Raw genomic sequence first — 40,990 nt, forward strand, 5'->3', positions numbered from 1 at the left:
ATGGCGGTTACGGCCGGCGTGAAGACCACCGCGGCGACCGCGGTGCTTTCCGCGGGCGTGACGAGCGCGGTGCGCGCGGCCCCCGTCGTGACGAGCGCGGCGGTCGACCGGGCGGGTTCCGTGGACGCGATGACCGGCGCGGGGGTGGCCGGTTCCGTGAGGAGCGGGACCGTGACCGCGACCGCGAGCCCATCAAGCGGTTGCCGATTCCCGAGGATGTCTCCGGCGAGGAGATCGACAGGGACGTACGGCAGGAGCTGCAGAGCCTTCCCAAGACGCTTGCCGACGACGTCGCCAAGAACCTGGTGATGGTCGCCAGGCTCATCGATGAGGACCCCGAAGGTGCGTACGCGTACTCCAAGGTGGCGCTGCGCCTCGCGTCCCGTGTCGCCGCCGTGCGCGAGGCGGCCGGCTTCGCGGCGTACGCCAACCAGAAGTACGGCGAAGCGCTCGGTGAGTTCCGGGCCGCCCGGCGCATGACCGGGAATATCGACCTGTGGCCTGTCATGGCCGACTGCGAGCGCGGTCTCGGTCGGCCCGAGAAGGCGCTCGACATGGCGGGTGCGCCCGAGGTGCACAAGCTCGACAAGGCGGGTCAGGTCGAGATGCGGCTGGTCGCGGCCGGTGCGCGCCGGGACATGGGCCAGCTCGACGCGGCCATCGTGACGCTGCAGAGCCCGGAGTTGGCCTCCAGCTCGGTGCAGCCGTGGACCGCGCGGCTGCGGTACGCGTATGCCGACGCGCTCCTCGCCGCCGGACGGGACACCGAGGCGCGCGAGTGGTTCGCCAAGGCCGTCGAGGCCGACAAGGACGGCAGCACAGACGCCTCCGACCGGCTCGCCGAGCTGGACGGAGTGGAGTTCGTCGACGCGCTCGACGAAGAGGCGGTCGACGGGGACGAGGGCGAGGGGTCCTCCTCGGACGCGGACGGGCCGGGCGGACGGAACGGCGGCCTCGAGGACGAGGAGAGCTGACCTCGGACCGAGCTGTTGTCCGTGACGGGGCGGGATCGGGGAAAGGATCCCGCCCCGTCACGGTCAGAGCGCGTCAGGAGGCGTCAGCGTCCGCAGCACCAGACCCGACGCCGGCTTGGGACCGAAGGACGTCGACTTGCGCGGCATCGTCACGCCCTGCCGGGCCAGCTCGCGTACGACCTCCTCGCGCACGGGGTGCAACAGCACGGCCGTACCGCCGTCGCGCTCGGCCTTCTCGGCCGTTGCGGCGGTGTCGTGGATGTAGGCGATGTGCTCCGGCGAGTCATCGGGGATGCGCCAGACGTGCTCGAGAAGCGTGGCGTGCAGGACGGTCGCGTCGAGAGTGCGCCAGGCCTCCGGCCGGTCCGCCGGGACCGTACGGGCCAAGAGGTCCGGGGACGGCTTGTCGACCAGATGGAAGGTGCCGTCGCCCGCCAGCAGGAACGCGTTGCCGGCACTGGCCGCGTCGGCCAGCGCGTGCAGGGCCTCGTCCAGCGGGGCGTGCAGATCGCGTACCCGGAAGTGGCCCTCGAGGGCGGACAGCGCCTCGGCGACCGGAAGGCGGTGCAGGAGGCGATGGATCGCGCGGACCCGCAGCGGATAGCGGACCGTGTCCACCAGGAGGACGAGACCGTAGTCCCAGGGGCTGGGTGAGGTGTGCTCCGCGCGTAGACGCAGATAGGTCGCCCAGCGGTGGTGGCCATCGGCGATCAGGGCCTGGTGCCGTGCCAGGTCCGTCTGGATCTCGGCGAGCTCGGCAGGGTCCGTGACCGCCCAGAGGCGATGGCTGAAACCGTCCTCGGTGGTGGTGCACAACAGGGGCGGGCGTTCGGCGGTCCGTTCGATTGCGGCCGTCGCGCCCGCCTCGGCCTCGTCACCGCGGTAAGTGAGCAGCAGCGGTTCGAGGTTGGCGGAGGTCGCGCGCATCAGGGCCGCGCGCTCGGCGATCACATGCGGCATCACGTCCTCGTGGGGGAGGACCACACCGTCCGACGGTTGCGATACGCGCAGTGCGCCGATGACACCGCGCTGCAGCAGGCCGGCACCACGCTGTTCGTAGACATAGAGGCCCGGCTCGGCGTCGGTCGTCAGGACGCCCTCGGTGACCCAGCGGCGCAGGGTGTTCGCCGCCTGCTTGTTGCGTGCCGCGGGTGTGGCAGCCTGGGGAAGGATCAGCCGGACGATGTTGTGCGGATCGGCTGATTCCAGGTGGAGCACCCCGTCCGGGCGAACGACGACGTCGTACGGCGGAGAGGTGACCGCGGCAAGGCTGCCGACGCGGTCAGGGTCATAGCGCAGGCCACGAAAGGGGGTCAGTTCAAGGCCCATGTGCGCCGGTACGTGCCCGGGGCCTGCAGTGTTCATTGATGCATCGTAATTGTGTCAGCGCCGTGCGCCATGATCGGGGGAAGCAAACGAACGAGGAGCGATGCCTAATGAGCCAGACCGTCAGGACGCGGCCCGAGGGCAGCGAGCGACCCCTGAGCGCGGTTTACGACACGGCGTTGCTCGACCTGGACGGGGTGGTGTACGCGGGCGGGAACGCGATTCCGCACGCGGTCGCGTCGCTCGACGACGCCCGTGCGGGCGGAATGCATTTGGCGTACGTCACGAACAACGCGTTGCGCACACCGGACGCGGTGGCCGCGCACCTCACGGAGCTGGGGATACCGACCGGGGCCGCGGACGTCATCACATCCGCGCAGGCGGTGGCCCGGCTGATCAGTGAGCAGGTGCCCGTCGGTTCGCGAGTGCTGGTCGTCGGCGGAGAGGGGCTGCGCGTCGCCCTGCGGGAGCGGGGGCTCGTGCCCGTCGAGTCGGCCGGCGACGATCCGGTGGCCGTGGTGCAGGGGTACGGCGGGCCGGAGCTCGCGTGGGGGCGGTTCGCGGAGGCGTGCTACGCCATCGCGCGCGGGGTGCCGTGGTTCGCGTCCAACACCGATCTGACGATCCCGAGCGCGCGCGGGATCGCACCGGGCAACGGGGCGGCCGTGGAGGTCGTACGGATCGCCACCGGTGCCGAGCCGCAGGTGGCGGGCAAGCCGCTGCCGCCGATGCACCGGGAGACGATCCTGCGGACCGGTGCGGAGCGGCCGCTGGTGGTCGGGGACCGGCTGGACACGGACATCGAGGGCGCGTTCAACGGCGGGGTCGATTCGCTGCTCGTGCTGACGGGTGTGACGGACGCCGCCCACCTGCTCGCCGCGGCACCGCGGCACCGGCCGACGTATGTCGACGCGGACCTGCGCGGGCTGCTGACCGGGCAGCCGGAGGTTGTCGCGGTGGACGGCGGATTCCGCTGCGGCGGCTGGACGGCGACGGCCGAGGCGATGGGGGCGTCCTCCGCTGCGGGGGAGGACCCGAGAGCTTCGGGGAAGCTGCAGCTCGAGGGCGAGGGAGAGACCCTGGACGGGCTGCGGGCGTTGTGCGCGGCGGCGTGGACGTCGGCGGGTGAGGGCGTGTGCCGGCTGGACGGTGGGAAGGCGCTGGCGCGGCTGGGGTTGTGAGGTGAAGGGCGGCCGGCGCGCCCACCTCGTGGCGAGGGTAGGCTAACCTAACCGCGTGTTGGTCGACAGTCCTCCCGAACCGCGCGCGGATACCGCCCTCGCGCCTGCGAACCGCCGGGCGATACGGGCCCTCGGGCTCCTCGTCTCGGTCGTGATCCTGGCTCTCGTCGCGCTGGCGAGCATCGCGATCGGCGCGAAAGCGCTGTCGCCGGCCCAGGTCTGGCACGGGCTGTTTCACGATTCGGGCACGTACGCCGACGTAGTGGTGGGAGACCGGCTCTCGCGCACGGTCCTTGGCCTGCTCGCGGGGGCGGCGCTCGGTCTGTCCGGTGCCGTGCTCCAGGCGCTCACCCGCAATCCGCTCGCCGACCCCGGACTGCTCGGTGTCAACGCCGGCGCCTCCGCCGCCGTCGTCACCGCCATCACGTACTTCGGCGTCACGAGCCTGAGCGGGTACGTGTGGTTCGCCTTCCTCGGCGCGGGCGCCGTCGGGGCCCTGGTGTGGTTCCTCGGTGGCAGCCGCGGCGCCACACCGGTGCGGCTGGCGCTCGCCGGCACCGCGATCAGCGCCGCGCTCTACGGCTATCTCCAGGCCGTGATGATCACGGATGACGCGGCGCTCGGCAAGATGCGCTTCTGGACGGTGGGGTCGCTCGCGTCGGCGACCGACGCGACCATCACCCAGGTCCTGCCGTTCCTCGTGGCCGGAACGGTCCTCGCGCTGGCCCTGGCCCGCCCGCTGAACGCCGTGGCGATGGGCGACGACACCGCCCGTGCCCTCGGCGCCGACCTCAACCGGACCCGCGCTCTGTCCATGGCAGCCGCCACCGTACTGAGCGGCGCCGCGACCGCCGCCTGCGGGCCGATCGTGTTCGTCGGCCTGATGGTCCCGCACGTCGTACGGTCCTTCACCGGACCCGACCTGCGCTGGATCCTGCCGTACGCGACCGTGCTGTCGCCCGTGCTGCTGCTCGGAGCCGACGTCGTCGGCCGTATCGTCGCCCGGCCCGCGGAGCTCCAGGTCGGCATCGTGACCGCGGTCCTGGGCGGCCCGGTCTTCATCTTCCTCGTACGACGGCGGAGGACGGCGCTGCTGTGAAGAACACCCGTAGCCTGCGCACCCCGGGCGGGCTCTCCGTGCGCCTGGACCTACGGGCGTGCACCGTCGTCGTGCTGCTCCTGGCCGCCGCGCTCGCCGCGAGTGTCGTGCTGATCGGCACCGGCGACTTCCCGATCCCGGCCGGGGACGTCCTCAGGACACTGGCCGGCAACGGCAAGCCGGGCCAGGAGTTCATCATCACCGAACTGCGCCTGCCGCGCGTGCTCGTGGGGCTGCTGGTCGGGGCCTCGCTCGGGCTGGGCGGTGCGCTGTTCCAGTCCGTCTCCCGCAATCCCCTGGGCAGTCCGGACGTGCTCGGCCTCGGCCAGGGCGCGACGGCCGGGGCCCTCGTGGTGATCGTGCTGTTCTCCGGTACCGCCACACAGGTCGCCGTCGGAGCGCTGGTGGGCGGCCTGGTGACTGGGTTCGCCATCTATCTGCTGGCCTGGAAGCGGGGCGTGCACGGCTACCGGCTCGTCCTGGTCGGCATCGGCGTGTCCGCGATCGTCACGGCGGCCAACGGCTATCTGCTCACCAAGGCCGACATCGTCGACGCGGCCCGCGCGGTCGTCTGGATGACCGGCTCCCTGAACGGCCGCGACTGGGACCAGGTGTGGCCCCTGCTCCTGCTGGCTTGCGTCCTCGTACCGCTCGTCCTCGGCAACGCACGCGGGCTGCGGATGACGGAGATGGGCGACGACGTCTCCTACGCCCTCGGGGTGCGTGTCGAGCGCGTACGGCTGCTGCTGATGGTGTCGGCCGTGCTGCTCACCGCCGGCGCCACCGCCGCCGCGGGCCCCGTCGGCTTCGTGGCGCTGACCGCACCGCAGCTCGCCCGCCGGCTGACCCGCTCTCCCGGCCCGAATCTGGTGCCCTCCATGGCCGTAGGGGCCACGCTGCTGATCGTCGCCGACTGGGCCTCTCAACGGGTCTTCGGCGCGGACCAGCTGCCCGTGGGCGTGGTCACGGGCGTCCTCGGCGGCGTCTATCTGCTGGGACTGCTGGTCACCGAGCGCAGGGCGGGCCGCATATGAGCGCCGCGAGCGGACCGGACACGAACGACAAGAGGAGCACGGTGAACCGCCTGGCCGCCGACGACGTCACCCTCGCCTACGACCGGCGTGTGATCGCCGAAGGGTTGTCCGTGGAGATCCCCGACAATTCCTTCACCGTGATCGTCGGCCCGAACGCCTGCGGCAAGTCCACGCTGCTGCGCGCCCTGTGCCGGATGCTCAAGCCGGCGCAGGGCCGGGTGCTCCTCGACGGGCAGGTCATCCAGTCCATGCCGGCGAAGAAGGTGGCGCGGACCCTCGGCCTGCTGCCGCAGTCCTCGATCGCGCCCGACGGGATCACCGTCGGGGACCTCGTGGGCCGCGGGCGCTATCCGCACCAGGGGATCCTGCGCCAGTGGTCGGACGAGGACGAGCGGGTCGTTCAGGAGTCGATGGCGCGCACCGGCGTCGCGGAACTCGCCGACCGCTGTGTCGACGAGCTCTCCGGTGGTCAGCGCCAGCGCGTGTGGATCGCCATGGCGCTCGCCCAGCAGACCCCGCTGCTGCTGCTCGACGAGCCGACCACCTACCTCGACATCCAGCACCAGATCGACGTGCTCGACCTGTGTGCGGAGTTGCACGAGGAACAGGGGCGCACGCTGGTCGCGGTGCTGCACGACCTCAACCACGCCGCCCGGTACGCCACCCACCTCATCGCCCTGCGCGGCGGGAAAGTGATCGCCGAGGGCGCCCCGAACGACATCGTCACGGCCGACCTGGTCGAGGAGGTGTTCGGGCTGCGCTGCCAGGTCATCGACGACCCGGAGACGGGGACGCCACTGGTGGTGCCGGCGGCACGCGGAGCACGCACCCGTGTGGCGGCCGAGGGGGCCTCCTGACGCGGGGGGGGCGGCTCCGGGCCCTTCGACGTCTACAGGAGCTTCCTGAGCCGGAACACGTCGAGCAGGGACGCCTCCAGCTTCACCCGGCCCGAGCCCCAGGCCCTCGCGAAGTTCAGCTCGCCGTCGACCATCGCCACCAGGTCGTCACCGGTCATCGTCAGTCGGATCTGGGCCCTGTCGGGCGGTGGTCCCTGGACCGTGTCGAGCACCTCGATCCGGCCGTCCCTGAGGCGGCCGACGAAGGTGATGTCCAGATCGGTGATCCGGCAGCTGAGCGAGCGGTCCAGGGCCGCGGCCGCGCGCACATCGCCGTCGGTGTTCGTCAGATTGTCCGAGAGCTTGTCGAGTGCGCTGCGGCACTCCTCAATCGTCGCCATCGTCAGCGACGGTACCCCAGCGGTTCGGGGTAGCGTCGGGGCATGAGCGACTCTGTGCCCGAGGTCGAGGTCCCGGCGGAAGCGGCAGTACCGGACCCGGATCTTCCGGACGAATCCGTCCACGAGCCCGAGGACGACCCGGCCGCGCCCGCCCCGCTGCACGTGCCCACGACCCCCACCGGCAACGCCGACGTCGACGCCCGGCTGGAGCGGCTGTCCGACGCCGACCACCTGGCCACGGACGGACACGTGGAGGTGTACGAGGATGTACATGGGGGTCTGCGCGACGCGCTCACCGCGCTCGACGCCCGCCCGGGACCTCCGGCTCCCATCCGCCACCCGGCCCCCACCGGCGGATGAGACCCTACGGGGCACACCTTTCGATCCGACGCACGGAAACAGGAGCTGACCGAACGTGGCAGGAGTCGCACGCCGCCGTCTGGACGCGGAGCTGGTCCGCCGGAAGCTCGCGCGCTCGCGCGAGCACGCCGGCCAGCTGATCGCCGCGGGCCGGGTCTCCGTCGGCAGGACCGTCGCCACCAAGGCCGCCACCCAGGTGGAGACCGCCGCGGCCATCGTCGTCGCGCAGGACGACCGCGACCCCGACTACGTGTCGAGGGGCGGCCACAAGCTCGCGGGCGCCCTGAAGGCGTTCGTGCCACAGGGCCTCGAGGTCGAGGGCCGGCGTGCGCTGGACGCCGGCGCGTCCACCGGCGGCTTCACCGATGTCCTGCTGCGTGCGGGTGCCGCCCACGTCGTCGCCGTCGACGTCGGGTACGGACAGCTCGCCTGGACGCTCCGAAGTGATGAACGCGTCACCGTCAAGGATCGTACGAACGTACGCGAGTTGACGCTCGAAGCGATCGATGGGGAGCCTGTGGATCTTGTTGTGGGGGATCTGTCCTTCATCCCGCTCGGACTGGTGCTGCCCGCCCTGGTGCGGTGCGCGAAGCCGGACGCCGATCTGGTGATGATGGTCAAGCCCCAGTTCGAAGTGGGGAAGGAAAGGCTGGGCAGCGGCGGGGTCGTCCGCAGCCCGCAGCTGCGTGCCGAGGCCGTGTGCGGGGTGGCCGAACGAGCCGCGGAGCTGCAGCTCGGCGTGCAGGGCGTGACGGCGAGCCCGTTGCCCGGACCGTCGGGCAACGTCGAGTACTTTCTGTGGCTGCGTGCCGGAGCACCCGCCTTGGACCCGGCCGACGTTGACCGTGCAGTGGCGGAGGGGCCGCGGTGACCGACAACCGAGCTCGTACTGTTTTCCTGCTCGCCCACACCGGGCGGCCCGCGGCCATCCGCAGCGCCGAGCTCGTGGTCAAGGGGCTGGTGCGCTGCGGGATCGGGGTGCGTGTCCTGCAGACGGAGGCCGAGGACCTGCCCCTTCCGGACGAGGTGGAACTCGTCAAGGAGGCCACTGCGCAGTGCCTCGACGAGTGTGAGCTGCTCATCGTGCTCGGCGGCGACGGCACGCTGCTGCGGGGCGCCGAGTTCGCCCGCGCCTCCGGCGTGCCGATGCTCGGCGTCAACCTCGGCCGTGTCGGTTTCCTCGCCGAGGCCGAGCGCGACGACCTGGACCGGGTCGTCGACCGGGTCGTGATGAAGGCCTACGAGGTCGAGGAACGCATGACCGTCGACGTCGTCGTGCACAAGAACGGCGACATCGTCCACACCGACTGGGCGCTGAACGAGGCAGCCGTGCAGAAGGTCTCCGCCGAGAAGCTCCTCGAGGTCGTCCTGGAGATCGACGGGCGGCCGGTGACCGGGTTCGGTTGCGACGGCATCGTGTGCGCCACCCCCACCGGGTCGACCGCGTACGCGTTCTCCGCCGGCGGGCCCGTGGTGTGGCCGGAGGTGGAGGCGTTGCTCATGGTGCCGATCAGTGCTCACGCGCTGTTCGCCAAGCCGCTCGTGACCTCGCCGGACTCCGTGCTCGCCGTAGAGGTGCAGGCGGACACCCCGCACGGCGTGCTGTGGTGCGACGGGCGGCGGATGGTGGAGCTGCCCCAGGGGGCGCGTGTGGAGGTGCGGCGGGGGGCCGTGCCGGTGCGCCTGGCCCGCCTGCACCATGCGTCGTTCACCGACCGCCTGGTGGCGAAGTTCGCGCTTCCGGTGTCGGGGTGGCGAGGGGCGCCGCACTAGGGCCGGTCCCTCCCGGGGGTGATATGGGCCGCTCGGTGTACTTCCTCCACCTGCGGCTTCTCTCGAGCGGGCCGGGGGCCGTCGCACATCCCCCGCCCGACCTCGTAAGGTCTTCTCCGTGTTGGAGGAGATGCGGATACGGTCGCTCGGAGTCATCGACGACGCGGTCGTCGAGCTGTCGCCCGGATTCACCGCTGTGACCGGTGAAACCGGTGCGGGCAAGACCATGGTCGTCACCAGCCTCGGCCTGCTCCTCGGCGGGCGGGCCGACCCGGCGCTCGTCCGGATCGGGGCGAAGAACGCGGTCGTGGAGGGGCGGATCACCATGCCCGAGGGCGCCTCCGCCGCCGTGCGCGCAGAAGAGGCCGGAGCCGAGCTCGACGACGGAGCCCTGCTGATCAGCCGTACGGTGTCCGCCGAAGGACGCTCACGAGCCCATCTGGGCGGGCGTTCCGTACCCGTCGGCATGCTCGCGGAACTGGCCGACGAACTGGTCGCCGTGCACGGGCAGACCGACCAGCAGGGGCTGCTGAAACTGTCCCGGCAGCGGCAGGCGCTGGACCGGTACGCCAGTGACGCCGTGGCGGTGCCGCTCGCCAAGTACGGCGAGGCCCACCGAAGGCTGCGGGCGGTCTCCGCCGAACTGGAGGAGATCACCACACGTGCCCGTGAGCGGGCCCAGGAAGCCGACATGCTGCGCTTCGGGCTCGAGGAGATCGCGGCCGTGGAGCCCCGGGCCGGCGAGGACGTCGAACTGGCCGAGGAGGCGGAGCGGCTCGGGCACGCGGAGGCGCTCGCTTCGGCGGCCACGTCTGCGCACGCGGCGCTGGCGGGCAATCCGGAAGATCCCCAGGGCGTCGACGCAGCCACCCTGGTGGCGGGCGCGCACCGGGCCCTGGAGGCGGTGCGGTCGCACGACCCGGCGCTCGCGGTTCTCGCCGACCGGATCGGCGAGATCGGCATCCTGCTCGGCGACGTGGCCGGTGAGCTGGCCGGGTACGCCGACGACCTGGACGCGGATCCGCTGCGGCTGGCCGCCGTCGAGGAACGGCGGGCCGCGCTCAACGCGCTGACCCGCAAGTACGGCGAGGACATCGCCACCGTCCTCGCATGGGCCGAGCAGGGCGCGGCACGGCTGACCGAACTCGACGGCGACGACGAGCGGATCGAGGAGCTGACCGCCGAGCGTGACGCGCTGCGGACCGAACTGGGCGGCCTCGCCCAGGCGTTGACGGACGCACGCGCGGAGGCGGCCGAGCGGTTCGCCGCCGCCGTCACCGCCGAGCTGGCCTCGCTCGCCATGCCGCACGCGCGCGTGTCGTTCGAGATCCGGCAGACGGACGACCCCGACGGCGTCGAGGTCGGCGGACGCACGGTCGCTTACGGGCCGTCCGGTGTCGACGAGGTCGAACTGCTGCTCGCACCCCATCCCGGCGCGCTGCCGCGGCCCATCGCCAAGGGCGCCTCGGGCGGTGAGCTGTCGCGCGTCATGCTGGCCGTCGAGGTCGTCTTCGCGGGGACGGACCCCGTGCCGACGTATCTCTTCGACGAGGTCGACGCGGGCGTCGGCGGCAAGGCTGCGGTCGAGATCGGGCGGCGCCTCGCCCGGCTCGCGAAGTCCGCGCAGGTCGTGGTCGTCACCCACCTGCCACAGGTGGCGGCGTTCGCCGACCGGCAGCTGCTGGTGGAGAAGCGGAACGACGGGTCCGTGACTCGGTCGGGCGTGAAGGTCCTCGAGGGCGAGGACCGGATCAGGGAGCTGTCCCGGATGCTGGCCGGTCAGGAGGACTCGGAGACGGCCCGGGCGCACGCGGAGGAGTTGCTGGCGACGGCCCGCGCGGACGGGTGACGGACGGGGCCCGTAGGGTGGCGGGATGATCAGCCGTACGCGTAGGACCACCTCGTTCGGACTCGCCGCGGCCGTCGCCCGTGTCGCCACGGACGCTCTGCGCACCACGGCTCCGGGCGGGCACGGCCGTTGGGAGCGGGCGAACCACGCCGGGCGCACCGTCGGGCTGTACGCGGGGCCCGCGGTGGCCGCGGCCACCGCACTCGCGGCCGGGCGGACACGTCCCGCCGTCGGGGCAGCCGTACTCGCCGCCGGTGTCTGCGGCGCCTACGACGACATCGCGGGCGCCGGCGACCCCCGGCGTGGGTTCCGGGCGCATCTCTCGGCTCTTCGGGCCGGCGACGTCAGCAGTGGTGCCGTGAAGTTGTTCGGGATCTCCACCGCCGCGCTCGCCGCTGGGGCCGTGCTCGAGGAGCGGCCCCTGGACAAGGTGCTGGCCGGTGTCGTGATTGCCGGGACCGCGCACCTCGTCAACCTCGTCGACGTACGGCCGGGACGTGCCGCCGGGGCGGTGGTCGCGCTGGGCGCTCTCGGGCTGCTGCGCGACGGCGCGGCCGGGGAGCTCTCCGCCGCCGCGGCGGGCGCGGCGGCCGCCGTCCTCCCCGACGATCTCGGCGAACGCGTGATGATCGGCGACACGGGCGCGCACGCCCTCGGCGCCGCCCTCGGTGCGGCCGCCGTCGCCGGATGGGCGTCTTCGCGCGTATGGGGGTCTCCTCGCGGGGGACGTGCCGGACTGCTCGCCCATGCGGCGGTCCTGGTGGCCGCGGCCGCGTACGGGGAGAAGGTGAGCGCGGCGGCCAGGTCGTGGGGCACACGGTGACTCCCGGGCCGTCGGATTGTCCGGGTCTGCGGCGCACGGGCGGCCCGACTCGCTACCCTCTTCACCCATGTGAGTGACTGCGCCCGGCCCCGGCCACCCGATCCGCCCCTGTCGCGCGCACCCGCCGGTGCCGCAACACACCCGCGCCCTGGCATCCTTGAGCCGTCCGCGGAGCACCTCGCGCGGTCCACCCGCACCGCGCGATCCTTCTGTACGTTTCTTCGTGACCGTCCGAAGTCGAACCAGGAGCCCCGGCCACGTGAGCCTTGCGAGCAGCCACTCACCGCACGGACGGTCGCCGCTGCGCACCGTGCAGGTGCTCGGCGGAGGCAGCGCGGGCAGCAGCGCGCATGTGCGCACACTGGCCTCAGGTCTGGTGGCCCGGGGCGTGCGCGTGACGGTGTGCGCTCCCCTCGAGGCCGAACGCATCTACGACTTCTCGGGCGTCGGCGGCCTGCACGTCCCCGTGCCCCGCAGCACGGATCCCGCCGCCCTGGCCGCCCTGCGCATCGCCTGCGGAGAGGCCGACCTGGTGCACGCGCACGGGCTGCACGCGGGCCTGCGCGCCGCACTCGCGCTCAGCGGCCGCCCCACCCCGCTCGTCGTCACCTGGCACACCCGTGCGTATGTCGAGGGTGCCCGCGCCGCTCTTGTGCACCTCCTCGAACGGCGCGTGGCCAGGGCCGCGTCCGTCGTCCTCGGCACGTCCTCCGACCTCGTCGACCGGGCACGCCGTCGTGGTGCCCGCGACGCCCGGCTCGCCGCCGTCGCTCTGCCCGCGCCCCGCACACCGGCCGAGCACGACGACGACCCCGAACGGCTGCATTCCAAGACCCGTGCCGAACTCGGTGCCACGGACCGGCCGTTGCTCATTGCCGTCGGCAGCCTCGACCGGCACCGCGGATACGACGTGCTGCTCGACGCCTCGCGCGCATGGCGCCGCCTCGACCCGGCGCCCCTGGTCGTCATCGCGGGGGAGGGACCGCTGCGGACCGTGCTCCAGCGGCGCATCGAGGACGAGGCGCTGCCGGTGCGGCTGATCGGGCGGCGCGAGGACGCCCGTGAACTGCTTCCCGCCGCCGATCTGGCCCTGCTGCCGAGCAGTTGGGAGTCCAGGTCCGTTCTCGCCCAGGAGGCCCTGCACGCCCGCGTGCCGCTCGTCGCCACCGACGTCGGCGGCATCCGCGAACTCGTCGGCGACGCGGCGGAACTGGTCCGGTACGGAGACGCGAAGGCGCTCGCCACCGCCGTCGTGCGGCTCCTCGAGGACCCCGAGCGCCGCCGGCTGCTGAGGGAGAAGGGCACGGCCCAGGCCGCCACCTGGCCGACCGAGGACGAGACGGTGGCCCAAGTACTCAGTGTGTATGACGAGTTGACGCAGGTCCTGCCCTACGTCTAGGTCATGCGGTGTCCAGTGCGGTCGCAGCACTAGGGCACGTGCCTGCGTGCCCGCAGTGCGAGGCTCAGGGTCAGGACGGTCCCCGGGTCGTCGAGGTCCGTGCCCAGCAACTCACCGATCCTCGCCAGCCGGTTGTAGAGCGTCTGCCGGTTCAGGTGCAGCCCGCGGGCCGTCTCCGCCTTGCGGCCCGCATGCGCCAGATACGTCTCCAGTGTGGGCAGCAGCGGTGGCCTGGAGCGGCGGTCGTGGTCGCGCAGCGGACCGATCGCGCGGTCCACGAAGGCCGCGAGATCAGGGTGGTCCCGCAGCCGCCACAGCAGGAGGTCGATGTCCAGGCGGCGGGCGTCGTACCAGGGGTGTTCCGGCAGCCCCTGCGCCGCCGCCGCCGTCTCCGCCGCGTGCCGCAGTCCCGCCGACGCCGCCGCCCAGCCACCCGCCGCGCCGACCACCACCACCGGCGGTCGCACCCCCGGCCGCTGTATGCCCGCCCGCTCCACACCCGCCCGCAGCGCCGCGGCCACCCGGTCCGAGACCGCCGCACGCTCCGTCTCCGAGCGCAGCCCCAGCAGCAGCGGCACGCGGCCCTCCACCGGCCGTACGCCGAGCAGGGACGGCACGCCCACCGAGGCGAGCTTCTCCGCGACCGCCCGCGCCAGCACCGCCCAGCCGCCGCCACCCGGGATGAGGCCGTCGGCCAGCCGCATCACCACCGGCAGCAGCGGGCCGGCGCCCGGCTTGAAGCCCAGCACCCGGGCCTGGGCCGGCGCGTCCTCCGCGGCGATGCGGCCCTCGGCGAGATCGGTGAGGAAGTCGCCCCGCCCGCGCGCCGCCAGCTCCTCCTCCTGCCGGGCTTGCATCAGGACGACCGCGATGACGCCCGCGGCCCGCTCGGCGGCCATTCGGTGCACCGGCGCCATCGGCGCGCTCACCGGCAGCAGCACCAGCCTGGCCCGGACGGATCCGGCGCCGGGCCCGCCGCCCGGCACGTCCACCAGGGTCGTGCCGGCCGGGGGCTCGTCCTTGTGCTGACCGCGCAGGCCCTCCCACACCTGGAGCGGGTCTGTGTCCGCGGGCCCCGTCCCGGCCGCGTACAGCAGCTGTCCGTCGGTGGTCTCGAGGAACACCGGATTGCCGCTGAAGGCGGACAGGATCCGCAGGACCTGTGGCACCCCGCCCCCGCCGAGCAGCGCCTCGGTACACCGGCGGTGCACCTCCTCGGCCCGCTGGACGAGGGCGTAATGGCCGTTGACGATCTCCGTGTGGATCTCCTCGGTGACCGACACGAACGGCACCTCGCGGTGCAGCTGCACGAGCGGAAGTCCGGTCGCGCGGGCCGTCTCGACGAGGGCGGCGGGCAGCCGGGTGAAGCGCGTTCCCAGCTCCACGACCAGGGCCGCGATGCCGCGTTCGGCAAGCGTGCGGACGAACGCGCGCTGGTCGGCGGGGCGGGTGCCCAGACCGTAGCCCGTGGTCAGGAGCAGTTCGCCGCCCTTGAGCAGCGAGGCGATGTTCGGGACCTCGCCCGCGTGCACCCAGCGCAGCGCCCGGTGCAGCCGGTCGGCGCCGGCCAGCACCTCCGGCAGCCCGCTGCGCAGCCCGGGCAGCTCCAGCGCCTGCTGCACGGTGATCCCGGCGCCCTCGGCGCCCCGGGGGTCGAAACGGCTGTCCATGCGGTGACGCTACCTGCGCGCATGCGCCGGGCGCACCGTCGGTCCGGTCAGGCGGGCGGGATGTTGTGGTTGTACCGGAACACGTTGTCCGGGTCGTACTGCCGCTTGACCCGGGCCAGCCGGTTGAAGTTCGCGGCGCCGAGGCCGGCCACCACCCGGTCTCTGCCCTCGTCCCCGATGAAGTTGAGGTACACCGCGCCCGTACGCCAGGGCCGGGCGCCGGCACACACGTCCTTGACCCAGCGCAGCGCCCGCTCGTCGTCCGCGGGGTCCTCCCAGACGCCGAAGGGGTGCACGGTCCAGGGCGCGTCCCGGTAGGGGACGGGATACTCGGCGGGCCCCGAGGCGATCGCGCCGCCCTGCGGGAACAGCACCTGCCGGCAGGCCGAGGGGACGGGCATCGAGGGGGCGCGCGAGCAGAAGATGTCGACCAGCTCGTCGGGCAGGCCGCTCACGTACTCGACCGACCAGTGGTTCCGCAGCCCGGGCGGGTCGTCGAGCATGCACTGGACATCGGCGTACGGCATGGCGGACACGACTTCGCACTCGTGCGGCAGCGACAGCAGCGGTTGGGCGAGCTTGCGCAGGTCCTCCTCGCCGCCGGTGTACGTGATCAGCGAGGCACACAGCAGCGTGCCGACCAGATGCTCGGGGACGAACGGTTCGCGCGGGCCTGTGACATAGAGCACGGCGCCGCCCACCTCCGGCGGGCCGGTGGCGATGATGTCGCGGTAGGTCCGAACCGCGTCGGGGCCGGTCTCCGGCAGGAACATGAGCAGAGCTATCGAGAACTCGGGCAGTTCGTGCAGCCTGAGCGTGAGCGCGGTGGCGACGCCGAAGTTGCCGCCGCCGCCGTGCAGGGCCCAGAACAGGTCGGGGTTCTGCTCGTTGGTCGCGAGCACGGTGGCGCCGTCCGCGGTCACGAGTTCGACGCCGAGCAGGTTGTCGACGGCGAGGCCGAAAGGCCGGTCCAGCCAGCCGTTGCCGCCGCCGAGCACGAAGCCGCCGACCCCGGTGGTGGAGACCCGGCCGCCGGTGGTCGCGAGTCCGTAGGGCTGGGTGGCACGGTCCAGGTGACTCATCACGGCTCCGCCCCCGACCCGCACCGACGCGGAGCCGGGGTGGACCGTGACCTCGTGCATCCGGCGCAGGTCCACGACGAGACCGTTGTCGCACAGCGCCATGCCGGCGACGCTGTGCCCGCCACCGCGGACAGCGATCTTCAGGTCCAGGTCCCGGGCGAAACGCACCGCCCGGATGACGTCGTCCTCCCCTTCGCACTGCGCGATCACCGCCGGGCGGCGGTCGATCCTCGCGTTGAAGGCCGCCCGGGCCTCGTCGTATCCAGGGTCGCCGGGGGCGAAGACGTCGCCGGCCAGGTCCGAGCGGAGCGCGGCGAGCGCCGCGCCGGCCTTCGAAAGCGGAGCCATCCCGGCCGCCCCCTTCCAGCAAGGGGACACATCTCCCCCTCAGCGTAGGCGGGCGTCGCGCACCGGTCCTGTCCGGAGCGGGCGTGCGGGGCCGCCCCGGCCCCGCACCCGGACCTCAGCCTCCGTACGCGCCGGACGCGGTCAGCCGCAGTGCGGTGTCGATCAGCGGCACATGACTGAAGGCCTGCGGGAAGTTCCCCACCTGGCGCTGCAGACGCGGATCCCACTCCTCGGCGAGCAGACCCAGGTCGTTGCGCAGGGCGAGCAGCTTCTCGAAGAGCTTGCGGGCCTCGTCCACACGGCCGATCATCGCCAGGTCGTCGGCCATCCAGAAGGAGCAGGCGAGGAACGCGCCCTCGTCGCCCGGCAGCCCGTCCACGCCCTCCTCCTGGCCCGCGGTCGGGTAGCGCAGGATGAAGCCGTCGGGGGTGGACAGCTCGCGCTGGATCGCCTCGATCGTGCCGATCACCCGCTTGTCGTCCGGCGGCAGAAAGCCCATCTGCGGAATCAGCAGCAGCGAGGCGTCCAGCTCCTTGGAGCCGTAGGACTGTGTGAAGGTGTTGCGCTCTTTGTCGTAACCCTTCTCACACACGTCCCGGTGGATGTCGTCGCGCAGCTCGCGCCACTTCTCCAGCGGGCCGTCCGCGTCTCCGGACTCGATCAGCTTGATCGTGCGGTCGACCGCAACCCAGGCCATGACCTTGGAGTGCACGAAGTGGCGGCGGGGGCCGCGCACCTCCCAGATGCCCTCGTCCGGCTCGTGCCAGTGCTGCTCCAGGTAGCGGATCAGCTTGAGCTGGAGCAGAGACGCGTAGTCGTTGCGCGCCAGGCCCGTCATATGGGCCAGATGCAGGGCCTCGGTGACCTCGCCGTACACGTCGAGCTGCAGCTGGTGGGCGGCACCGTTGCCCACCCGCACCGGCGCCGAGTTCTCGTAGCCGGGCAGCCAGTCCAGCTCGGCCTCGCCCAGTTCCCGTTCGCCCGCGATGCCGTACATGATCTGCAGGGTCTCCGGGTCGCCGGCCACGGCCCGCAGCAGCCACTCGCGCCAGGCGCGGGCCTCCTCGCGGTAGCCGGTGCGCAGCAGCGAGGAGAGGGTGATCGCCGCGTCGCGGAGCCAGGTGTAGCGGTAGTCCCAGTTGCGTACGCCACCGATCTCCTCGGGCAGTGAGGTCGTCGGCGCGGCCACGATGCCGCCCGTCGGCGCGTAGGTGAGGGCCTTCAGCGTGATCAGCGAGCGGACCACGGCCTCGCGGTACGGACCGTGGTACGTGCAGTGCTCCACCCATTCGCGCCAGAAGTCCTCGGCGGCCTCCAGCGACTGTTCGGGCTCGGGCAGCGGCGGCGGCTTCTGGTGCGAGGGCTGCCACGAGATGGTGAACGCGATCCGGTCACCCGGAGCGACCGTGAAGTCCGCGTACGTCGTCAGGCCCTTGCCGTAGGTCTCCGCCTCGGTGTCGAACCACACGGAGTCGGGCCCGGCCACGGCCACGGTGCGCCCCTCGTGCTTGTGCACCCAGGGGACCACCCGCCCGTAGGAGAACCGCATGCGCAGCGCCGACCGCATCGGCACCCGGCCCGTGACGCCCTCCACGATCCGGATCAGCTGCGGGGCACCGTCACGCGGCGGCATCAAGTCGATGACCCGGACCGTGCCGCGCGGGGTGTCCCACTCGGACTCGAGGATCAGGGAGTCGCCGCGGTAGGAGCGCCGGGTCGCCGACGGCGGCTGGGCGCCCGAGGCGTGAGCCGGCCCGAGACGCCAGAATCCGTGCTCCTCTGTACCGAGCAGCCCTGCGAAGACGGCATGGGAGTCGAATCGGGGCAGGCACAGCCAATCCACGGTGCCGTCCCGGCAGACCAGCGCCGCGGTCTGCATGTCTCCAATGAGTGCGTAGTCTTCGATGCGCCCGGCCAATTGAACTCCAGTCGAACGGCCACGTCGCCCACGAGGGGCGGTCGCTCTTTGCGGTCATGGGGTCGATGAGAAAGCCGTTGTTCACCGACCCATTCGAAAGGGAAGCGGTCGATGTCCAACAAACTGACGAGCTCTTGTTGTTCCGGTGACGGGCAGGGGTGGTGCCGCTTTCCGGGGGTGCTCGGCAGCGAGTGTCCGAGCAGGATACGACGCACCTCCCATGATCCGCGTCCCGGTCGGGGCAACGCGAGTGCGCCTGACGAGTGGGGCGCGAGTGAGTGTCGCGCGTCCATGGTGACACGGGTACGGCGGGTGGCCGGAAGCGGTCATGCTCGGGCGCTGTTACCCTGGTAGCCCGTGGACCGGTGGGCACGAAACCCCCGAACCGCAGCGACGGCACCTCCAACCCCTTCGGTGGGTGGACCGCACCGCAACCCAGACCGCGACCACGGGAGCCTCCTCTTGGCCATGCCGCCCAAATCCACGACGACCAAGCACATCTTCGTCACCGGGGGTGTCGCCTCCTCGCTCGGCAAGGGCCTGACGGCGTCCAGCCTCGGTATGCTGCTCAAGGCGCGGGGCCTGCGCGTCGTCATGCAGAAGCTCGACCCGTACCTGAACGTGGATCCGGGCACCATGAACCCCTTCCAGCACGGTGAGGTCTTCGTCACCAACGACGGGGCCGAGACGGATCTGGACATCGGCCACTACGAGCGCTTCCTCGACCGCGATCTGGACGGCTCCGCCAACGTCACCACCGGGCAGGTCTACTCGACGGTGATCGCCAAGGAGCGGCGCGGCGAGTACCTCGGCGACACGGTGCAGGTCATCCCCCACATCACCAACGAGATCAAGCATCGCATCCGGCGCATGGCCACCGACGAGGTGGACGTCGTGATCACCGAGGTCGGCGGCACGGTCGGCGACATCGAGTCGCTGCCGTTCCTGGAGACGGTGCGCCAGGTCCGCCACGAGGTCGGCCGCGACAACGTCTTCGTGGTGCACATCTCGCTGCTGCCGTACATCGGCCCCTCCGGCGAGCTGAAGACCAAGCCCACACAGCACTCGGTCGCCGCCCTGCGCAACATCGGCATCCAGCCCGACGCGATCGTCCTGCGCTGCGACCGGGAGGTCCCGACCGCGATCAAGCGCAAGATCTCGCTGATGTGCGACGTCGACGAGGCCGCGGTCGTGGCGTGCCCCGACGCCCGCTCGATCTACGACATCCCGAAGGTCGTGCACACCGAGGGCCTGGACGCCTACGTCGTCCGCAGGTTGGACCTGCCCTTCCGCGATGTGGACTGGACGACCTGGGACGACCTGCTCGACCGGGTCCACAACCCGGAGCACGAGGTCACCCTCGCCCTGGTCGGCAAGTACATCGACCTGCCCGACGCCTACTTGTCGGTGATCGAGGCGCTGCGCGCGGGCGGTTTCGCCCACAAGGCCCGGGTCAAGATCAAGTGGGTCACGTCGGACGACTGCAAGACCCCGGCGGGCGCCGAGAAGCAGCTGTCCGACGTGGACGCGATCTGCATCCCCGGCGGGTTCGGCGATCGCGGCGTCTCCGGCAAGGTGGGCGCCATCCGGTACGCCCGCGAGAACAAGATCCCGTTGCTCGGACTCTGCCTCGGCCTGCAGTGCATCGTGATCGAGGCGGCGCGCAACCTGGCCGACATCTCCGACGCGAACTCCACCGAGTTCGACGCGGCAACCGCCCACCCCGTCATCTCCACCATGGCGGAGCAGCTCGACATCGTGGCGGGCGAGGGCGACATGGGCGGCACGATGCGGCTCGGCATGTACCCGGCCAAGCTGGCCGAGGGCTCGATCGTGCGCGAGGTGTACGACGGCAAGGAGTACGTCGAGGAGCGACACCGCCACCGCTACGAGGTGAACAACGCCTACCGCGCCGAGCTGGAGAAGAAGGCGGGCGTCGTGTTCTCCGGCACGTCGCCGGACGGCAAGCTCGTGGAGTACGTCGAGTACCCGCGCGAAGTGCACCCTTACCTGGTGGCGACGCAGGCGCACCCCGAGCTGCGCTCCCGCCCGACCCGGCCCCACCCGCTGTTCGCCGGGCTGGTGAAGGCGGCCGTGGAGCGGAAGAACGGCGAGTAACTCAAGAGCTGTACGGTGGCCGGGGTGCGCGTCCTTCGGGAGGCGTGCCCCGGTTGTGCGCAAGGGCGTGGGAGGAACAGGGCGACATGACGATCAAGGACACCCCCGAGGAGTGGGAGGTCAGGGCGAGTGAGACCCCGTTCGTCGGCAAGAAGACCTCCGTCCGCACCGACGACGTGGTCATGCCCGACGGATCGGTCGCCCGCCGCGACTACCAGGTGCACCCCGGTTCGGTGGCCGTTCTCGCCCTGGACGACGAGGGCCGTGTGCTGGTCATCCGGCAGTACCGCCACCCCGTGCGCCACAAGCTCTGGGAGATCCCGGCCGGACTCCTCGACATTCCCGGTGAGAACCCGCTGCACGCCGCCCAGCGCGAGCTGTACGAGGAGGCACACGTCAAGGCCGAGGACTGGCGCGTGCTGACCGACGTCTACACCACGCCCGGCGGCTGCGACGAGGCGGTGCGCATCTTCCTCGCCCGGGATCTGTCCGAGGCCGAGGGGCAGCGCTTCGAGGTGGAGGACGAGGAGGCCGACATGGAGCTGGCCCGGGTGCCGGTCCAGGACCTCGTGCGCGGCGTGCTGGCCGGTGACCTGCACAACAACTGCCTCGTGGTCGGCGTACTCTCGCTGGTCGCCGCGCAGAACGGCGACGGTCTGGACGCCCTGCGCCCGGCCGAGGCGCCGTGGCCCGCTCGGCCGTTCGAGGCCTGAGGAGGCGAGGGGCCGGCCCGTTCGCGGGCCTGACCCCACTTCGGCGGTGCCGGTCGTACGATCGCCTGATCCGATCGGGGGATGTGCCTGTCGTGCTCCGCAGGGATCGTCGCAGAGCGTGAACTAGGCTCTGGAAACGACCCGCCCCAAGGCCCGGCGGGCCCGTGTGCGCAGTGGGACGGGAGCGTGGCCCGTGGCGGATCAGGCGGTGGACACAGGCGGCGTCGAGCTGTCGGAGGGCGACCGGCGTCCCGCCGCCGCGGACGGTCAGTTCCTCGGCCGCACACGGGAGTTGAAGGAACTCCTGATCGACATCGAACGCGCGGGCCTCGACACCCTCTCCGGCCGCAAGGCGCCCCGCGCCCGTGTGCTGCTCATCGCCGGCCGCCCCGGTTTCGGACGCACGGGGCTCGCCGAGGAGCTGGTGCGCCAGGTCGCACACCGTTACCGGGACGGGGTGCTGCGCGCCCGTCTCAGTGAGCCCGACGGCACTCCCGTACCGACCGAGCGCACCGCCCGCGCGTTGCTCACGGTCCTCGGCCTGCCGGCGCCGGCCGGTTCCGACGAGGACGACCTGGCGCAGGCGCTGCGCGAGGGCCTGGCCGGGCGCCGGGTGCTGCTCCTGCTCGACGACGCGGTGGCCGCCGAGCAGGTCGACGCGCTGCTGCCGGACACGCCCGGCTGCCTCGTCGTCGCCGTCTCCAAGGGGCCGCTGACCGGGATCGCGGACGTGCGCCCCTGCACGCTCGGTGGACTGGACACCAAGTCCGCGCTGGAGCTGCTCACCCGCCACACCGGATCGGTGCGCGTCACCGTCGACCCGCGCGCTGCCGAGGGGCTCGTCGAGGAGTGCGCCGGGCATCCCGCCGCGCTCGTCCTGGCCGGCGGCTGGCTGGGCGCCCGCCCCAAGGCCGGTGTCGCCGACCTGGCCAAGCAGCTGCGCGCCGAGGGCGACGAGGGGCCGGCGCTGGCCCGGGTCTTCCGCCTCGCGTACGCGGGACTGCCGGGCACCGCCCAGCGGATGCTGCGCCTGCTTTCCCTCGCTCCCGTCGGCCTCGTCGACCCGCACACGGCCTCCGCGCTGGCCGGCTGCTCGGTGGAGGACGCCCGTGCCGTCCTCGACGACTTCGTGGTTCTCGGTTTCCTGCGCCGCGTGGACGCCGCCCTGTCGCAGTTCGAGGTCCCCGGCTGTCTGCACCCTCTGCTCCGTGCCCGCAGCGAGAGCCAGGACCGTCCTGCCGAACTCCGGCTGGCCCGGGCGCGGATGCTGGAGCGGACCGTACGGCTGCTTCAGTCCTGCCGGGCGATCACCGAGACCGACAGCCCGCAGGCCCGCGAGAAGCTCGCCGACCTGCCCAGGGCCCTGCGCTTTTCGAGTCCCCGGGCGGCCGAGGACTGGCTGCGCGTCCGGCAGCCCGCGCTGCTGGCCGCGGCCCGGCTCGCGGTCGCCGACGGCGAGCTGGACACGCTGGCCCGTCGTCTCATGGCCGCGCTGGTGAGAGCCATGGTCGCGCACTTCGGCACTCGGACCGCCGCCCCCGAGCTGTATGGCATCCACCGGCTGGTCCTCGACGTCGCCGTGCGCCGCGACCTGCCCCGCGAGCAGGCGGCGGCCCTGCTGAATCTCGCGGACCTGGACGTGGGGACAGGCCGCACGACGGAGGCACTGGCCCGGTACCGGGCCGCGCTGGACGCCGCACGGCGGGCGAGCGACCCGTATGCGACGAGCCGCGCGATGGAATCCGTAGCCGGCACCCACCAGGAGCTGGGGGACTACGACCGGGCCGCCGACTGGTACGGCCGGGCGCTCGCTCATCGACTCGCCCGCGACGAGCGAGCGGACACCGCCCGGCTCTACGGCCGCCTCGCCGCCGTCCAGACCTACGCGGGCCGCTACGGCGAGGCGCAGCGCAACTGGCGCGCGGCGGTCGCCGGCCACCGCAGAAGCGGTGATGTGGCGGCTCACGCACGGGCTTTGAGCGAGCTGGCCCGGGTCCAGGAATACGCCGGACGGCCCGAGGAGTCCCTGCGCACCTGCCAGGAGGCGGTCGAGTGGGCGCTCCGTGCCGGAGATGTACGGCTCCAGGCGGCGCTGCAGCTCAGACTGGCCGACACGCTGGACCGCCTCGGCGACCCGGCGGCCGCGCGTCTGCATCGCGGTACGGCCGAGCGCATGCTGGGTGAGGAGCGCCACGAGGACAGAGCAGAGCCGGAGCAGGGCAGCAATGCCTACGAAATCCGCAGTACATCAGCTGAAGATTGATGTAATGAAAGGCTAGACACGGGGAACGCCTTTATTAGACTGGCTCTGCCGCACATTCTCCTGCGGTGCCTCCCGATATGCCCCTGCATGTCCGGGTGTGTCTTGCAGTGCCCCACATCTCTGAGCCAAGGACCGTGATCGACGTGAAGGTCGGCATCCCCCGCGAGGTCAAGAACAACGAGTTCCGGGTGGCCATCACCCCCGCCGGCGTGCACGAGCTGGTGCGCAACGGTCACCAGGTCGTCGTCGAGCGGAACGCCGGTGTCGGCTCCTCGATCCCGGACGAGGAGTACATCAGCGCCGGCGCGCAGATCCTGGAGACCGCCGACGAGGTCTGGGCCGCCGCCGACCTGCTGCTGAAGGTAAAGGAGCCGGTCGCGGAGGAATACCACCGCCTCCGCAAGGACCAGATCCTCTTCACCTACCTGCACCTGGCCGCCTCCAAGGAGTGCACGGACGCCCTCCTGGAGTCCGGCATCACGGCCATCGCGTACGAGACGGTCGAGCTGCCGAACCGTGCGCTCCCGCTGCTCGCTCCCATGTCCGAGGTCGCGGGCCGGCTGGCCCCGCAGGTCGGCGCCTACCACCTGATGGCGGCGAACGGCGGCCGCGGTGTGCTGCCCGGTGGTGTCCCGGGTGTGCCGGCCGGCAAGGCCGTCATCATCGGCGGTGGCGTGTCCGGTTGGAACGCCGCTCAGATCGCCATCGGCCTGGGCTTCCACGTGACCCTGCTCGACAAGGACATCAACAAGCTCAAGGAGGCGGACAAGATCTTCGGCACGAAGATCCAGACCGTTGTCTCCAACGCCTTCGAGCTGGAGAAGGCCTGCCTCGAGGCCGACCTCGTCGTCGGCGCCGTCCTCATCCCGGGCGCCAAGGCCCCGAAGCTGGTCACCAACGAGCTGGTCTCCCGGATGAAGGCGGGAAGTGTCCTTGTCGACATCGCGATCGACCAGGGCGGCTGCTTCGAGGACTCCCGGGCGACCACGCACGCCGAGCCGACCTTCAAGGTCCACGAGTCGGTCTTCTACTGCGTCGCCAACATGCCCGGCGCCGTCCCCAACACCTCCACCTACGCACTGACGAACGCCACGCTGCCCTACATCGTGGAGCTCGCCAACCGCGGCTGGGTCGAGGCGCTGCGTCGCGACGCCGCGCTGGCCAAGGGCCTCAACACCCATGACGGCCAGGTGGTTTACAAGGAGGTCGCCGAGGCGCACGGGCTGGACCACGTGGACCTGGAGTCCCTGCTCGGCTAGGCGCGCCGCGGCCCGGGCCCGCTGTCCCGGGGCCACCAGGCGACTGGTCAGCACACCTCGTCAACGCCTCGCATCCGGCCGGACCTTGCCCGACAAGGTCCGGCCGGATGTGTGTATGGTCACTTTGCGACACTCGTTCAACTCGCCTCGAACGCAACCTTTTAACCGTTTCGCACACCGGTGAAACCTGGCGAACGGTGCCTGGACGCCCTTGACAGCGGGATGTTTCATTGCCGACACATCGGGCCGGGTCCGGCGGATTGTGTTGCTGCGGACCGCCGACACGCCATAGAGTCGCCAACCGTCGGCATGGTGCCACGCTGACCTATCTAGAAGTTCCCTGGTCACCAAGGAGGTAAGACGACTTGTGAATGAGTCGACATTTACTCCCGGGGGTGGTCAACCAGGAACGCCTGCGCGGGGCACGGGCCCCACGGGGCTCGAGGCTGTCGGCTCCGTCGCTGTCCGTACCTTCGCTGCCCACCAGAGCCAGAGCCCCCGCCTGACTCAGACAGCACATCAGAGCTTGGATGGCCAACACGTGAACGCCATGGCCGGCAACGGAAGTGGCGGGGTCCACAACCACTTCGCCGACTACGACGAACTGCCCGACGGGCACTTCTACGACCCCGACGCGGAATACGAGCCCGATCCCGAGTACGCGGCCACGCTCGCGCCCGACGCGGCCCGCCAGCGCCGCGAGCGCATCGGCCCGACGGGGCGCCCGCTGCCGTACTTCCCGATCCCCGGCCCGCTGACCGACCACGGCCCGGCGAAGATCATCGCGATGTGCAACCAGAAGGGCGGCGTCGGCAAGACGACGTCGACCATCAATCTGGGTGCCGCGCTCGCGGAGTACGGCCGCCGGGTGCTGCTCGTCGACTTCGACCCGCAGGGCGCGCTGTCCGTGGGCCTCGGCGTCAACCCCATGGAGCTCGACCTCACCGTCTACAACCTGCTCATGGAGCGGGGCATGTCCGCGGACGAGGTCCTGCTGAAGACCGCGGTTCCGAACATGGACCTGCTGCCGAGCAACATCGACCTGTCGGCGGCCGAGGTCCAGCTGGTGTCGGAGGTCGCGCGAGAGTCGACGCTCCAGCGTGCGCTGAAGCCGCTGATGCCCGACTACGACTACATTGTGATCGACTGTCAGCCCTCGCTCGGCCTGCTCACCGTGAACGCGCTCACCGCCGCGCACAAGGTGATCGTGCCGCTGGAGTGCGAGTTCTTCGCGCTGCGTGGTGTCGCGCTGCTCACCGAGACCATCGAGAAGGTCCAGGAGCGGCTCAACCCGGAGCTGGAGCTCGACGGCATCCTCGCCACGATGTACGACTCCCGGACCGTGCACAGCCGTGAGGTCCTCGCGCGTGTCGTCGAGGCGTTCGACGACCACGTCTACCACACGGTCATCGGCCGGACCGTGCGCTTCCCGGAGACCACGGTCGCCGGTGAGCCCATCACCACGTACGCCTCCAACTCCGTCGGTGCCGCCGCCTATCGCCAGCTCGCCAGGGAGGTGCTCGCCCGGTGTCACGCCGAGTGAGTCTGCCCGGGGCCGACGAACTGTTTCGTACCACCGGGGGAATGGCGCTCCAGGCGTCCACCCCCAGGCGCCAGGCCAACGGCGAGGCCCGGGTGCCGGCTCCCGCGGGCGAGAGCGATCCTGCGGCCGCGACGGAGGACGCGCCGCCGTCGGTGCCCGTGCAGGGCGGCGACGGTGAGGGCGACGAGCACGTCGCGGCGGACGTGGTCGATACGGAGGCGGGGGAGTCCCGTACGCGGTCCGCTGCCGCGGAGCGGCCCGCGCGGCGCCAGGCGGCGTCGCAGGAAGGTTCTGCCGCCCCTCAGCCGCGCAAGCGGGGGCGTGCGGCCGGGCGGCGGCCCAGTGGGCGTGAGCGGCACGACGAGAAGATCACCGTGTACGTGTCCGCGGAGGAGTTGATGGACCTCGAGCACGCGCGTCTCGTGCTCCGGGGCGAGCACGGGCTCGCGGTCGACCGCGGGCGGATCGTGCGTGAGGCGGTTGCGGTGGTGCTGGCGGATCTGGAGTCCCGGGGGGACGCCAGTATCCTCGTGCGTCGGCTGCGGGGACGGTGAGCAGGTAGCCTGCGACGGCTATGTCCTCGTACGACGGCTCCACTTCCACCACCGGCCCGGCCGGCCGTCGGCGCGCGCTGGGACGCGGGCCGGGGGCTGCGCCTGTCGCGCCCGCCGTCGAGGAGGAGCCGGTCGCGCTCGGTGGCGCGGACGCCTCCGAAGGCGAGACCGGAGAAGCACCGACCGGCGCGGGCCCCGCGCCGGACACCGCGTTCGGGGAACCCGGAGCGAGGCGCCGGCCCGAGCCCGAGGAGTCGTCGGCTGACGGCCGCCCTGCCGGGGACGGTTCCGGGTCGGCAGCGGTGCCCGAGGAGCGCGGCGTGCACGGCGCGCCGGGTGGGGCGGCCGGGCGTCGGCCGGAGCCCGTGGGTGTGACCGGTGCTGGACCGGGATCCGTGTCGCCCGAGCCGCCCGCGGCCCTCGCGACTCCGGGTGAGGAGGCCGAGCCGGGCCGGGAAGCGATCGCCGAGCCGGCGCACCTGGTCCTCGCGGCCGTGCCGAGGCCCGCCACCCCGGCCGATGCGGCGGACGCCCGCGTCGGGTCTGTCGATGCGCCGGACGCCCGCGTCGAGTCTTCGGACGGTTCGGAGCCCGATGGCGGCGTCTTCAAGGTCCGGTTGTCGAACTTCGAGGGCCCGTTCGATCTCCTGCTTCAGCTGATTTCGAAGCACAAGCTCGATGTCACCGAGGTCGCGCTGTCCAAGGTGACCGACGAGTTCATGGCGCACATCCGGGCGATGGGGCCGGACTGGAACCTGGACGAGACCACCGAGTTCCTCGTGGTCGCCGCGACCCTGCTCGACCTCAAGGCGGCACGTTTGCTGCCCGCCGCCGAGGTCGAGGACGAGGCGGACCTCGCGCTGCTGGAAGCCCGCGATCTGCTGTTCGCGAGGCTCCTCCAGTACCGCGCCTACAAACAGATCGCCGAGATCTTCAACCGGCGGACCGAGGACGAGGCCCGGCGCTACCCCCGCACCGTCGGCCTCGAACCCCAGCACGCCGAGCTGCTGCCCGAGGTCGTCATCAGTATCGGACCCGAGGGTTTCGCCAGACTCGCCGTCAAGGCGATGCAGCCCAAACCCAAACCGCAGGTCTACGTGGACCACATCCATGCCCCGCTGGTCTCCGTGCAGGAGCAGGCCGGGATCGTGGTGGCACGGCTGCGGGAACTCGGCGAGGCCAGCTTCCGTGTGCTCGTGGCGGACACCGACGACACCCTCACGGTCGTCGCACGCTTTCTGGCGCTGCTGGAGCTGTACCGGGAGAAGGCCGTGGCGCTGGAGCAGGAGGCCGCTCTCGGCGAGCTGCTGGTGCGCTGGACCGGCGGGGAGGGGGACGACGCCCCGGTGGTGACGGACGAGTTCGACCGGCCGCCCGAGGATCCCGACAAGAACGGCACCAAGGCGGATCCCGGCAAGAGCGGCACGAAGACGGAGGAGAAGGCGTGAGCGAGGAGATCGCCGAGGTTCCAACAGGCCTGGACGCGGTCGCAGGCCTCGACCTCAAGCCCGCCCTGGAGGCCGTGCTCATGGTCGTGGACGAGCCCGCCACCGAGGAGCATCTGGCGAAGATCCTCGAGCGGCCCCGGCGGCAGATCGCCGACGCGTTGCGCGAGCTCGCGGACGAGTACACCGTGCAGGGTCGCGGCTTCGAGCTGCGGTTCGTCGCGGGCGGCTGGCGCTTCTACACCCGGGCCGCCTACGCCCCGGCCGTGGAGCGCTTCGTGCTGGACGGTCAGCAGGCCCGCCTCACCCAGGCCGCCCTGGAGACCCTGGCGGTGGTCGCGTACCGCCAGCCGGTCAGCCGCAGCCGCGTCTCGGCGGTCCGCGGAGTGAACTGCGACGGGGTCATGCGCACCCTCCTCCAGCGGGGTCTGGTCGAGGAGGCGGGCACGGAACCCGAAACAGGTGCGATCCTGTACACGACGACGAACTACTTCCTGGAGCGGATGGGCCTGCGTGGCCTGGACGAGCTACCGGAACTCGCGCCCTTCCTCCCGGAGGCGGAGGCGATCGAGGCCGAGACCCAGGAGGGCGTTCCGTCGTTCGACCCGGACGCTCTCGACGCTCCGGACGCGGACGGCGATCACACGACGAACACGACGACGGAATTTTGATGCGAAGCAGCGGCAGCGGCAGGAACGGCGGGCGCGGAAACTACCGCGGTGCCGGCAACAGCAGGGACGAGAGGCAGGGTCAGGGCCGTCCCCGTAAGCCCCGCCCCGAGGAGCGCCGCTACGACGTGGGCCCCGGCGCCTCCACGGACGGCCCCAAGTCCGGGCGCGGCAGCACCGCGCGCGGCGGGGCCAAGGGCGGCCCCAAGCAGGCGCAGCCGCGTGGCGGCGGTCGCACGGCGCCGGCACGCTCGCGTGAGTACGAGGCCCGCGCCGAGGAGCGCAACCGCGAGCGGTATGCCGACAAGAAGGACCTCAAGCCGCCCAAGACCTTCCCGGGCGCCGAGGCGGAAGGCGAGCGTCTGCAGAAGGTGCTCGCGCGCGCGGGTTACGGCTCCCGCCGGGCCTGCGAGGAGTTGATCGAGCAGGCCAGGGTCGAGGTCAACGGGGAGATCGTCACCGAGCAGGGGCTCCGGGTCGACCCGGAGAAGGACGAGATCAAGGTCGACGGGCTGACCGTCGCCACCCAGTCGTATCAGTTCTTCTCGCTGAACAAGCCGGCCGGTGTCGTCTCCACCATGGAGGACCCGGAGGGGCGCCAGTGCCTCGGGGACTACGTCACCAACCGTGAGACACGGCTGTTCCACGTCGGCCGGCTCGACACCGAGACCGAGGGTGTCATCCTGCTCACCAACCACGGTGAGCTGGCCCACCGGCTGACCCACCCCAGGTACGGCGTGAAGAAGACCTACCTCGCGCACATCGTGGGCCCCATCCCGCGCGACCTCGGCAAGAAGCTCAAGGACGGCATCCAGCTCGAGGACGGGTACGCGCGCGCGGACCACTTCCGGGTGGTCGAGCAGACCGGCAAGAACTACCTCGTCGAGGTGACGCTGCACGAGGGCCGCAAGCACATCGTGCGCCGCATGCTCGCGGAGGCCGGCTTCCCGGTCGACAAGCTGGTGCGGACCGCCTTCGGCCCGATCACCCTCGGCGACCAGAAGTCGGGCTGGCTGCGCCGGCTGTCGAACACCGAGGTCGGGATGCTGATGAAGGAAGTCGACCTCTAGCCGCCGCCCTTTCGCAGCGCCCCTGGCTCATCGAAGTGGCCGGTTCCCGTGGTGACGGGAACCGGCCTTCTTCTTGTGCGCCGCCATCGCCTGCCTTTAGAGTCAGATCGACCATAAAGGGGGTGGGGGTCATGGGGGCCGTGCCGGGCTATGACAAGTACGCCTTCGAGCCCTTCGGCGTCGCCGCCGACCTGGCCGTCCTCACCATTCGGGCGGGCCGGCTGCACGTCCTGCTCGTCGAACGCGGACAGGAACCCTGTGCGGGACGCTGGGCGCTCCCCGGCGGCTTCGTGAGGCCGGAGGAGTCCGCGGAGGACGCCGCCCGGCGGGAGCTCGCCGAGGAGACCGGCCTCGCGGACGTCTCCGGGCTCCACCTCGAGCAGCTGCGTACCTACAGCGATCCCGGCCGCGATCCCCGCATGCGGGTCGTCTCCGTCGCCTTCGCCGCCCTGCTGCCCGACCCTCCCGAGCCGCACGGCGGCGGCGACGCGGCACAAGCCCGCTGGCTGCCGTACGACGCAGCCGGGCCGCTGGCCTTCGACCACGACCGGATCCTCGCGGACGCCCGCGATCGGGTCGGCGCCAAGCTCGAGTACTCCTGCCTCGCCACGGCCTTCTGCCCGCCCGAGTTCACCCTGGGGGAGCTGCAGCAGGTCTACGAGACCGTCTGGGGCACCGCGCTCGACCGTCCCAACTTCCGGCGCAAGGTCCTCGCCACCCCCGGCTTCGTCGAGCCGGTCCCGGGCGCCGCCCGGCTGACCGGCGGTCGCGGCAAGCCCGCCGCGCTCTACCGCGCGGGCTCCGCCACCGCCCTGCACCCGCCCCTGCTCCGCCCCGCCACGGAAGGACGGCCCTCATGACCGCCACCGCACTCGCCAAGCACGCCGCCACCGGATCCCTGCTCGGGCTCGCCCTCGGTGACGCCCTCGGCTTCCCGACCGAGTTCAGCGACGTGCCGTCGATCCTCGCCAAGTGCGGCCCCTGGCGAGAGATGGGGCTGCCGAGGCCGGCGATCGTCACCGACGACACACAGATGACGCTGGCGCTCGGGCGCGGGCTGCGCACGGCCATGGACCGCGGGCTCCTGGCGCCCAAGCGGATGGAGCGGCCGGTGCGCGAGGAGTTCGTCGGCTGGTACCACTCCCCGGAGAACAACCGGGCACCCGGCCGGACCTGCCTCGTCGCCTGCAACCTGCTGAACGACGAGAAACGGCCCTGGCAGGAGGCGAGCCAGATCGACTCCAAGGGATGCGGGGCCAACATGCGGGTGGCGCCCGTCGGGCTCGTACCGGGGCTGAGCGACGAACAACGCGCCGGGGCCGCCCAGTTGCAGGCCGCGCTCACCCATGGCCACCCCACGGCGCTCGCCGCCTCCGATCTCACCGCCCACGCGATACGGCTGCTGGCGCAGGGCGCCGAGCCCACCGGACTGGTCGGGCTGCTGCGGTCGTACGCGTACGAGAACCGGAGCCGCTACCACGAGCTGTGGCTGAGCGATCTGTGGACCCGCGCCCAGGACCCCACACCGGAGCACTTCATCGCCCGCGGCTGGGACGAGTGCCTGGAGATCCTCGAACGCCTCAAGGGGGCCGTGGCGACCGTGTCGCCCGAGACCGACCCCTGTCTGGCGACGGGCGCGGGGTGGATCGCGGAGGAGGCCCTCGCCACCGGTCTGCTGTGCTTCCTGCTCTTCCCTGACGAGCCCGTCACCGCGTTGCGCCGGGCCGCCTGCACCTCCGGTGACTCCGACTCGATCGCGTGCCTCGCGGGAGCCTTCGCGGGCGCCCACCTCGGCGCCGAGGCCTGGCCCCGGGAGTGGGCGGACCGCATCGAGTACGGGGGAGAACTTCAGGCGCTCGGGGCCCTCTGGGACGCGTGAGCCGATGATCCGGCCCCCATTCGGGGACACGCTCACCGGGGCGCGGTGCGTCTTGCCGGACGGGCGCCGCGCCGGAGTGCGTTCCGGGCTGACTACGCTGGTGTGACCAGAGGTGTCCGTACATCAGCGAGGAGCATCACCGTGGCGCTACGAGCGGTCCGGGGAGCCGTCCAACTGGAAAGGGACGAGGCCGGGCACATGAGTGAGCAGGTCGGCGCCCTGCTCACCGCCGTCCTGGAGCGGAACGGCCTCACCACCGACGAGCTGATCAGCATCTGGTTCACTGCCACGCCCGATCTGCACAGCGACTTCCCGGCAGCCGCGGCCCGCAAGCTCGGTATCGTCGACGTGCCGCTGATCTGCGCCCAGGAGCTGGACGTCGAGGGCGCGATGCCCCGGGTCGTCCGCATCCTCGCCCACATCGAGTCCGACAAGCCGCGCGTCGGCATCGTGCACGTCTACCTCGGTGCCGCCGCCGCCCTGCGCAAGGACATCGCCCAGTGAGGTCCGCACTCGTCATCGGTACGGGGTTGATCGGCACGTCGGCGGCCCTGGCGCTGACCGCCCGGGGTGTCACCGTGCACCTTTGTGACCACGACCCCGAGCAGGCCCGTACGGCGGCCGTCCTCGGCGCCGGCACCGACGAGGAGCCCGACGGCCCCGTCGACCTGGTGATCGTCGCGGTCCCGCCCGCGCACGTGGCCGCCGGGCTCGCCGATGCCATGCGGCGCGGTCTCGGGCGCGGCTACCTCGACGTGGCCAGCGTCAAGGGCGGCCCGCGCCGCGAACTGGAGGCACTCGGCCTCGACCCGGTCCTCCTGTCGCAGTACATCGGCACGCACCCCATGTCCGGCCGTGAGAAGTCCGGACCGCTGGCCGCCACCGGCGATCTCTTCGAGGGCCGCCCCTGGGTGCTCACCCCGACGCGGGACACCGACACCGAGGTGCTGAACCTCGCCCTGGAGCTGGTCTCGCACTGCCGTGCGGTGCCGGTCGTGATGGACGCCGACGGCCACGACCGGGCCGTCGCGCTCGTCTCGCACATGCCCCACCTGGTCTCCAGCCTGGTCGCGGCGCGCCTGGAGGACGCCGAGGAGGCGGCCGTACGGCTGTGCGGGCAGGGCATCCGGGACGTGACCCGGATCGCCGCCTCCGACCCCCGGATGTGGATCGACATCCTGTCCGCGAACCCCGGTCCGGTCGCCGACCTGCTCTCCGAGGTCGCCGCAGACCTCGACGAGACCGTACAGGCCCTGCGCGCCTTGCAGTCCTCCGACGAGGCCAAGCGGCGCGAGGGCGTCGACGGGATCCAGGACGTGCTGCGCCGGGGCAACGCGGGCCAGGTCCGGGTGCCCGGCAAGCACGGCAACGCGCCGCGGGCGTACGAGACCGTCTCCGTCCTCATCAGCGACCAGCCGGGCCAGCTGGCCCGCATCTTCGCGGACGCGGGCATGGCGGGCGTCAACATCGAGGACGTCCGCATCGAGCACGCCACGGGGCAGCAGGCGGGTCTGGTCCAGCTGATGGTGGAGCAGAAGGCGGCCCCGGTGCTCAGCGCGGCGCTGCGGGAGCGGGGCTGGACGATCCGCCAGTAGCGCGAGGGGAAGGCCAGTCATACCAGGTCCGGCGAGCCAGTAACCTTGTGCGGGGCGCCCGTGCGTCCCGCACGCACCCACCACCCCGCACCAGGAAGGTGTCCTCACCGTGGAAAACGGCGCCGCCCGGACCGCCCCGGCAGTGATTGTCGCCATCGACGGCCCCTCCGGCACGGGCAAGTCGAGCACCTCGAAGGCCGTGGCCGCGCACCTCGGGCTGAGCTACCTGGACACCGGCGCCCAGTACCGGGCGATCACGTGGTGGATGGCGAACAACAACATCGACATAACGGACCCGACGGCGATCGCGGCGGTGGTGGGCAAGCCGGAGATCGTCTCGGGCACCGACCCCTCGGCGCCCACCATCACGGTGGACGGCGTGGACGTGTCCGGCCCGATCCGCAGTCAGGAGGTCACCTCCAAGGTCAGCGCGGTCAGCGCGGTGCCCGAGGTGCGGGCCCGGATCACCGAGCTGCAGCGTTCCCTCGCCGCGTCGGCGGAGGCGGGCATCGTCGTGGAGGGCCGCGACATCGGGACCACCGTACTGCCCGACGCCGACCTGAAGGTCTTCCTCACCGCCTCTCCCGAGGCGCGTGCCGCCCGCCGCAGCGGTGAGCTCAAGGGCGCCGACATCCACACCACCCGCGAGGCGCTGATCAAGCGGGACGCGGCCGACTCCAATCGCACGACGTCTCCGCTCGCCAAGTCGGACGACGCGGTCGAGGTGGACACCACCGACCTCACGCTCCAGCAGGTCATCGAGTGCGTCATCACCCTCGTCGAGGAGAAGCGGGCGGCGAAGTGAGCGAGGCTCCCTCCGAGCGGGGCGTCGAAGTCGGGCGGCGCTTGGGCGTCCCCGTGATGTACGGGCTGTTCACACCGCGCGTCCTGGGCGCCTGGAAGGTTCCGGCGTCCGGTCCGGCGATCCTCGCGGTCAACCACTCCCACAACATCGACGGGCCGATGGTCATGGGTGTGGCGCCCAGGCCGACACACTTCCTGATCAAGAAGGAGGCGTTCATCGGCCCGCTCGGTGCCTTCCTGACCGGGATCGGCCAGCTCGAGGTGGACCGCACGACTACCGACCGCACGGCGATCACCCGGGCACTGGGCGTGCTGGAGAACGGGGGAGTTCTGGGCATCTTCCCCGAGGGCACCCGGGGCGAGGGCGACTTCGCCTCGCTGCGTGCCGGGCTCGCCTACTTCGCGGTCCGCGGCGGAGCGCCGATCGTGCCGGTCGCGGTGCTGGGAAGCGCCGAGCGGCGCGGACGGTTGATAAAGGCGCTGCCTCCGCTGCGCAGCCGCATCGACGTCGTCTTCGGCGACCCGTTCGAGGCGGGCGACGGCACCGGGCGGCGCACGCGCAGGGCGCTGGACGAGGCGACCGTGCGCATCCAGAAGCAGCTCACCGAGCACCTGGAAAACGCCAGGCGCCTCACCGGGCGCTAGGCGACACTCGAGTAGTGGATCACCGCGTGCGGTGCTCCACCGATCACCACGATGAACGAGGTACGGACTTCATGAACGACCAGATCCAGCCCGACGGCTCGGCCGAGCACGAGTACGAGCACGGGGCGCTCGGCGACGCCGAGTACGCGGAGTTCATGGAGCTCGCCGCGGAAGAGGGCTTCGACCTCGAGGACGTCGAAGGCGCCATCGAGGAGGCAGGACACGGCCCGCTCCCCGTGCTCGCCGTCGTCGGCCGTCCCAATGTCGGCAAGTCGACCCTCGTGAACCGGATCATCGGCCGCCGTGAGGCGGTCGTCGAGGACAAGCCCGGCGTCACCCGCGACCGCGTCACCTACGAGGCCGAGTGGGCGGGCCGCCGCTTCAAGGTCGTCGACACCGGCGGCTGGGAGCAGGACGTCCTCGGTATCGACGCCTCGGTGGCCGCCCAGGCCGAGTACGCGATCGAGGCGGCCGACGCGGTCGTGTTCGTCGTCGACGCCAAGGTCGGCGCGACCGACACCGACGAGGCGGTCGTCCGGCTGCTGCGCAAGGCCGGTAAGCCCGTGGTGCTCGCCGCCAACAAGGTCGACGGCCCGAGCGGCGAGGCCGACGCGGCATACCTGTGGAACCTCGGCCTCGGTGAGCCCCACCCGGTCTCGGCCCTCCACGGCCGCGGCACCGGCGACATGCTGGACGCCGTCCTGGAGGCGCTGCCCGAGGCGCCCGCCCAGACCTTCGGCACCGCGATCGGCGGACCGCGCCGCATCGCCCTCATCGGCCGTCCGAACGTCGGCAAGTCCTCGCTGCTGAACAAGGTCGCGGGCGAGGAGCGCGTCGTCGTCAACGAACTCGCCGGCACCACCCGTGACCCGGTCGACGAGCTGATCGAACTCGGCGGCAGGACCTGGAAGTTCGTCGACACGGCGGGCATCCGCAAGCGCGTCCACCTTCAGCAGGGCGCGGACTACTACGCCTCGCTGCGCACCGCGGCCGCGGTCGAGAAGGCCGAGGTCGCCGTCGTCCTGATCGACGCCTCCGAGAGCATCTCGGTCCAGGACCAGCGCATCGTCACCATGGCGGTGGAGGCGGGCCGTGCGCTCGTCCTCGCCTACAACAAGTGGGACACGCTCGACGAGGAGCGCCGCTACTACCTGGAGCGTGAGATCGAGACGGAGCTCGGACAGGTCGCCTGGGCGCCGCGGGTGAACGTCTCGGCACGCACCGGACGGCACATGGAGAAGCTGGTCCCGGCGATCGAGACCGCGCTCGAGGGCTGGGAGACCCGGGTGCCGACGGGCCGCCTCAACGCCTTCCTCGGCGAGCTGGTCTCCGCGCACCCGCATCCCGTCCGCGGCGGCAAGCAGCCGCGCATCCTCTTCGGCACCCAGGCGGGCACCAAGCCTCCCCGGTTCGTCCTCTTCGCCTCCGGCTTCATCGAGGCGGGCTACCGCAGGTTCATCGAGCGGCGGTTGCGTGAGGAGTTCGGCTTCGAAGGTGCGCCGATCCATCTCTCGGTGCGCGTGCGTGAGAAGCGCGGCAAGAAGAAGTGAGGCGAGGGACATCGCGACACGGGTGAGGGGCGGCCCCGACGGGACCGCCCCTCACCCCTGTCCGGCTCAGAGCCCCCTGCGTGGAGCGGGCGGCAACGCAGGGACGTGGTGCATTCCCCTGGCGTGCCGCGCCACCTGCTGCCAGACGTCGCTCGCCGCGGGCGAGTGGCCGTGCTGGGCGGCCAGGTGACCGGTCGCGTGCTGAGGGGCTCCATGGCGTGAGGCATACGTCCCGGTGCCGTACGAGCCTGTGCTCTGCGGGGAGTTGGAGAAGGCGGTGAAGGCCATGTCCTCCTCGCCGCTGCGGTCGCCGGGGAAGGCCCGGAAGGACCTGACGTACTCGTCGTAGAGCGCGTCGTAGATCGGCGTGGCCGATGAGCCACCGGTGGAGTCCTGGTCCGCTCGCCCGGAGGGGGCCGGCTGATAGGACTGGCGGCGGGGGACGTCATATGCGTGCACGTAGGTGCCAACGACCCCGTCGCCCAAGGGATGCGGTCGATTGGTCCGCTTCAGGAGACACCGCGCGCGGCCGGAGGCGCGGTGCGTCCGGGCGCGGCGAAACGCGGGTTCGGCCCGGGTCCACCCGCGCCTTGTGCGCGGCCTGCAGGGCCTTGACGGGGGCGCGGGGAACTGCGGCCGACCGCAGCCCACCCGCGCCCCGCTCCGGGCCCGCTCCGAGGCTCAGGTCCCCGCCAGAGGCACGGCCGCGGCGACGAGCTTGCCGTTCGCCGCGGCCTTGTCCAGCGCGTCGCGCAGCAGATCCTCCCGCGGCTGCCGGCCGATCGAGCCGACCGGCGCCGCGAACATCAGCACCTGCTGGTGCTTGTTGGCGGCTGCTCGCCACCCCTCAGTGACCTGGAGCGGCTGGTGCGCCTGCCACCAGGCGACCTGCTGACCGCCGTTCGTACCGGGCTGCAGCACGGCGTGCAGCTGGCCCATGGCGAGCAGCACCGACCAGCCGTGCAGCACGGGCGGCACCGACTCGATGACGGTCAGCGGCATGAAGCCCTGCTCGATGAGGAGGGGCAGGAAGTCGTCGCCGTCGCCCGTCGAGCCCGGGCGCACGATGGGAGCGGTCGGCTCCACGACGAGCGCCGGGTGCAACTCCCCGGCGATCAGGACGAGTCCGCTGGTGACGCCCAGCACGGCCTGCTCGGGGGCGGCCGTGCCGAACCCCTCCTCGGCGGTGATGGAGCGCACGGCGCCCTGCAACTGCTCCTCGGTGACCTGGACGACCTGGGAGGGCAGGCAGGTGGCGTGGGCGAAGGCGAGGACGGCGGTCTCCTCGCCGATGAACAGGACGGTGCTGGTGCGCTCCTGTTCGGAGTCGCCCGGAGTGCGGCAGGAGGTGCAGTCGTAACTGCCCGGGGCGTTGTCTCCGGCGAGCAGCCGGTCGGCTTCTTCGTCGCCGATCTCGGCGCGTACGTCGTCGCTGACGTCGAGCATGCGCGGCACGGGTGGCTCCCTCGGGATGTGGTACCTGGCGGTGCCGGGTGGCTCCCGGCCCATGAGTCCGGGGGTCCCCGGCTCATGAAGATGACAACGGGCGATCTGTGGCCGGAGTCACGCTCGGGAGCGAACGGAATCGAACCATCCGATGCGCTGGGTGAACATGCCTGCGGAATCCGTTACTCCATGTCAACTACCCCGATGTAAAAGGGAGTTGGTTCCGTGAAGTGACTCACAGATCGCGGGAGGGCTCGGTCGACAAATCCGGAAATCAGCGAATGAAGTGGGTGGCCGAAAATCGCTGATACCTCGGGTAACGTCGAACTGGCCTGGAATGACAAGGAGTTGGTTGATATCGGGCGGCCGATCTCCCTACATTCCTCCGCCGTGTGCAACGAGCACCGCCCGGGTTCGTCCACCGGCCGCGCCGCGCAGTCGGCGCGCAGCACCACTTCCGGTGGACGGGGCGGCGCGCGACGACCGCGTTCCATGCGTGGCCGGCGCGTCCCGCCTTGGGGGATCCCGGGTATGTGGAGAGGGAATTACATGTCTGCATGTGCCGATGACACCCGTAAGGCCCGCACAACCCGTACGACGGCGGTCCTGGCCGGAGCGGCACTGCTCGCCCCGCTGGCACTGCTGGCCACGACCGGCAACGCCGCCGCGGCCGACGGCGGGGTGTGGGACCGCATCGCCCAGTGCGAGAGCGGCGGGAACTGGCACATAAACACCGGCAACGGCTACTACGGAGGACTTCAGTTCTCCGCCGGCACCTGGCGCGCGTACGGCGGCACGACCCACGCACCGACCGCCGACCAGGCCTCGAGGGAGGCACAGATCGCCGTGGCCACGAAGGTGCAGCACGCGCAGGGATGGGGCGCATGGCCCGTCTGCTCGGCGCGTGCCGGAGCCTACGGAAGTGCGCCCGGCACCGTCGGCCACCAGGCGGCCACGAGGTCGTCGTCGGGTTCCGCGACCACCGAGTCGGCTCCGTCGAAGCAGCCGGCGAAGGCACCGGAGCGCTCGACGGGACACACGGGTCGTGGCTCGTCCCGTGGTGACTACACCGTCCGCAGCGGCGACACCCTGAGCGGTATCGCCGAGCGGCACGGGACCACCTGGGAGCGGCTCTACGCGCGCAACAGGGCGGTCATCGGCGGTGATCCCGACCTGATCGTGCCCGGGCAGCGGCTCGAACTCTGACCGTGCCCGCCCGTCGGGCCCCGGCGTCGCGACGCCGGGGCCCGACGGCGTTTCCGGCCGGCCGTCGGCCCGTGGCCCCAGGGCGGGCCCGCCGACCAGCACCATGCGCGTGTACGGGCAGGGCACGGGGTGGCGCGGGCCTGCGCTGCTCGCCGGCGGAGAGCGCCCCGGAGCGGCGGGGGAGCAACCGGTCGTCGACGGGGCCCGGAGGGCCCCGACGACGCGCAGGAGCCGCCTCTCCGTGGCACGCTGGGAGGACGCGAAGGGCTGGAGTCGACCAGGGAGACCTGAACACCATCTGCTTCGACGTACCGCAGCCGGCCTGCGAACCCTGGTGCGTCTCGCGGCCGAGGATCGTCTCCGTCTTCCGCCATCGCGACGAGCCCGTCTTCGCACCCGACCCGCGCATCCGGCTGCGGTCCCTGGTCGACCTGCGGGCCGACGGCCCCGACCGAGGTCACGGCGAGCTGGGGAAGCCCGCGCGGATCTTTCCGTGCGCGGAGGGCCGCTACCGGCAGTGCAGCGCCGTGGGCCCACCGGGCTGACCGCGGACAGTCACTGTCCGCAAGGGCTGGCAGACTCGGGACCATGCTGGAGACCTCGGCACGACTGCTGCGCCTGCTGTCCCTGCTCCAGGCCCACCGCGAATGGTCCGGAGCCGACCTCGCCGAGCGCCTCGGAGTCAGTCCGCGCACCGTGCGCCGGGACGTGGACCGGCTGCGCGAGCTCGGCTATCCCGTCAACGCCAGTCCGGGCACCGGCGGCGGATACCAGCTCGGTGCGGGGGCCGAACTGCCGCCGCTGCTTCTGGACGACGACGAGGCGGTCGCCGTGGCGGTCGGCCTGCGCACCGCCGCCGGGCAGGGCATCGAGGGGATCGGCGAGACCTCCGTCCGCGCCCTGGCCAAACTCGAACAGGTCCTGCCGGGCCGGCTGCGCCGCCGGGTGGGCGCCCTCAACGCGTTCACCGTGCCGATGCTGCACCGCCGGTCGTCCGCCGTCGACCCGTCCGTCCTCACCGAACTCGCCCATGTGTGCCGCGACGCGGAGCGGCTGCGCTTCGAGTACCGGGACCACGATGGCGCCCCGACCCGCCGTACGGTCGAGCCGCATCGCCTGGTGTGCACCGAGCGTCGCTGGTATCTGGTCGCCTGGGACGTCGACCGCGACGACTGGCGCACGTTCCGCGTCGACCGCATCACCCCGAAGCCGCCGCACGGACCGCGTTTCGCTCCGCGGACGCCACCGGCCGAGGACCTGGCCGCGTATGTGTCGAAGGGCGTCTCCACCGGTGCGTACGCCGCGCAGGCCGTCGTACGGCTGCTGGTGCCCCTGCACGAAGCGGCCGAGCGGATCTCGCCGTCGGCGGGGACCCTGGAGGCGGAGACCGACGGCAGTTGCCTGCTGCGCACCGGGGCTGCCAACCTCGACGTGATGGTGATTCACGTGATGATGATCGGCTTCGAGTTCGAGGTGCTGGAGCCCGCCGAACTGACCGAGAAGATGACGACGGCGCGGGACCGGTTGTCCCGGGCGCTCGAGCGGGGCTCGCGGCGAGCCGGTGGGCCGGAGCCGGCCAGCTCGCGCGGCTAGGGGATTCTGTGCCGGACCCGTGTATTTCTTATGCACAGTCGGGTGTCATGCTCGTCTTGAAATCGGAATGGAATGAGTCGGCAGGTGGACTGCGCACTGCCTATCGGTGGGTTATTCGAAGGCCTTCCGGTGACGGGCGAACCGACTCCGAATTGCGTTCGAGGGGGTGCCGACCGAACGCGGAACGCCCCCGTACCTGTGACGGTGTCGAGGCCGAAACGCGTGTCGTGATTCTGTGACAGAAGCGTGACCGGAGAGGGATACGTGACATGAGTGGCGGCTCTGGACTTCCACGGCGGGGGACCGCGGCCTAACGTGGCGGCATGGCACCTATTCCCACCCCCGGAGCCGAACCCGACGACTCTCCGAAGGCGTATGTCGGCCTGGCGGCCGACCGGGCCGAGCGGCTCGCCCACGAGCGTGGCTGGAGCACGGTCCGCTCCCTTCCACCGGGTGCGATCATCACCATGGAGTACCGCGTCGGACGGCTGAACTTCGAGGTCGTGGACGGCAGGGTCAGACGCTGCTGGAAGGGCTGACCGGCGAGGCACGCTCGGTTCGGCACT

At 71.7% G+C, this 40,990-nt stretch carries 37 protein-coding genes and 1 pseudogene; 31 read left to right on the forward strand and 7 right to left on the reverse strand.

The window, feature by feature from the left end; translation table 11 throughout:
- Positions 1 to 200 precede the first annotated feature (200 nt).
- A complete protein-coding gene (locus VXC91_RS18665; protein ID WP_329508441.1) occupies positions 201 to 974 on the forward strand; it encodes a hypothetical protein in 774 nt (257 codons plus the stop codon).
- Positions 975 to 1,037: 63 nt separating this feature from the next.
- Here the strand turns inward: VXC91_RS18665 and VXC91_RS18670 are convergent, their stop codons facing one another.
- Positions 1,038 to 2,339 (reverse strand): DUF1015 domain-containing protein, encoded by a 1,302-nt coding sequence (locus VXC91_RS18670; protein ID WP_329508407.1) that lies wholly within the window; start codon positions 2,337 to 2,339, stop codon positions 1,038 to 1,040.
- Between the two features lie 71 nt (positions 2,340 to 2,410).
- On the opposite strand from VXC91_RS18670, the gene VXC91_RS18675 reads away from it, so the two are divergent.
- From VXC91_RS18675 to VXC91_RS18690, 4 genes are read left to right on the forward strand one after another with little or no spacing between them, the layout of a single operon-like run.
- Positions 2,411 to 3,481, forward strand: coding sequence for an HAD hydrolase-like protein (locus tag VXC91_RS18675; protein WP_329508408.1), 1,071 nt, complete (start codon positions 2,411 to 2,413; stop codon positions 3,479 to 3,481).
- Positions 3,482 to 3,536: 55 nt separating this feature from the next.
- The gene (locus tag VXC91_RS18680; RefSeq protein WP_329508409.1) at positions 3,537 to 4,580 is read left to right on the forward strand and encodes a FecCD family ABC transporter permease; all 1,044 of its coding nucleotides are present in this window, start codon (positions 3,537 to 3,539) and stop codon (positions 4,578 to 4,580) included.
- Positions 4,577 to 5,614: a FecCD family ABC transporter permease gene (locus VXC91_RS18685; protein ID WP_329508410.1), complete on the forward strand. Its 1,038-nt coding sequence runs from the start codon at positions 4,577 to 4,579 to the stop codon at positions 5,612 to 5,614. The genes VXC91_RS18680 and VXC91_RS18685 overlap by 4 nt, the downstream gene beginning before the upstream one ends.
- Complete coding sequence (locus tag VXC91_RS18690) at positions 5,611 to 6,471, forward strand: ABC transporter ATP-binding protein (protein ID WP_329508411.1); 861 nt, start codon at positions 5,611 to 5,613, stop codon at positions 6,469 to 6,471. The genes VXC91_RS18685 and VXC91_RS18690 overlap by 4 nt, the downstream gene beginning before the upstream one ends.
- 32 nt (positions 6,472 to 6,503) lie before the next feature.
- Here VXC91_RS18690 and VXC91_RS18695 read toward each other — a convergent pair whose 3' ends face one another.
- Positions 6,504 to 6,851: an SCP2 sterol-binding domain-containing protein gene (locus VXC91_RS18695; RefSeq protein WP_329508412.1), complete on the reverse strand. Its 348-nt coding sequence runs from the start codon at positions 6,849 to 6,851 to the stop codon at positions 6,504 to 6,506.
- Between the two features lie 42 nt (positions 6,852 to 6,893).
- Here VXC91_RS18695 and VXC91_RS18700 point away from each other — a divergent pair, with 42 nt between their 5' ends.
- The 6 genes from VXC91_RS18700 to VXC91_RS18725 all read left to right on the forward strand — a co-directional run bounded on the left by VXC91_RS18700 (position 6,894) and on the right by VXC91_RS18725 (position 13,055).
- On the forward strand, positions 6,894 to 7,211 hold the full coding sequence (locus VXC91_RS18700) for a hypothetical protein (RefSeq protein ID WP_329508413.1): 318 nt from the start codon (positions 6,894 to 6,896) through the stop codon (positions 7,209 to 7,211).
- A gap of 55 nt (positions 7,212 to 7,266) precedes the next feature.
- Positions 7,267 to 8,082: a TlyA family RNA methyltransferase gene (locus VXC91_RS18705; RefSeq protein WP_329508414.1), complete on the forward strand. Its 816-nt coding sequence runs from the start codon at positions 7,267 to 7,269 to the stop codon at positions 8,080 to 8,082.
- Positions 8,079 to 8,984, forward strand: a complete 906-nt coding sequence (locus VXC91_RS18710; protein WP_329508415.1) for an NAD kinase — start codon at positions 8,079 to 8,081, stop codon at positions 8,982 to 8,984. The genes VXC91_RS18705 and VXC91_RS18710 overlap by 4 nt, the downstream gene beginning before the upstream one ends.
- Before the next feature lie 130 nt (positions 8,985 to 9,114).
- Positions 9,115 to 10,833, forward strand: a complete 1,719-nt coding sequence (gene recN / locus VXC91_RS18715) for a DNA repair protein RecN (RefSeq protein ID WP_329508442.1) — start codon at positions 9,115 to 9,117, stop codon at positions 10,831 to 10,833.
- Positions 10,834 to 10,858: 25 nt separating this feature from the next.
- Positions 10,859 to 11,656 carry a hypothetical protein gene (locus tag VXC91_RS18720; protein WP_329508416.1) on the forward strand — a complete coding sequence of 266 codons (798 nt, stop codon included), beginning with the start codon at positions 10,859 to 10,861 and terminating at the stop codon, positions 11,654 to 11,656.
- 259 nt (positions 11,657 to 11,915) lie between these two features.
- Positions 11,916 to 13,055: a glycosyltransferase family 4 protein gene (locus VXC91_RS18725; RefSeq protein WP_329508417.1), complete on the forward strand. Its 1,140-nt coding sequence runs from the start codon at positions 11,916 to 11,918 to the stop codon at positions 13,053 to 13,055.
- A 29-nt stretch (positions 13,056 to 13,084) separates the two neighbouring features.
- Here the strand turns inward: VXC91_RS18725 and VXC91_RS18730 are convergent, their stop codons facing one another.
- The 3 genes from VXC91_RS18730 to VXC91_RS18740 all read right to left on the reverse strand — a co-directional run bounded on the left by VXC91_RS18730 (position 13,085) and on the right by VXC91_RS18740 (position 18,073).
- Positions 13,085 to 14,725 carry a PucR family transcriptional regulator gene (locus VXC91_RS18730; protein WP_329508418.1) on the reverse strand — a complete coding sequence of 547 codons (1,641 nt, stop codon included), beginning with the start codon at positions 14,723 to 14,725 and terminating at the stop codon, positions 13,085 to 13,087.
- Between the two features lie 47 nt (positions 14,726 to 14,772).
- On the reverse strand, positions 14,773 to 16,155 hold the full coding sequence (locus VXC91_RS18735) for an FAD-binding oxidoreductase (protein ID WP_329508419.1): 1,383 nt from the start codon (positions 16,153 to 16,155) through the stop codon (positions 14,773 to 14,775).
- Between the two features lie 115 nt (positions 16,156 to 16,270).
- Complete coding sequence (locus VXC91_RS18740) at positions 16,271 to 18,073, reverse strand: glycoside hydrolase family 15 protein (RefSeq protein ID WP_329508420.1); 1,803 nt, start codon at positions 18,071 to 18,073, stop codon at positions 16,271 to 16,273.
- A 468-nt stretch (positions 18,074 to 18,541) separates the two neighbouring features.
- Here VXC91_RS18740 and VXC91_RS18745 point away from each other — a divergent pair, with 468 nt between their 5' ends.
- The 16 genes from VXC91_RS18745 (at position 18,542) to der (ending at position 36,179) form a co-directional block, all read left to right on the forward strand.
- Positions 18,542 to 20,191: a CTP synthase gene (locus tag VXC91_RS18745; protein ID WP_329508421.1), complete on the forward strand. Its 1,650-nt coding sequence runs from the start codon at positions 18,542 to 18,544 to the stop codon at positions 20,189 to 20,191.
- Between the two features lie 86 nt (positions 20,192 to 20,277).
- Complete coding sequence (locus tag VXC91_RS18750; RefSeq protein ID WP_329508422.1) at positions 20,278 to 20,904, forward strand: NUDIX hydrolase; 627 nt, start codon at positions 20,278 to 20,280, stop codon at positions 20,902 to 20,904.
- A gap of 193 nt (positions 20,905 to 21,097) precedes the next feature.
- Complete coding sequence (locus tag VXC91_RS18755) at positions 21,098 to 23,167, forward strand: tetratricopeptide repeat protein (protein WP_329508423.1); 2,070 nt, start codon at positions 21,098 to 21,100, stop codon at positions 23,165 to 23,167.
- A 134-nt stretch (positions 23,168 to 23,301) separates the two neighbouring features.
- Positions 23,302 to 24,426, forward strand: coding sequence for an alanine dehydrogenase (gene ald / locus VXC91_RS18760; protein WP_329508424.1), 1,125 nt, complete (start codon positions 23,302 to 23,304; stop codon positions 24,424 to 24,426).
- 367 nt (positions 24,427 to 24,793) lie between these two features.
- Positions 24,794 to 25,969 carry a ParA family protein gene (locus VXC91_RS18765; RefSeq protein ID WP_329508425.1) on the forward strand — a complete coding sequence of 392 codons (1,176 nt, stop codon included), beginning with the start codon at positions 24,794 to 24,796 and terminating at the stop codon, positions 25,967 to 25,969.
- Complete coding sequence (locus VXC91_RS18770) at positions 25,954 to 26,523, forward strand: hypothetical protein (RefSeq protein ID WP_329508426.1); 570 nt, start codon at positions 25,954 to 25,956, stop codon at positions 26,521 to 26,523. Before VXC91_RS18765 ends, VXC91_RS18770 begins: the two co-directional genes overlap by 16 nt.
- Before the next feature lie 320 nt (positions 26,524 to 26,843).
- Positions 26,844 to 27,971 carry a segregation and condensation protein A gene (locus VXC91_RS18775; protein ID WP_408057410.1) on the forward strand — a complete coding sequence of 376 codons (1,128 nt, stop codon included), beginning with the start codon at positions 26,844 to 26,846 and terminating at the stop codon, positions 27,969 to 27,971.
- On the forward strand, positions 27,968 to 28,639 hold the full coding sequence (gene scpB / locus VXC91_RS18780; RefSeq protein WP_329508427.1) for an SMC-Scp complex subunit ScpB: 672 nt from the start codon (positions 27,968 to 27,970) through the stop codon (positions 28,637 to 28,639). Before VXC91_RS18775 ends, scpB begins: the two co-directional genes overlap by 4 nt.
- Positions 28,639 to 29,706, forward strand: coding sequence for a pseudouridine synthase (locus VXC91_RS18785; RefSeq protein WP_329508428.1), 1,068 nt, complete (start codon positions 28,639 to 28,641; stop codon positions 29,704 to 29,706). The genes scpB and VXC91_RS18785 overlap by 1 nt, the downstream gene beginning before the upstream one ends.
- 131 nt (positions 29,707 to 29,837) lie before the next feature.
- On the forward strand, positions 29,838 to 30,566 hold the full coding sequence (locus VXC91_RS18790) for an NUDIX hydrolase (RefSeq protein ID WP_329508429.1): 729 nt from the start codon (positions 29,838 to 29,840) through the stop codon (positions 30,564 to 30,566).
- On the forward strand, positions 30,563 to 31,585 hold the full coding sequence (locus tag VXC91_RS18795; RefSeq protein WP_329508430.1) for an ADP-ribosylglycohydrolase family protein: 1,023 nt from the start codon (positions 30,563 to 30,565) through the stop codon (positions 31,583 to 31,585). The genes VXC91_RS18790 and VXC91_RS18795 overlap by 4 nt, the downstream gene beginning before the upstream one ends.
- A 141-nt stretch (positions 31,586 to 31,726) precedes the next feature.
- Positions 31,727 to 32,089 (forward strand): chorismate mutase, encoded by a 363-nt coding sequence (aroH, locus tag VXC91_RS18800; protein WP_329508431.1) that lies wholly within the window; start codon positions 31,727 to 31,729, stop codon positions 32,087 to 32,089.
- The gene (locus tag VXC91_RS18805; protein ID WP_329508432.1) at positions 32,086 to 33,180 is read left to right on the forward strand and encodes a prephenate dehydrogenase; all 1,095 of its coding nucleotides are present in this window, start codon (positions 32,086 to 32,088) and stop codon (positions 33,178 to 33,180) included. The genes aroH and VXC91_RS18805 overlap by 4 nt, the downstream gene beginning before the upstream one ends.
- Before the next feature lie 109 nt (positions 33,181 to 33,289).
- Positions 33,290 to 33,985 carry a (d)CMP kinase gene (gene cmk / locus VXC91_RS18810; RefSeq protein WP_329508433.1) on the forward strand — a complete coding sequence of 232 codons (696 nt, stop codon included), beginning with the start codon at positions 33,290 to 33,292 and terminating at the stop codon, positions 33,983 to 33,985.
- Positions 33,982 to 34,629: a lysophospholipid acyltransferase family protein gene (locus tag VXC91_RS18815; RefSeq protein WP_329508434.1), complete on the forward strand. Its 648-nt coding sequence runs from the start codon at positions 33,982 to 33,984 to the stop codon at positions 34,627 to 34,629. The genes cmk and VXC91_RS18815 overlap by 4 nt, the downstream gene beginning before the upstream one ends.
- Before the next feature lie 71 nt (positions 34,630 to 34,700).
- The gene (gene der, locus VXC91_RS18820) at positions 34,701 to 36,179 is read left to right on the forward strand and encodes a ribosome biogenesis GTPase Der (protein ID WP_329508435.1); all 1,479 of its coding nucleotides are present in this window, start codon (positions 34,701 to 34,703) and stop codon (positions 36,177 to 36,179) included.
- A gap of 66 nt (positions 36,180 to 36,245) precedes the next feature.
- On the opposite strand, the gene VXC91_RS18825 is transcribed toward der, so the two are convergent.
- Positions 36,246 to 36,638, reverse strand: a complete 393-nt coding sequence (locus tag VXC91_RS18825; RefSeq protein WP_329508436.1) for a hypothetical protein — start codon at positions 36,636 to 36,638, stop codon at positions 36,246 to 36,248.
- Positions 36,639 to 36,860: 222 nt separating this feature from the next.
- Positions 36,861 to 37,634: a hypothetical protein gene (locus VXC91_RS18830; protein ID WP_329508437.1), complete on the reverse strand. Its 774-nt coding sequence runs from the start codon at positions 37,632 to 37,634 to the stop codon at positions 36,861 to 36,863.
- 540 nt (positions 37,635 to 38,174) lie between these two features.
- Here VXC91_RS18830 and VXC91_RS18835 point away from each other — a divergent pair.
- From VXC91_RS18835 to VXC91_RS18850, 4 genes and pseudogenes are all read left to right on the forward strand, one after another.
- Entirely contained in the window at positions 38,175 to 38,831 is a 657-nt protein-coding gene (locus tag VXC91_RS18835) for a LysM peptidoglycan-binding domain-containing protein (protein ID WP_329508438.1), read from the forward strand.
- A gap of 353 nt (positions 38,832 to 39,184) precedes the next feature.
- Positions 39,185 to 39,361 (forward strand): annotated as a pseudogene (locus tag VXC91_RS18840) (glycosyltransferase family 4 protein); the annotation flags it as partial.
- A gap of 58 nt (positions 39,362 to 39,419) precedes the next feature.
- Positions 39,420 to 40,424 (forward strand): helix-turn-helix transcriptional regulator, encoded by a 1,005-nt coding sequence (locus tag VXC91_RS18845; protein WP_329508439.1) that lies wholly within the window; start codon positions 39,420 to 39,422, stop codon positions 40,422 to 40,424.
- A 323-nt stretch (positions 40,425 to 40,747) separates the two neighbouring features.
- Positions 40,748 to 40,963 (forward strand): I78 family peptidase inhibitor, encoded by a 216-nt coding sequence (locus tag VXC91_RS18850; protein ID WP_329508440.1) that lies wholly within the window; start codon positions 40,748 to 40,750, stop codon positions 40,961 to 40,963.
- Positions 40,964 to 40,990 lie beyond the last annotated feature (27 nt).

The organism is Streptomyces chiangmaiensis (assembly GCF_036281785.1).
GTDB lineage: Bacteria > Actinomycetota > Actinomycetes > Streptomycetales > Streptomycetaceae > Streptomyces > Streptomyces chiangmaiensis.

Bases quoted from the DNA above. Each gene is read 5' to 3' on its own strand.
- VXC91_RS18720 (WP_329508416.1), top strand. From the start codon at position 10,859: ATGATCAGCCGTACGCGTAGGACCACCTCGTTCGGACTCGCCGCGGCC.
- VXC91_RS18735 (WP_329508419.1), bottom strand. From the start codon at position 16,155: ATGGCTCCGCTTTCGAAGGCCGGCGCGGCGCTCGCCGCGCTCCGCTCG.
- VXC91_RS18845 (WP_329508439.1), top strand. From the start codon at position 39,420: ATGCTGGAGACCTCGGCACGACTGCTGCGCCTGCTGTCCCTGCTCCAG.
- VXC91_RS18670 (WP_329508407.1), bottom strand. From the start codon at position 2,339: ATGAACACTGCAGGCCCCGGGCACGTACCGGCGCACATGGGCCTTGAA.
- VXC91_RS18785 (WP_329508428.1), top strand. From the start codon at position 28,639: ATGCGAAGCAGCGGCAGCGGCAGGAACGGCGGGCGCGGAAACTACCGC.
- VXC91_RS18835 (WP_329508438.1), top strand. From the start codon at position 38,175: ATGTCTGCATGTGCCGATGACACCCGTAAGGCCCGCACAACCCGTACG.
- der (WP_329508435.1), top strand. From the start codon at position 34,701: ATGAACGACCAGATCCAGCCCGACGGCTCGGCCGAGCACGAGTACGAG.
- recN (WP_329508442.1), top strand. From the start codon at position 9,115: ATGCGGATACGGTCGCTCGGAGTCATCGACGACGCGGTCGTCGAGCTG.
- VXC91_RS18675 (WP_329508408.1), top strand. From the start codon at position 2,411: ATGAGCCAGACCGTCAGGACGCGGCCCGAGGGCAGCGAGCGACCCCTG.
- VXC91_RS18745 (WP_329508421.1), top strand. From the start codon at position 18,542: ATGCCGCCCAAATCCACGACGACCAAGCACATCTTCGTCACCGGGGGT.
- VXC91_RS18790 (WP_329508429.1), top strand. From the start codon at position 29,838: ATGGGGGCCGTGCCGGGCTATGACAAGTACGCCTTCGAGCCCTTCGGC.
- VXC91_RS18730 (WP_329508418.1), bottom strand. From the start codon at position 14,725: ATGGACAGCCGTTTCGACCCCCGGGGCGCCGAGGGCGCCGGGATCACC.
- VXC91_RS18695 (WP_329508412.1), bottom strand. From the start codon at position 6,851: ATGGCGACGATTGAGGAGTGCCGCAGCGCACTCGACAAGCTCTCGGAC.
- VXC91_RS18690 (WP_329508411.1), top strand. From the start codon at position 5,611: ATGAGCGCCGCGAGCGGACCGGACACGAACGACAAGAGGAGCACGGTG.
- VXC91_RS18750 (WP_329508422.1), top strand. From the start codon at position 20,278: ATGACGATCAAGGACACCCCCGAGGAGTGGGAGGTCAGGGCGAGTGAG.
- VXC91_RS18850 (WP_329508440.1), top strand. From the start codon at position 40,748: ATGGCACCTATTCCCACCCCCGGAGCCGAACCCGACGACTCTCCGAAG.
- VXC91_RS18700 (WP_329508413.1), top strand. From the start codon at position 6,894: ATGAGCGACTCTGTGCCCGAGGTCGAGGTCCCGGCGGAAGCGGCAGTA.
- VXC91_RS18795 (WP_329508430.1), top strand. From the start codon at position 30,563: ATGACCGCCACCGCACTCGCCAAGCACGCCGCCACCGGATCCCTGCTC.